We start from the raw sequence: 41,886 nt of genomic DNA on the forward strand, positions 1-41,886 counted from the left end.
TCGCTACCAATATTTTCGGAAGACCCCGACACCTTCCACCACCTTCACCCCCGGCGTGTCTTAAACCCTCACCCCACCCTTAAACCGGAAGAGCCCGTAATGTTATGGCGCTTAGCGCCTCATTATCACTCGTAGCACTGACTGGTTGTAGCGGTCTGATGGGCGGCGAAAACGTTGAAAGTGCTCCGGCACTATCCGAGATCGATGACCTCATGTGGGAATCGATGGAGGAAGCTGGAAATGTCACTATCACCGCCGACATGAGCGTCCTCCCCGAAGACGAACCACAGCTCGCTCAAATATTCGAACTGATGGGCGGCGGCGACCTGTCCGAGACTCGCATCTACGGTGCGCTCGATGCAAGTGCATCTGCCATGAGTCTGAGTGATGACGATCTGTACCGCAGCTTCGGCGACAACGATGAAAACAGTACCTATATGTCCGCCGACGCGCTCTTCAACATGGTTGAAGATCAAAGTCTGGGGCTCAGTGCTGAAGAGCAATAAGCCATCGACGATATCAAAGGCGAATTCGATGACTCATGGCTTGACTACACCAGTCAAATCCAGTCCGGCAACGGCACCAGAGTATTCAATGTTGGAGTGCTCTTTGATGAGCTTCGCGATAGCTGGGCCAACGGTGACGACGCGGAAGGCACTCCGGTAGACCGCGAGCAATTTGCCGATGAGGGGACTCACGAGGTGCGTGATGAAGCTGATGTATGGGTCTATGCCGGTCAGGAGGAAGGCGAGGAACTCGTCTTAGAGGCAAATCACGAGTCGCCGAGGTTCGCAGCTGTCACTGCAAAAGATGCATCGATGGAATTCACGAATTGGGGTGAGACTGAACTTCCAGAACAACCAGATGAATCGCAGCTTGTCACCGAACAAGATCTCCAACAGCAGATGAGCGGGTCTACCGGTAGTGGTGCTATCTCGGGTGATAGTGGATCCAGCGATTTCGACACGGAGCCAACTACACCTGAGTCGACCCCCGACTCAGCCCCGACTTCCGGCCCAAATTCCAGCTCGAATTTCGAGTCGGAGGGGTCGTACTACGGTTCAGCTATCGTCCACATTCCTAACGTGGGTACGTTCAGTTGCGAAGGTCCGCTCCCAGGTGACCCAGACTTCAGCGGTGCGAAGGGGAATTACACCGATGCAGACATCCAACAAATTCAGGATGCCTGCAACAGCTAACTGCTCAGTCGTCGTCAGCGCTTTGTTCATAGCTGTTGAACATCTTGCGGCGCTCGTGCCAACGCCTGCTGTAGGTCGCCTCGCGGATATCTTCATCGGAGTCAAAGTTCGCGCCGAGTGCTCCGGCGAGTGTCCCGAGGCAGGCCGCCAGCCAGGACAGGCGCAGATAGTGCCACAGCGCGGCGGATTGCTCGAGCTGAGATGACAGGTATCCGGCATCAATGATCACCCCGGCCAGCGCAAACAAGCCAACCAGTCAACAACCCGATGACCAGGGCCCCGATCAGCACCAGGCGCACCGGGTGGAGCTCATTGGCTAAGCTCCAAATGCTGTTGTAGAAGATACCGAAGGCCCCGGTCGCCGCGCCGGCGGTTAGAAAGCCCGACATCGCCCGTGGCAGTCGCACCGAGCGGTTGCCACGAACCATCCCGCCAAGCATCCTCAGTAGATTGAACGGACATCGTAGCGCGAGCACTGGTTCATCGGCGGACACGCGGGTGACCATATTTTTTGCGCTTGATATCCCTGCCAACGGCTGCGGTATCAATGCCGTCGGTAATACCCGATAGCGTCGATAACAAAGTCACGACCAATTCGAGGACCTGGGCACGCAACCGGATGGCACCAAGCGCAGGCAGCACGATGAGCGCACCGCGCGACTGGGCCACGGTGCGACACAATACCGGTTGCCCGTCACGAATAATCGGCAGATCGGTCAGATAGAACACGTAGTCCCATGCATACTCATCCAGAATTGTCGGCGCGTGGTCCGCGAGATTAATCATCCCCTCGGAGTCCAAGGGCAGTTGCTCGCCGATGGTCTCGACCCGCCACTGTTCATCGGTTTGGTGGGAGGGCCGACCCGCCAGGTGTTCGGCAACGTGGCGCGCGATGTCCTCGGCAAGGCCTGGATCGACCATGAGCCCCACGGTTTTTGCGGAAGCGTTCATAGAACCGCACGCTTTCCATCTGCGTGGGCCTGCAGATCAGGCAAGCACGTCGACTTCATGAGGGTTGCTGCGGCATTCTGCACCCTGCTCATCCCGTGGTAGATGCTGGTGGCGCCCCTCTGCCGTCTCGTAGTGCTAGTCCCGGGAGTCCTGGCTGAGCCAGGAGGTGTTGTACTCATCCAGGGCCGAGAAGTCGATATTGATCTCATCGCCATCCAAGGTCACGGGGAACTCCATGGGATCTAACCAGCTGTCGCCAAATGGAGAATAGGTGCGGTCGCGCTCCATCCAATCTTGATCTTCATCGTCGCGCACCTGGTAGGTGGCGTTGATTCTGCCCTCGACAACGCGGGCGGTCACCGGACCGGAATACTCGGTGATCTCCGTGTCAGATGCGTAGGGATCCGATTCGGAGGGCACGAGCTCAATTTCAGGAGCGGTGTCCCACGTGCGCTCGAGATCGGTCATAGCGTTCCAGCCGGTATCTTCCCAGCTGGCCGCCTCACAATCGTCAACCCGGATGCTGCCATCAGCCAGACACGACTCGAGCCGTTGCTCTACCTGTGCGACCGTGTCCTGTTCAAATTCCTCGGTATAGCGCTGGCTGAATTCGATCGGCGTGGAGGAAATTTCACCCGGAGTCACGGTCAACACCAGATCATCACCGCTGGAGAGGTATTTGCTCCCTTCCGGGGCGGTAAACGTGTAGGTGCCAGGCAGCAGGACCTGACCGGTTTCTTCAGCGAGACGTTGCACCGACTCTGGGCTGTCGTCGAGCGCATACGAGTCAGCCGAGGAATCCTCAAGTTCCTGGCCGGTCGGTTCAATATCGATTTCTGTGTCATTGACGGTGAGGTTCGACGGCCCCGACATGTACACGGCACGCCCGGCGAGATCGCCGGAGTCCATCGCCCAGTCACGAAAGACGCCCGCCTGGGTGCCCGATACACTCAGACCAAATTCGATTGGATACGCCTTACCATCTTGGTACACGGTGGCTTGAACGGTGGCGCTGGTGCCATCGCGCGTCACATCTCCGAGCTCAAAACGATCGGGACGGTTTTCGGCGGCCTGGTAGACATCATCGGTGGACAGGACACGTTGTTGGTCGGTGACGTTGGGCCCCATCTCCTCTAGAGCGTCTTCTGCACGACCATCCACCACGGCTTCGAGGTAGGACTCAGCGGTGTGCTGCGGTCCGAAAACGGTTCTGGCCAGCACCGAGTGGGCAATCCAGGCGATAGCGGCCAGTACGAGTACACCCAATCCCGTCCACAGGAGGATTTTGGTGGTGCGTGACATGGGTTCACGAGGCTGACGGGGCTCGGATGCGGCCTGCTGCCAGACACCCTCGGGTGCGGCACTGGATGCCGGAGCGGCACCGGGAGGTGGCGGCACGCTATGCATCGGGGTGGTCTGGTCGACCGGTTCGAACTGTTCGGTGTGGTCCGTTGATGAAGGGTATGGCTGCTGATACGTTGGGGCGGCTGCGGCGGCCGACGGGGTCACGCCCCACGAAAGTGTTCGGGAGAGTCCCGCTGGGAAGCGCCGTGCGAGTTGCGGCATCACAAAGACCGCTAACAGCTGCACGACGGCACCGATGATTGCCCAGATGAGGAAGCCCCAGGACGCACTGCTGAAGGTGATCTGGAAGCCTTCCCCTTCAGCAAACATCGAAAAGTAGATGCCGTTGCCAAAGGTCAGCAGCATCCCGGCTAGCAGGTATGTGACGGGCAGTGTAACCCAAGCCCAGGTGGTATGCGCCTGAAAGTTGGTGCGGACATTCCAACGGAATGCACTGATCCCGAGTGCGAACACCATGATCACGAGCCCGGGGATCCATATTCCGGGGTGTGCATCAAAGATGTGAAATGTCTCTGCTTCGCCCACCCCGGCTATGCCTGCGGATCCGGAACCGATCATCGGGATGAAGTGCAGCGCTGAAAACAAGAAGAAGCCAAGGCTTGGCAGAATGCCCAAGACCATCACAAGGCCCTCGTTCGTACCCTGCGTTGCACCGTAGATGATGCCGAGGACGATACCAACGATGCTCAGAGCAATGACGTGTTCGAATACCTGAGCGATGCTGGTCATGGCGCGCTGCAAGATGGTGCCCCGCTGTGGGAGGAACAACAAGTATGTGATGAACCCTACGAGTAGCGCGGCGACGATGAAACCGGGAAACGATGCCGCATGTGCCCACGCGGAGACCCCGAACATGGCCGTTGCCTCGTCGAACCGCAAGCGGATCGCGGCCGCCAGAACAGTCACGACGGTAGCGAAGGCGACGCCTGCTAGAGCGGCTAGTAACAACCGGGTGCCGATGTGTCGTGCGCGCAGGTTGCCGCCGAGGTAGCGTTGGGTGGTAACAACCGCGGCAATGCCGCCGGCTGGCACGAACCACGGGACAAAGAACAGTGACCCACCGGCGCCATGCATGCCGAGTTCAGCGAAGTCGACACCGAGCGATAACGGTGAAAGGAAGCCCATGGCCAACAGCTGGAAGGTCATCACAATCCAGGTGGGGCCACCACCGAGTACCGCATCAAGCTCTGCTGGGAAACCGTTGCCGACGGCCGCGCCGACCCCGGCCGTGAACAGCCCCGCGATGACGCCTGCCATGATCAACGCACCGCCGAAGAACACCGCAACAATCAGGAAGGTCCGCGCCCAGGCATTTGGCGGGATCTCTTTGAGGAAAGAGGCCACTGCAGGTGGTGGCGAGTCAGGCCCGGGGGCTGGTGGTTGCTGGGGTGGTGGAGGTACCTGTGACAAAATGAATTTCCTCGTCAAAAGCGCTGAGTGTGAGAAGAGTGCTGCGAATATCTCTACCGCTTCTGTGGTTTGAAGTCCACTTATTACTCTCCGATGAGCAGAGCGAAGTGTTGCATCTCGGCCCGTTGAGCGATTGGATCGGATCATGGACCTTCCACTTGAAGCATCACCATCCGAACCCCAGTGGAGTCCTCGACCACCGGGGAACCGCATTCTGATCACCGGCGCAGCGGGGACCGTGGCCAGTCTCGTCACGCAGCAGCTCGCTGAGTCATACCAACTCGTGGGTATTGATAAGGGACCGATTGCGGATCGAGCGTTCCACGAGACCTATCAGTCCGACCTGGACGATACAGAGCTCGTCGGTCGACTGGTCGAAGAGGCAGACTTCGTGCTGCACCTTGCCACGGGTGCTCCCGACGGCAAACACGGCCTCTACGCAATAGAGATCGATGCGACCAACCGTATTCTGGCCTCGGCACGAGCGCACGGGACTCGACGAGTCATCCTGGCATCCAGTAATCATGCGGCCGGATGGCCAGAGCGAGAGCTGATCGCGGGCACAGGCGACGTGCACGTGAAACCTTCAGATCCACCCCGCCCCGACGGACTGTACGGTGCGACGAAAGCGTATATGGAAGCAATCGGTCGCTTTGCCAGTGATGCATCTGGGTTGCCGGTCAGTGTGCTGCGTATCGGCACCATGCGGACCAGCATGACGCTCCAAGAACTCATTGATTCTGATGAACTGCCGCAGCTGGGGTTCGGAGCATTCCGGGCACAGCGCCTCAAACGAACGTGGCTCACCGGAGACGATCTGGTAGACATCATCTTTGAAGAGTTCGCAGCTGAGGAGCCGTACCGACTCCGCTATGCCACCTCGTCGCCCGATCAAGACGAGTGGGACCACACTGTTTATACGGGATGAAGAACTTTCGTAAGAATGAACGGAGATGATTCACATGCCTGATATAGAAAAAGAACTGACGCTCAGTCAAGTTGCGTCGAGACTCAACATGAGTCGCGCGCATTTGTACAGACTCCTTGACCGTGGTGAAATATCGTCTCACCAAGTAGGGCGTGAGCTCCGCATTGGATTGGTCGATCTAGTCCGATTTCAAAAAAGACGTGACCGGGATTGTGAAGAGCTTGCCCAGCGATTCTCCCGGCAAGCATCTACTCGTGCCGAAGCTACCGGCGAGATAGCTGCGCTTCTTTAAACACTGACGTTGAGCGGAAATTAAAGTCCCTGTCATCGGCTGTCCCAGATCAAGAGGGGAGTCAACGGCAGGGACTGATACTCACAATCTATTGTGCAATACGAGACGCGTCAATCATGGTCCGGTCCAATTCCGCAACGTTGACGCGGGCTGCACCAAACAGACTAGTGTGGTGACCACACAAAGACCCCGGGGTGCACTGAAACTGGTGCTGAGAGTGCGGAGATGCCGCAGACCCGATTCAACCTGATCCAGATCATACTGGCGTAGGGAGAGGTCCGAAGCTTTCAATATATTGAGAGCCCGGTGGTCGGAAGGGAGACCACCGTGAGTGGTCAAACATTATCACCAGCACAAATCGGGATCGGGATGCGCATTAGCGTCCACCCGCACAGTGATGACTTCGCAAACATCATCCTCAACGCGCTGGAAGAAACCAACAACCAGCTCAACCTGGATGGCCTCGAGATTGCCACCGGTGAAGTCTCCACCTATGTCGGTGTGCAATCCGGTGACGCCGCACAACAGCTCGCGCAATACGCCACCACGCTCATTGCCGCAGCATCCCGAGCCTCAGAGCGGAAACATCTCACCAGCCATCTGCTGTTTTCTCGTGGCTGCCCCGGTGAAGCCTCCTGTGAACTCATCCCCGGCGAGATTTCAGCAGAGCAGCCCGTCGAACTCGACAAAACGGGTATTGAAGCAGTAGCGGCATGGTCGCTGTACCCGCTGGCCGACGACGGCAGCCCACACATGGGCCCAATCTATGCAGCCATCGATGAAGCCAAAGCCTCAGGCATCACCGTCACCAGCGAACACTATGCCACCATCCTGCGCGGAGATCTGGCCGATGTGCTGAGGGTGATCGTGAATGCCTGGGCAAAAGTCGGCGAAGAAGTCCCGCACGTCGTCTCTCACGTATCGGTCTCACTGGACTCACCCACATCACAGAACGCCGGTGGTGCAGCGTGACCGGCACAGCACAACCATTCCAAACGAAATATCGCAACCCCTATGACAGCCCCTGGCGCTGGCAACTCAAAGATCTCGTCCTGGTGGTCGTGCTCGGTGTGGTCTTCGGGTTCGTCTACTGGGCGCTGGTCCAAGCATGGAACGGGCTGGCGATTGTCATGGGCCCGGCCGGCGATATTGCCCAACACTTCCTGCAGGGCGGCTGGTTACTGGTCGCCCCACTGGCTGTGGCCATCACACGCAAGGCAGGCTCGGGCATTCTTGCGGAGATACTGGCTGCGACCATCGAGTTCGTCTTCCTCGGCTCCCCCGTTGGTCCGACACTGCTACTCTCCGGGCTACTACAGGGACTCGGTTCAGAACTGCCCTTTGCCATCGGCAGGTATAAACGCTTCGGCATCAGCCGTTACGCGATCAGTGGCTTCCTGGGGGCATTCTTTATCTTCTGGTTCTCGGCCATTCGCTTTGGCTGGTTTGGTCAAGACATCCTGCTGCTGCGCCTGGTCATCCACTGCGGTTCGGGCATCATCCTGGGCGGAATCCTCGCCTACTTCCTCGTACGAGCCATCAAAACCACCGGTGTGGTCGACAACTATGCCATCGGAAGACAACGATGACGATGACTACTCCGCTGGTCGAGCTGCGCGGGTTCACAGCCGTGGACCCGCGCACCGACCGGGTGCTCCTCGACGACATCAACCTCACGGTCATGCCGGGCGAACAAATCCTGCTGCTCGGTGCATCTGGCGCGGGGAAATCCACCCTGCTCGATGCCATCCGCGGGGTCGTACCCCACTCGGTGCCGTTAGAAACCGCCGGTGCATGCTTGGTCGCAGGGGAACCGGTCCTCGCCAACACGGTCGCCGGGCTGAGTCGAAGAGTCGGCAACGTGCCCCAAGATCCACATGCCAGCATCACCCTGCCACTGGTCGAAGACGAAATCGCCCTGACACTTGAAAACCATGGGGTCGACCCCGATGAGATCGGCCAACGCGTCACCGACCTGCTGGCCTCGGTCGATGCAGACCACCTCCTGCGGCAGCGCACCGACACACTTTCGGGCGGATGGGTGCAACGAATCGCCACGGTTGCCGCGCTCGCAGCAAGGCCACGGATCGTGCTCGCCGATGAGCCAACCTCCATGCTGGATGGGGCAGGCGTTGCCTCGGTGATGCAAGTCCTCACCGAGCTCACCGGTACCGAGGGTGCACTGATCCTGGTGGAACACCGCCTCGACGAGCTCGCCGACGGACCCGGTCTTCCCGCACGGGCCGTGGTCATCAATGAAGGTCACATCCAAGCAGATGGCCCAACACATCAGGTGCTGGCCGAACATGCCGACCAACTCGAAGCCAATGGTGTGTGGACACCAGGCGTGCAGTTGCCACAGTTCGTACCGGCCGAAGAACCAGAGACAGAGGCATTGCTGAGTGCTCGCGGACTCACGGTGCGGCCCGCTCCGGGTACCGATCCAGTCGTCAACCACGTCGACCTCGACATCTATCCAGGTGAGCGCATCGCCGTGATGGGTGCCAACGGGACAGGGAAAACCACACTGCTTATGGCACTGGCCGGTCTCCTTGAGTCCGAGGGCACGATCGAGGGCTGTCGACCGGTCATGGTGTTTCAGAACCCCGAGCATCAGTTCCTTACCCACTCGGTCGACGACGAACTACGCTTCGGGCTCGAACCCAACGCCAACACCGAAGCATCGATCACACAGCTCAGCCAAGCGTTCGGGCTCGACCACCTTGCAGCACTGAATCCGTTTCGACTCTCCGGTGGAGAAAAGCGCCGGTTATCCGTTGCAGCCGGACTACTTGCTGCCAGACACGGCAGCGACGCCACCGTGCTGCTGGCCGATGAACCAACCTTCGGTCTGGATCGGGCTGCGACCACAACCATGCTCAAACAATTGGCCGACTATGCCGACGCCGGGGGAGCGGTCGCCATCATTACCCACGACCAACGCATTGCCGACGCCTGGGCCACGCGGATTGTCACCGTGTCACAAGGAGCACTGGCATGAGCACCGTGACCATTGAGCATCCATCAACCCTGGTCGAACCCGGCGTGCTCACCCGATGGAACCCCTCGGTGAAACTCATCAGTCTGTTCGTGCTGTCGGTCTCGCTACTGTTCGTATGGGATCCTGTGCGCCCGGCACTGCTGTGGGTTGCACTCGTGGGCGTGGCGCTGACGATCGGCAACGTCCCACCCAAATGGTTGGCAATGGCGCATATACCATTCATCGGCTTTGGGCTCGGGCTGTTTCTGGTCAACGTGCTGGCCCGTGCCGACGACGGAGTACTGATCGGTGCCGCGCTCGCGGGCAGAACACTGGTCATTGGGGTGGCCTCGATACTGTTTCTCACCTCGACCGCACCCGTTGAGCTGATGCGCTCGCTGAATCAGAACCTGAAACTACCAGCGTCGATTACCTTCGCCATCTTGGCCGGGTACCAACTGCTGCTGAGTCTGCCACGGGAATGGCACACCATCCGTGCGGCACAGCTCATGCGGACCGGTGGTGCCACACTGAACCGGCATGGGAAACCGAAGCTCAAGGTCAAAGAGGCCGGGCGGCTGGTCTTCACACTGTTGATCGGGGCACTTCGACGGTCGGAGCGGATCGCCACCTCACTGGAATCCAGAGGGTTCGGACTCAAACCGCGCAGTACCTACCGGCCGATCCGCGTGCACGCTTCCGACGTTGTGCTCGGGATGATCGCGTGCGCGTTCTCAATCGCGTACTGCTGGTTATAGGTCTAAGCAATCGGTCCGTTCCCAGCCCGCTACTAAACACTGCGAAATTGCGGAGTCTCAGGCCATTTGATGAACTTCGAAGAGAGACCTAGCTCACGAAATGGAACAGACTGTTACCCTTCCTCTGACTCGATTGAGAACTGAAGCCTTTGACCAAGCACACTCCCTGATGGGTCTCCATCATGCAGAGTCAGCACAATCGCATCGTCAAAAACTGATCGTTCGTGGAATTCGTCCCAAGGAACTTGGTCACTGTTGGCAGTCAAAAGATGCTGATACCCATACGTCTCGGCCGAAGCAGCCGCGATTTCAATTGCTCTGGCCGTCTGACGCTCGTCTACGTCTGCAAAAATCGAACTATCATGGATAACAAAACCCGGGCCTCTTCCGTCGCTTGCGAGGTTCTCACTCAGAGCAATATCGTAGGCAAAGATTGCCATCAAATGCACCCCACCAGACCCCGTTTTGGGTAATACCACCTTAAATCGCACACCTGTTCTGCCGGTTGAGACACGCAGATCGGCAGGCTCGCCGTAAAGGGCCTCCATGATCTCACCAAAGCGCGCAACTATCCCTGCTCTGTGGGTGAACCGTTCCTTCAAATCGAGCTGAGTTCGAGTTGTCAGATCAAGTTCGTCAGATTTGAGTTGAGATTTTCGATCGCTCAAATCACGAAGTGTTTGAATTTGCTCTTCAACTCGAGCTACTTCGACTTGAACTTCAGCGAGGCTATTCTGGAGTGCAGCAAGGTCATCTAGAGCCCCTCCAGAGCGGAGTAATCGTAAATCTTGCTCCTGCTGCTCTGCTAGTTGTGCCTGTTCAGTCTCGCGCTGCATGATACGTTCACGAATACGACGGGTTTCATCGGCGAGGTATGTGGCTCGATTTTGAGTTACTTGCTCTTGAAATTCAGCAGCTTCAGCAAGGCTACGAGTGACCGCCTCTCCAAGAACTATTCCGGCTTCGGCGAAAAGTCTTTCTACATCTACGTTGCTTGAAGCGAATTCATCTGCAACCTGAGATTCGTATAGTGCGAGCTGTTGTCGATCTGTGAAATTCTCGTTGCCGAGGGTCTTGATTTGAGAAGTCGATTGCTGCACTCGCGTCTCAATTTCTCGATACTCCGGTAACACTGAAAACGTACTGATGTCTTGATTCAGGCGATTTGCCCGGCGTTGACTTCGTACAAGCTGTGGTTCTAGCGCTGCGATGCGACTCTCAAGTGAAGTGTCGGGGTCATCGACGAGTGCAACACGGGCTTTTCGTTCTTTGAGGTCTGTCCATTCTTTTGCAAAGCGCCAATCTAAGTTCAGGAGGTAAGCGTTCTCGGCTTGAACTCCCTCCGCTGCTTGATTAGCAACTGTTCTAAATGGATCAATCAAGGAATCTGTACGATAACGCGCAAGGTGTCGTATAAGACTACGGAAAGTTGGTGGCTCGGCAGGCATCCCTGCTCGATAAAAACTTTCTTTGCCGAGCCAGTCGGTCCATTTTCGAACGCCAACTTCAATTGACCCGGCCTCGGATTGTTCTCCAGGTTCGATAACTCCAGCCGATACCGCGTTGCCTTCTATTCGGATCCGACTGGACTCATCGGGCCCTCGAGACGCCCTAAGGGTGATGCCCGATTTTGTAGTGAGTGATAGGACGAAGTACCAGTTGTTGCCCTTCATCTGGGCTAAGCGATCATTCATATTAGAGCCGAGACAGAAATCAATCAACGCGATTACGGTCGTTTTGCCGAGACCATTGCGTGAATCAGTTTTTGTCGAGTCTTGTGCCCGGTCTGCAACTACGATATTAAGTCCGTCACGAAACGTGATCGACCTGAATTCAGGGAAACTAGCCGTTAGTGAGTTCAGCCTCATCTCACACCTGCCATTTAAGTATGCCTGAGTCCAATGTGACTGTACCAATAAGGAACAAGAGAGTAAGGGACTCCGTAAACGAATCGAATGTTGCCTCGGGACGTGTTTCACGAAAGGAATGCCACAATTCGCTCACCGTAGGGTTGTTGTGACGGAGAGGTAACAATGCCCCAGCTATGCCCAGGGTGCTGTCGGCTGCTGGTACGTATTTTGTTGGGAGGATCATGCTGGTGCCTTGAAGATATCGCAAACTTCGAAGAGGTGGCAAAGTACAGCTGCAGCGGCAGCCTGGATAACGAAGTATCGAGCCCCATCCATCTGTGGAGATGAACTGCTGTTTGTGCCAAATTCAACCAAGGAAAGAAACAAATCGTCACCTATTACACCTTTTGCCAGGAGACGCTCATATTCCTCGACAAACCCCGCTCGGAGGCGTTCCGGAAATCCCTTCGAAATCTTGGCCTGTTGCCGGATGTATTCCTGAACCTGCGGAGCTTGTGCCAGTCCGATATTCATGGTGGGACGAATCGCGTTCGAAAGGGAGTTTGCGTTCATTTTGGCTTGCGGTGTGACTGCGATCATAGGGGTGGAAGGCAAATCAACGTCGCCGTCAGCGAGGGCGTTGCAAACGATCTCTAACTCAGCGAATGAAACCTGAGTGGCTCCGACCGACAACCTATCGGCAGTCGCCTTCTCAGCAGCGCGTTTCCAAGCCTTAAGCTTTTCGACAGGGTACGCGGAGTCTATTTTATCGACCAAGGTGTGATGGTGCGCGCAGAGGACCAGTAGGTTAGAATATGCGTCCCGCGCCGATTCAGAAAGCGATGGATTCGGACGTGGGCCTGTGTCGGACGAACCCTCTATGTGCGCTATTTGGCCAAGGATAACTGGACCAGTGTCGGTAAATTCGACTATCCCCAAAGTGCAGTCAGGATAAGCGCAATACTGACCCGACGTGACAAATAGTTGCTTCAAGGTCAGATCGGAATAGTTTCTTGCCACCGAGCTTCCTTTTGTTGGTCGGCACTTCTGTCTCGCACAGATACTACACGCCTCGTCACAACTGTAGTGTCTACGATCGTATCCCATGGCTCCGATGACCGGCAGGGGTCGGGCCCCTCATCTCGATGTGACCTTAGGATATTTGTTCAGTACGTCTATTGCAGTTCATTGAACGCATGGCTTGTGTAACTGTAATCGGCACGTTGTTAGGTCTCGCGCGGTTCGAAAGGATTCTCGCCCTTCGCAAACGCGCGGGCCCGAGCATACTCGTGCACATGCTCCAAGGTGTTCAGTTGATCATATGCCGTATCGATGAGATCCTCGAAGACCTGCTCGGAGACACCGAGTTCGTGTGCATGGTCGCGCATCATCTTCCAACCGTGCAGTTTGGCAATGACGGCCGAAAGCATCAGTTCGGTCTCGAGCACCATTGCAGATGGGGAGCGCTCACCCGGTGGTCGGCTATACGGTTTCAGCCGTGACGCTTTTTCGGTGGCCCAAGCTAAGGGTGCGGCGATGGTCGGGCGAGAGAAGCCCTGACGTTTGATCAGTTCCTCGAGATAAGCATGTTCGGCTCGGATACCGGTAGCTACCTGCGACAGTTCGGGATAGACAGGAGTCTCGACGAATGCTTCAGCCATAGCCTCGATGCGCTTCAGGCCCGCGGTCGCCCCGGTGAGATGATCAGCCATGTACTGGCGCAGCAGATCGGTGTCGATCTCATCGCTTGGCCGGTGACCCTCAGCGGGCAGCTCAGCCTGGTCTGAGGCTGTGGCCTTGCGAGGGCGCATGGGAGGTGAGCCTTCGCCGACGCCTGTACTCATACCCTCGATCAGTTCTTTCAACGCCTGAAAGCCACTGATCGTAGGTTCCCAGTCGAGTTCACGTTTCGCTTTGCTGTTGTCCATCAGCGGCACACCCACGCCCATGTCGAACCAACCCTCATCCGTTGGTACAACACCAATGCGATGAGCAGCTTTGAGCAGTGGCCGTAGGGGAGCCGACGGCAAAGGCAGGTTCCGGCGCCGACCAACCGCGCGACTGATCGCAGCAGCATCTAAAATATCATCGGCGCAGATGTTGAATGGGCCCTGCGCGCCACGCAGAACCGCTTCGGTGTAAGCACGAGCCAAGTCCTTGGCATGAACTGCCTGGGCTCGTACGTTATTGGGCAGTGGCACAAACGGAGGCCGAACGTGCTGCAGCAGCTGGACAGGGGCGAATTTACCGGCGAAGTAGCGTTGAATCTCTGAACCAGCATCACTTTGGAACACCAACCCCGGGCGTAAGCGTGCCAGAGCAATCTCGGGGTGCTCGGCTTCAAAGTCATCCATAACGCGCTCTTGGGCAGCTTTGTCCACGCTGTAGTGGGAGCCCTCGATACCGCCGGTGGGCCAGGACTCGTCGCGCAGCTCGTTATCAGACACCGGCGAATAGGCTCCGACGGAGGAGGCGACGGCAATGCGCTCCACGCCGGCCTCAGAGGCAGCTTCAAGCACATAACGGGTGCCGTCAACATTGACCCGCCGCAACAGTTCGCGCTTGGTATTCGGCTGGATCAGCCAGGCCAAGTGGATGACGGCGTCAGCACCTTCGAAGGTTTCGGCCAGGGTTGAGCGGGACTCCTCGAACTGGATATCGACGGTAGTCCACTCGGCATGCCGATACGGTTCAGCCTCCTGATCTGGGAGACGCCGGGACACCCCGAGGATTGAATCCACTTCGGGCCGGTCGATGAGTTCTTTGAGTACTGCTGTTCCAGTGTTTCCGGTAGCGCCTACCACGACAATACGCATAGGGCACCCTCCTGACCAATGATGGTGGCAGTTGTCCTTCGTTCAAGTACAACACAGCAGAATTTGGCCTACAAGAGTGGGTGCCCATCATCAGGCGGTCAGATGCCCCAACGAAATCACGGACATGCCATCCTTGCGGGTGTAACCAGCACGAGATGACGCCAAATGTTCGGTTTGCATGAAATAAAATCGACTGATTGCACGAATAGTATCGGGTGCACAGGTTGTATCGACGGCGAAAGGTGCTTCCACTCACAGATTGCGCCCACAGCTAGCACAAAGTCTCGCATTCCCAACTCGCACCAGTAGAGTAAACAGGATAACGTCGGGCCACTTGGCCGACTATGCACCGTGTGAAAAATGTGAGGACATCTTGGGCAAGACACGACAGATCGTTGGACCGGTATTGATCTGGCTGCTGGTTGCAGCAGTGATCGGTGCACTCACAGATGTTCCACCGTGGAGCGCTGACCTGTTTGAGACCATGGCCGTTGAGCCATGGGTAGGTATCGGGCAGTTCTTGTCATCGGTCGTGATGATCGCCCTGATCTTGGTGTACCTGGGCATGCTGCTGAAAACCTGGATCGCCAAGGACCACAAACCATTCATCCGACTCATATTCGGTGCAGTAGCCACGACGGTGGCCTACGGCGTGAACCTGTTGCTGAAGAGTGATTTTGGCATGATCCGCCCGTGCCATGATTTTGCTACCGGTGGCGCCTGTCCGGCCATTGATAACTTCTCGTATCCTTCAAACCACACGGTCATCGCCTTCGGTCTGGCCATGGGATTAGCGTTTGCTATCCCATGGCTGACCTACTTGGCGTTCCCGCTGGCCATCCTGGCGGGTGTCTCTCGCGTGATGGCCGGGCACCACTACCCACACGACATTGTGGTCGGAGCCGTGCTCGGCACGCTCGGGGTCCTGGGTGCGCTGTTGATGTTCGTGAAAGTCCAGGACAGTCTGGCTGAAAAACTCACGGAGTCCCGGCAGAAAACCCCGGAAAAAGCTTAGGCTTCCTCGGCTGGGAAATCGGTGTTCAGACCAACGGATTCCCAATCCATGAGATCGTCGAGCTGCTGGTTCAAGTCCACTTCGGCAACCTTGACCGCTTCCTTGCCCAAGATCAGACGCATTGGGGGGTTCTCTGCTTCGGCCAGCGTCAGAATGGCCTGTGCTGCACGAACCGGATCGCCTGGCTGGTTACCATCCATCGTGTCGGTTTCCTTGCGACGACGACCAGCAGTATCAGCGTATGCCGCAATGGGCTCCGCCGACTGGTGCAGCGACCGGCCAGCAAAGTCGGTGCGGAACGGTCCCGGCTGCACAATCGCCACGCGAATGCCGTGAGGCTCAACTTCCTGGCGCAGCGATTCCGAGGTCGATTCCAGGGCCGCTTTGGTCGCGGTGTAGAAGCCAGAACCCGCTGAAGAACGCTGGGCACCAATCGATGAAATATTGATGATCATGCCGCTGCCACGCTGACGCATAGATGGCAGCACAGCGTTGATCATAGCCACCGCACCGTAGTAGTTGGTCTCAAACATTTGTTTGATCTCGTCCATCTCGCCTTCTTCAACGGCGGCACGGTACCCGTAACCTGCGTTGTTGACGAGCACGTCGATACCACCGAAGCGTTCTTGGGCTGCATCGACTGCAGAAGCGATCTGGTCGCCGTACTGTACATCTAGTGGCAACGAGAGTGCGGTGTCTGGGTAGGCATCGGCAAGCTCGGTCAGGGTGTCTGAATTCCGTGCGGTAATGACTGCGTTGTGGCCAGCCTCCAGCACACGCTGTGCGAGTGCACGTCCAAGTCCGGTTGAGCATCCGGTAATGAGCCAAGTTGCCATGGTAGAACCTTCCATCAGGCGTTCGTTCGAGTGTTGTCTGTGCGTGGCACAAGTCGGGTCAGCTGGGTGACGTGGCTTGGATTCAGCTCGTCGATACTGCTGGTCCCGAGGAGTCCCATAGTGCGCAGTATTTCAGACTCCATGATCTCAATCATCTTGTCCACCCCGGCACGCCCGCCAGCCATCAAACCGTATAACCAGGCACGGCCAACCAGCACGAAATCAGCGCCCAACGCGTGTGCTGCAACAACATCTGCGCCGTTCATCACACCGGTGTCGACCATGATCGTGGTCTGGTCACCCAGTTCGCGTGCGACCTCGGGCAGCAGGTGGAAGGGGACTGGTGCCCGGTCGAGCTGTCGCCCGCCGTGGTTTGATAACACGATGCCATCGGCACCAGCGTCGACCATGCGTTGCGCATCGGCCAGAGTCTGGACACCTTTGACGACGATATTGCCGGGCCACATATCGCGAATGATCTGCAGATCTTCTGGGGAAATCGTGGGGTCGAAGGTTTGGCCAATCAAATCGGCGACGGTGCCACTAGTATTGGATAGTGACGCGAATTCCAGCTGGGGTGTGGTCAAGAAATTGAACCACCAGGCGGGCCGTGGAATAGCATCGAGAATCGTCTTCGCGGTCAACTGCGGTGGGATAGAAAATCCATTGCGGGTATCGCGCATCCGGTTGCCAGCAATCGGCGTATCCACTGTGAAATACAAGGTATCGAAACCTGCTGCAGCTGCTCGTTCGACCAGGCTGTAGGATTTCTCACGATCTGCCATCACGTAGAGCTGGAACCAGTTCCGTCCGGTCGGGTTGACGGATTTCACTTCTTCAATGGATACCGTGCCCAGCGTGGAGAGACTAAACGGAATACCAGCAGCTGCTGCGGCTCCAGCACCACCAATCTCACCTTCGGTCTGCATCATCCGGGCGAAACCGGTGGGAGCGAAACCAAATGGTAGCGCGCTGGGGCCACCCAGGATCTCCACCGAGGTATCGATCTCGGCGGCGGGCCGCAGGGTCTCGGGGTGGAATTCAATGTCTTCAAATGCTTGGCGAGCCCGCGCCAGGGAGATCTCAAATTCTGCGGCACCGTCGGTGTAGTCAAACGGTCCCTTGGGTGTGCGACGTTTCGCGATCTTACGCAGGTCGTAGACAGTCAGAGCCTTGTCCAGCCGTCGCTTTGTTGGATCGAGTTCGGGCTTCTTGAACTGCAACAGCTCGCGAAGTTCACTCGGTTTCGGTAATTGCCGATTGATAGACATGCTAATTGACCCCTTTGCTCTTGTACGTATAGTTCAGCTTATGTTCGCTCCGCCAGATTTGAAAATCGGTGAGCTCCGTCACCCAAGAGCGTCCGGGTTCCAGTTAGCCTGGGGACAACTGGTACTTGCCAGATATTTCGACGAAAGGATTCCCTATGGCTGATAGACAACTCATGAATCCCGAACTGCCACTAGTCCTCGGCGGCAACACCTTTGGATGGACCTCCAATGAAGAAGAGTCTTTTGCCGTACTCGACGCATTCCTTGAGGCCGGCGGCTCACACGTAGACACCGCCGACCAGTATTCGTTCTGGGCGCCTGGCAACAACGGTGGAGAGTCTGAAACTGTGCTTGGCAACTATCTCGCCGCACGCCGAAACCGAGATGACATGTTCTTGGCTACCAAAGTCGGTGGTTGGGATGGACGTCCGGGACTGTCCGCAGAAAACGTCAAAGCAGCCGTCGACGACTCCCTAACCCGGCTGCAAACGGATTATATTGATCTCTACTACGCGCACTACGATGACGAATCACAGTCCGCCCAACAGCTGGCTCAGACATTCCACGATCTGGTTGAAGACCGCAAAATCCGCCATATCGCGATGTCGAACTTCACCCCGCAGCGTCAGGCCGCCTGGATTGCTGCAGCCAAAGAAGCAGGTCTGACTGTTCCGAGTGCCATCCAACCCAACTACTCGCTGGCTCACCGTAGCGATTACGAAGGCCCACAAGGTTTTGGTGCATTAGCAGAGCAGCATCAGCTCGCAGTCTTCCCGTATGCTTCACTCGCATCAGGGCTGCTGACGGGCAAGTACCGCAAACTTGCAGACTTTGAAGGCGTGGCCCGTGAAGGCATGCTCGAGAAGTTTGCTGACCAGACTGGCCTGGCTCTCGTGGACAGCCTCGTTCAAGTGGCTGACGAAGTAGGGGCCGAGCCGGCAGGTGTGGCCCTGAAATGGTTGCTAGTCAAAGGGGTGACTGCGCCGATCGCCTCAGCACGGACACCAGAACAGCTCAAACCGCTCATTGCAGCTCCGAACGTCGAATTGTCTGGGGACCACATCGCCCACCTCGATAAGGCTTCAGAAGCTTACCTCTAACAAAGACAGCAATAAGTATGGGCCTGGATCATTCTCCAGGCCCATACTTATTGGTATCTACGCAGCGTTATTCGTCATCTTGCTCGTCGAGTATTTCATCCAGCTCGGTCTCGTCGAGTACACGCTGTTCTTCCAGCGCCCAGTCATCCTCTTGGAGCGGTTCGGTCTCTTGACCGGTCAGAGTACTTGGACTGGTGGATTCGCTCAGGACGGCTTCTGCATTGCGTAGCGGATCGTCTTCGTCGAGCATCTCTGGTTCATCGGAGGAGCCTTCTGGAGGGGGCTGGCTATCGCGGCCGTCTTCTGGAAGTTCGAGATCGGGTTCATCAATGTCGCCGAAGAATTCTGGATCGTTCTCAGTCATGTTCCTATTCCTTTCGGGCGTTGCGAACTAAAGGCTAGGACTCGCCACTGTACGCCTTACCAAACACGGATGGAACAGCTCTGTCTCGGGACAGTCAACAAGACCGGTTCAGTCGAGATGCTGCTCAAAGAGTTCGTGGCTTCAGAGCGAATCGTCTGGAACGATGGTGATGCCTAGATAATTTGCTAACTTCTCTAAGGTAAAACGTCCGGTCCCTTCCAATAAAGAACCGGATGAGCTGCGGAGCTCAGCAAGAGACCAGGAGCCGCGAGTGTGGTCCATTCGGTCGCAGAACACGACAGCCGCTTCTGAGGGGCCAAGATTTGTCAGCTCCGCCTGACGAGAATGCCAGATGATACCATCACATCCCAGTGAATGAAGTGAGCGGGCAACCTTGCGGGTACACGGATAATGCTCCGGGGGACTGCTGGAGACATTCGATCGGCGTAGGTTGAGAGTGGCGAGCTGTGGATCTCGAAGGTCAACCAGCTCGAGGTCTCGGGGTGGCTTAACCCGAGCGTGCAGCTTTCCAAACAAATCTCGCTCACGAACTATGCGAGGTGTTTTGGCGTGGACGTCGTGCAAACTGGTCTCAAGCAGCGCGCCGATCATAGACTCGGCTAAGTACATAGTGGGAACGCGGTGACCGCTTGTCTCGGCGTCGAATGGGGCGAACCGTGTATCACCGAAGCCGGGATTAGGTTGGCTGTGCCCATCCTGGGCGTCGTAGACGCGAAACCACATCCGGGTCGAGTCAACGGTGACACGCGGGATGGAGCCGTTCTGGACCTTGCGAGCAACGGTGCGAGTAGCTACGGGACAATTCTCTGGGTCGAGACATTCCAGATCCTGCGGCGGCAATGCTACAGTCACGAGGCCTCGGCATCTGGACGCCAATTTGAGGCTGCCGACCGTTCGGCTGCGCGCAGTGCACGTTTGGGGTTGGTTGCGGCAACCTCAGCAGGCACATCACCGCTGAGCAGCCCCGTCGGATTACACAGCCAGGCCCACAGTGCCCAACCGTCTATGCCGGAGGCGCGGAGGGGACGGATTAGTTCCGCCACGGCTGTATTGAGTTGTCCGCTATCAAGCAGCTGTACTGAGGGAATCAACGTCGTGCCTCTATGCTTGACCGTAAATAGGCTACCCTTCTCGCGTAGCCGCGACACCCACGTACGGACTGAGCTTTCTAAAGTGTCCCGTCGGTCCGCTAGAGACTCATAGGTCTGAAAACCTTGAGTGGTTAAAAGTTCTTCCCGAAGAGCGAGGTTGCGTTGAGCTTGACGTTGCGTTGCGTCGGAAACAAGGGGAAGATCTGCTTCAAGCATGAGTGCGTGAAGAGAATCTCGCGCGGTGAGCCTTTTCTCTTGAGCCGTTCGGTAGAGCTTCAGTGCCTCTTGCATCTCGTCATGGCTTAGGCCGACCACCTCAAGATGATCAGCCTTTTCGTGAATTTCATATCGTTCTGGTACGTCTGCAGTCATGATGCACCTCCAGTTCAATTGTAGCGTTGAAGCAACTTTAAGCGAAGGATGCGTGTGCTACATTCTTTGGGGCGACGACACGGCGCTTGATCAGTTCATGAAAGACACGGATTACGCACTGCTGTGATCCGTTCTTTTACAGAGTAATTTCCATGCGCGATTCGGTTGAATAGTGCTTCTGCGGTTGAGTGCCCAACTTTTTTGAGAAGTTCGGATCGTTCGGTCAGCAAGGTTTCTTTATCCACTACTTCGACATCAATTTTACGGTGGGGATGTGCTAATGCAGCCACGCTTTCACCTCAATCCAAATAAAATAGGAAGCCTGCTTTGGCTGACTGCGCTACCCTTCTAGATATCGTTCTGCCACGCTCAGGCGAGACGCAGTTTCTCTGTTACAAACGAGTGCTCTTCTCCAGCTTCGTCTCTCCAATACACCAGCGTCGGAGCAGAACCGGTAGGGGCTGCACTGCTTTCCAAAGCTTCCAGTGTTGTTTGGGATGCATCAATGAGCGAATGAAAATCCTTCATAATGTCCCGCTCGCTTTCCATGGTCGAAGCGTAGGCATCTTTGAGCTGCTGGAGCTCTTTCTCTTTGGACGCGCCCTTGCCACCAATAAGCGTTGGGAAATTTCGCTCGGCCCAGTTCATATCCTGCAGTTTTGTCTCCAGGCCGGAGATCTCTCCCTTAAGGATTTTGGAGCGATGAAAGAGTCGCTCCCAAAATTCGGAGCTGTGTTCGATCTTGGATTTGAGCTGTTCGAGGCTGAGCTCGACTGACCTCGGGTTCTCTTGGATATCGACGCATAGGCGAAGGTAAGCGATGCGCAGGTCGGTAAACGACGCAAGCATGGCACTATGAGCGTCGTAGTTGGCTTGCTGGACTTCTTGGGGTTCGCCAAGAGTTGTGATGTCTTGGGCATCCACGAGATGACGGAATCTGATCGTAAGCGCACTCACGTCACGTTCGGCCAGCGCGAGCCGTGTCATCATGTCCGTTGAGAAGGAACCCTCTAACTCATACTGTCGATAGAGCTGGTCGATAATAGTGGATGCGGCGAGGAGTTCACCTACATGCGTTGCTTCGATTCGTGCGAGTACTTTGTCTAACGTGCTCTTGATCGAATCAAGCTTCTGGTCCACTTGTTTGAACTGTTGCATCATGACAGCGGAATTTAAAGCCTGCATCGCCAGTACCGGTGCCACAATTGGCAACGAGCTGGCGATAGGAATGAATGGTGCCTGGGCAGATATGCCGTTGACTCCCATAACCGCGCTGCCCACACCGCCGCCCATTTGCATAAGGGTAGTTGGATCGGCGGTTGCCATATATAGCGAAGAAGAAAACGCCGCTGAAAGGGCTGTCGCGCCGCCAGCGGTTCCAGCGAGAGCTAATGATTGAGCACCCTGAGGAGATACCGCTTTTGCATCCGCTACGTAACTACCGTTCGTGAGGTAACCCTTTTTGAAATCAGAGACTATGGTGTCGCGGAGCCCGCCCTGAAATTCGAACACTGCGAGTTCTGAGCCGTCGGTGCCAAGGCGATGGACTTCGACTTCTTCTGGCTCGCGTCGGTTAGGCGTACGCATCATTTTGGTCCCTTCGGGAGCTAGGTGCTGGGTAAGGCGTTAGCGAGGATCTGGCTGATAATCAGCGAGTTCGTCGTGCTTGAAGCGTTCCTGGACTTCTTCTAGCTCGTCCCAGTCGACGTAGACGACCGACTGTCCACCGCCTTCGGTGCCAATGCCTGCGGTCGGCAAAGTGAAGCTGGTGATGTCACTGGCACGGACCGATGACATTGAAGTGCCCATACCGACCATCGTGCCAACACCAAAGTCGCCATCCAACGCCACATAGGGAGTCGTTGCCTCAACCAGGTCGTTGAGCTTGCCCGGGCTGGTGAGCGTATCGCGCGAGAGCACTTCACTTGCCACAGACTTCATGAACAGCTGCTGATTCTCTACACGGGTGTAGTCGCCATCTTGGAAATCGCGACTGCGCACAAAGGTTAAAGCCTCATCGCCGTTGAGCGTGATTGGGCCCGCCTGGAATTGGTGATCACCATAGGAGAATGCCCGAGGGTTGTTGACCTCGACCCCGCCGAGCGCATCGGTAATGTTCTGGAAACCGTTGAAGTCCACGACCGCAACGTGGTCAATGCGCTGGTCAATGAGATTCTCGACGGTCTCAACCGTGAGCGGGACACCGCCGTGTGCCATGGCGGCATTGACCTTCGATTGGCCGTAACCAGGGATCTCTACCCACGAGTCGCGCATGATCGACATGATCTGGACACCACTGCGATCCGAGGGAATATGAGCGACCATGATGGTATCGGCTCGGTTGCCGAGGTCATCGAGCACGGGAGTGGACGTGTCGGCCCTGGAATCCGACCCAAGCAGTAGAATATTCATCGCCGGGTCGTCTTGTCCCTCTGCAGGGACGTTCGCCTCAGGTCGGCTCGACTCGGCAGGGAACGCGTTATCGATCGTTTCGAAATCGCCGAGCTTGGAGAGTGCTGCCCACACGATGCCAGCGGCGATGAGCACAAAAACCAAAAAGATGCCGAGGGTCCAAAAAAGGGCCTTCTTTTTGCGGGAGGGTGCTCGTTCGTCTAGGTCGTGAGCTTCCAAGGTGTTTTCCGTCATGCCGATGATTATATACGGGCGCAGAGCGCCAAGTTTGCCGAAAGTTCTTATTTGATGTTCGGTTGGTAGCGGACTCAATCGAAATAAGGAATACTCGCCAGTCGTTGATGGTGTAAATTACAAGTTTAAACTTATGGGATCTGAACTGTGGTGTTTTGCCACATGAGGGATCATTATAAGTACCAGCTCTGAACACAGGTTTCAAAGGGGACAAGTACGTGGAATTACGCGACTACCTGCGCATCTTTTACGCAAATTGGGTGCTCATCGTAGTAACGACACTCGTCGGCGTGGCCGCTGCGGCAGGGTTTACCTTCCTGGCGACTCCGCAGTACGAGGCGCAATCCAAGCTGTATATTTCCGTGCAGACTGATTCTCAAGCCTCTGGCGATCTTTTGCAGGGTTCAAACTTCGCACAGCAGAATATGGCGACGTTCGCGGAACTCGCAACGACTGAGAGTGTACTGGAGCCCGTGGCAGAAGAACTGAGCCTCGATCTGTCCAGGAATCAACTCACCGAACTGGTAAATGTCGCGGCTCCTGCAGACTCAACGTTGCTGAATGTCACTGTGAGTAATGAGGATCCTGAACTGGCCGCGCAAATTTCCAACGAAATTGGTGTTCAGCTCAAGACACTCGTAGAAGAGGAGCTTGAGCCACCACAAGGCGACGACGAAACCAGCCCCGTACAGGTGAACATGGTGCAGTCTGCTCAGGTGCCCACTTCACCGGTGAGCCCACGTTTGCCACTCAACCTTGCGCTTGGGTTCTTGCTTGGTCTCGCAGTTGGTGTCGGTATCGCAGTGCTGCGTGCTGTGCTGGATACGCGTATTCGTTCCGTGCATGACATTGAACAGATCACGGAAGCACCGGTGTTGGGGCGTATTGCGGACGATCCAGACGCAAGTAAGAAGCCACTCATCGTGCACCTCGAGTCCAAAAGCCCCCGAGCAGAAGCTTTCCGCGCGCTCAGAACTAATTTGCAATTCCTCACTACCGGTGAAGGTTCCAAAACATTCGTCATTTCAAGCGCTGGTCCCGGTGAGGGTAAATCAACAACAGCGACGAACCTCGCGTTGGCTCTTGCTGAAACAGGAATGAAGGTCGCACTCGTAGACTGCGACCTGCGGTGGCCGCGTGTTGCGCAATATATGGACATCGAAGGAGCGGTCGGTCTCACGGATGTCCTCATTGGACGGGCCGACATATCGGATGTCCTGCAACGCTGGGGACGGTCGCAGCTCTATATATTGCCAGCCGGCAAGGTCCCTCCGAATCCATCAGAACTGCTTGGTTCAGATTTGATGGAGCACACTCTGGATGTGCTCTCGAACCATGTAGACATTATCCTCCTAGACTCGCCTCCACTACTTGCGGTGACTGATGCTGCTGTGATCGGCTCTATGACTCAAGGTGTCGTGCTCGTCACCGCCGCAGATTCAACGAGGAAGCAAGAGCTTGAAAGCGCTGTTTCTACCCTCGACACGGCAGGTGTCGCCCTCCGCGGTATTGTCGCAACCATGCTTCCCACGAAAGGCCCGGGACGATATGGGTATGGGCAATACATGTATGGCTATGGGGAAGACGACGTGCTCCCCGATGATCAGCAGCGAAGAGCGCCCAAGAAATCTAGCGGTCGTCGAGCAAGCAATTTGAATAGGGGGTAGGGCTTGGCACAGTTTACGGTTCTCACTGTGTGTACGGGAAACGTTTGCCGTTCCCCACTCGCAGAGATGCTGTTACGCCATGCGTTTGCCGAGTTGCCGATCACAGTCCACAGCGCAGGCACGCACGCACTTGTGGGGCGCCAGATGCCGGATCCACAACTCGAGATAGCCAAAGAGCTCGGTATAGAGAATGCTGACTCGCATCGAGGCAAGCAAATTACGCTCGAACACGTAGACTCGGCTGATTTGATTCTTGCGATGGGACGCGAGCATCGCAGTGCAGCCGTTGAACTCACTCCGAAAGCATTGCGGAAAACTTTTACGCTTCGCGAACTGGCACGAATCGCTGAAGTGGTGCCAGACGAGGATCTCTTAGTCGAAGACTCCCGTGGACCGACGAATAGATTGCGAGCCGCAGTTGAAGCCGCGGCTTTGAATCGCGGTGTCGCCTTGCCGCCAGAAAACCCCGACGACAACGATGTTCTCGACCCGTTCAGACGAAGCCAGGAGACCTATTTGGCATCGCGGGATCAATTAGTGCCCGCGGTAGATGATGTAACGAAGTATTTGAAGAGAGCTATACCTTGAAGCACACACTCACACCTCATCACCAATCACACACCTCAAATCACATCCATGCACCCAAGAAGGTGCTGCTGTGATGTTTACAAATGAATCCAGCCGAACACTCAGGGTTCGGCGCGCACGATATAAAACCGCTATTCTCTCCTTTCTAGATGGCGGCATTTGGATCATTGCTACTGTCGTTGCATCGCAACTGCGGTATGAATTCGATCTGACAAGCACGGACTGGGACGCCACACTCCTATTGGGCATAGGTATGGCTCTATTCTTCGTGATCGTAGGCTTTAGCATCGGCCTGTATCTCAATCGATATGCCTACGGTTCATTCGATGAAATTCGCGTAGTTACCATCGCAGCATTTATGACCAGTGTGATCTTTTCGCTCGTTCTACTCTTTGTGGGCTTTGAAGCGGAATTGCCGAGAAGTCTTGCGATTATCGCCTTCCCTCTAGCGCTGGTGGCGATGTTCGGAGTGCGATATGCATACCGCCTGTTGATCGACAGGAACCGTAAACCGGGTTTGGTCGCAACACCGGCACTTGTTGTTGGCGCAGGGCAAGCAGGCGAAGTCGTAGTGCGCGCTATGCGGACAGATCCACAGTCACCTCTCCGCGTTGTCGGTCTCATTGACGACGACGTGACGAAAAAGCGGCTCCAGCTTCATGGGGTGCCTGTCCTTGGAGGGACACAAGACATTGCGAGCGTGGCTAAACAAACAGGGGCAAAAGTTCTCATTGTTGCAATAGGTGATGTCCAGCAAGAGTTATTGCGAGATTTAACTGACAGCGGCACTGCTGCCGGACTGAAAGTTATGAGGGCGCCGACGATTCAGCGAATGATGGAGGGCCCAATTGCAGCTCAAGATCTTCGGTCAGTTTCTATTGAAGATCTCATTGGACGTACAGCGGTAGATACTAATATCGAGGAGATCGCTGGGTTTATTACCGGAAAAAAAGTCCTCGTTACTGGTGCTGGCGGCTCTATCGGTTCTGAGCTGTGTGTACAGCTATCGAAGTTTGGACCCAAGGAGCTGATTATGCTCGACCGCGACGAGACAGCATTACAACAAGCTCAGATCCGAAGCCAGGGTAACGGTCTTCTCGATGGCGAAGAAATTATTCTCGCCAATATTCGCGAAGCCGACGTTATCCGCAAGATCTTCGAAGATCGCAAACCGGACGTTGTATTCCACGCGGCAGCGCTCAAACACCTGCCAATGTTGGAAAAGTTCCCACATGAGGCATGGAAAACCAACGTGCTTGGCACACTGAACGTTGTGCAGGCAGCCATGGCAAGTGATGTATCCACGTTTATTAACATCTCAACTGATAAAGCTGCCAACCCTTCGAGTGCTCTCGGTCATTCCAAACGGGTAGCTGAAAAAGTTACAGCGTGGGCAGCGAAAGAAACTGGACGCCCATATTTATCTGTGCGGTTCGGCAACGTGATTGGAAGCCGGGGCTCGATGTTACCTACTTTCCAATCCCTGATTGAAAGTGGGGGACCCCTCACAGTCACCCACCCCGACGTCACTCGGTATTTCATGACCATCCCGGAAGCCTGTCAGCTGGTTATCCAAGCTGGCGGAATTGGACGCGCAGGCGAGGTCCTCATCCTCGACATGGGAGAACCGGTAAAAATTCTGGATATCGCAAAACGCATGATCGCGATCTCCGGAAAAGACATCGAAATCGTCTATACAGGTCTTCGTGAGGGAGAGAAACTCCACGAAGAACTCGTCGGAGTCAAAGAAAACTTGGAACGTCCATTTCATGAGCAGATTTCACATGCGACAGTGGATCATTTAGCACCAGAGAATATGGATCTGACTGTCTGGCTTGAGCGCATGGAAGATGAGAAGGGAACAATAAAAACATGAGTGAACGAATCTTTCTTTCCCGGCCAGATATCACTGAACTCGAAGAACAAGCAGTTCTGGCAGCAGTTCGAAGCGGTTGGGCCGCGCCTGCCGGGCCGGAGATCGATGCCTTCGAACAAGAAATGGCTGAGCGAATTGGAGTGAGTTACGCGGTGGCGTTGAGCTCCGGCACCGCCGCTTTACACTTGGGTCTCCTGACTCTGGGCGTAAAGCCCGGTGATATCGTCGTCACTTCGACTATGACCTTTGCGGCAACGGCTAATGCCATCACATATACTCGTGCGACCCCATATTTCGTCGATTCAGACCCCGTTACCGGTAATATGGACCCTCAGCTCTTGCATGAAGCTCTATCTGAACTTACTGAGCAGGGCACTCCCGCTGCCGCTGTGGTCCCTGTGGACTTGCTCGGCAAAACTGCGGACTACACACAGCTTGAACCCATCTGCGAAGAATTCGACGTGCCTATTCTGGCTGACGCCGCTGAGTCACTCGGCGCTACTCATAACGGCCGCCCGGCGGGATCGTTCGGTAAGGCAGCGGTCCTCTCCTTCAATGGAAATAAAATCATGACGACTTCCGGTGGCGGCATGCTGTTGACAGACGAAGGCGATTTTGCCCAGCACGTACGGTACTTATCAACTCAGGCACGACAACCTGTAGTGCATTATGAACACACTGATATTGGCTATAACTACCGAATGAGTAATGTGCTAGCCGCCCTAGGAAGGGCGCAACTATCTCGCCTCGATGAAATGATAGAACGTCGGCGGTGTTGGCGTGACAGATACCGAGATTTTGTCGCAGAGATCCCCGGAGTCGATATTTTCGGGGGTACTGATGAGGAAGATAATTGCTGGCTAACCTCCATAATTATCGATCCGAGTACCTCAAACCTCTCAGCCGATACCCTACAGGCCGGACTACAGGACGCTAATATTGAATCGCGCCCCCTCTGGAAGCCTATGCACCTGCAGCCAGTGTTCTCGGGTCAGCCTGGCAAGATTACCGGCGCCTCACAGAGGCAGTTTGAATCAGGGTTAACGCTGCCCAGCGGATCTGAAATGAGCGAATCCCAGTTTGAACTGATAACTAACGCGTTGTCCCGTATCGTGGAGCAGTTTGGATTATGAGAAACGCAAAAAAGTATGATTATCTCAAGCGTGGACTTGATATCGTCTGCGCCGGGGTAGGGCTCGTCGCTCTGTCACCAGTCATCGGCGTGACTGCTTTAGTGGTCAAGGTGAAGCTAGGTTCTCCAGTGATATTTAAACAGGAGCGGCCCGGGCTCAAAGGAGAGCTATTCACACTCTATAAGTTTCGTAGCATGCTCGATGCTGATGAGTCTCGCGGTATTGTGACTGATGAGGATCGGATCACACCGTTCGGTAGAAAACTACGCGCAACAAGTTTGGATGAGCTTCCGTCGTTGGTGAATGTCCTCAAAGGCGAAATGAGTATTGTGGGTCCGCGACCACTACTAGTGCATTACTTACCCCTCTACACCGAAGAACAAGCCCGGAGACATGAAGTTCTGCCTGGCATAACGGGTTTGGCACAAGTGAATGGGCGCAACGACGTTGAGTGGGAAAGTAAATTTGAACTTGATGTCCGCTACGTTGACCAACGGAGTTTAAGACTGGATATTGTGATCCTCTGGCGTACCCTCGCGGCTGTTGTGAATCGCAAAGGTGTTAATAAGGCAGGTTACGAACTTACTGACTACTTCGGAGGCTTGCCCCATGTCAGTTGAGGTAGTAGTCATTGGGGCTGGCGGATTTGGGCGTGAAACTCTTGATGTGATTGAAGCACATAACTCTGACGTGCGGGCTCAGAGTAAATTCGAACACCTAATCGATGTCATCGGCGTGGCGGATGACTTACCGAGTCCCCAAAACTTACAGCGATTAGAAGACCGCGATTACACGTATTTGGGTACTGTTGATGAGGTTGTTGCTAAAACAAGCCCCATGCGCTTTATCCTGGCTATCGGAGCTCCCAAGATTAAGGACCTCGTGGATAATAAACTTTTGAGTGTTGGGTGGAGGGCCCTGACGGTGGTGCACCCAGCCGCCACGGTGGGCACTCGATGTGTATTAGGCGAGGGCAGCGTTATTTGTTCTGGTGCACAGATCTCAACAAACGCCCGCTTTGGTCGGCACGTTCACGTGAACCCCAATGCAACAATAGGTCACGACACTATCCTGGAAGATTACGTCTCGGTCAACCCCGGCGCTGTTATCTCCGGCGAAGTTATCGTCCAGCGCAGGACTCTCGTCGGCGCAGCGTCTGTAATCCTGCAAGGTCTAAAAATTGGTCACTCGGGCATTATCGGCGCTAGCGCCTGTGTTGTGAAGGACATGGACCCTATGGCTACCGTTGTAGGAGTACCCGCACGACCTCTACCTAGGCAACTAGGCGAGGTCTCGAACCGTTCGAACAAGTACGAAGAGGCTAACTAGACGTCGATTATGAAAATTATTTATCCCCCAGGAAAACGAATTCTTTTCGGCACAACAGTGGGCTTAAGCGCCCGGGCTCTTCTTCGAGGCCAACTTGCTTGGTTTCGTCGACGGGGATGGGAAGTTACACTTGCCACGTCTCCAGATAAAGACGCGAAGTATGCTGCAGAACGCGAAAAAGTCTCTCTTCTCGGAATACCAATGCAACGCCACATCCAGCCGTCTAGAGACCTCAAGTCGTTAATCGACTGGGCGCGAGCCATTCGAAAAGTGCGACCCCATGTTGTCAACCTAGGCACGCCTAAGGCGAGCTTACTTGGGATCTTTGCCGCTTGGATTCACAGAGTGCCGAAGCGTATATATACCGTTCGTGGCCTACGTCTAGAAGGAACGTCCGGTCTGCTGTCAAGGCTTCTGTGGATTATGGAACGGGCGACAATCATGATGGCTACGGACGTTATCGCTATAAGTCCGTCACTTGCAAAAGAGCTTGTGCGACGTAGATTGACATCCTGGGATGACGTATGGCTTATCGGTGAAGGCAGTAGTAATGGGGTCGACACAGTTAAGATCAAGGATCGGATAGCGCAAGTCGATGGGTCATCACTTAGAAGACAACTCGGCATCGAACCGGGCAAATTTGTCGTGGGTTATATCGGTCGAGTCACGCCTGCCAAGGGCGTAGACGTGCTTTTGACTGCACTAAAAAGCACGAACCTTAGAGCTGACGTAGAACTTCTCATCATCGGTTCGATCGAGGACTCAGCCCTTGAGACGGTCATCCAAGCCACTAGTTCCCGGATACGTGTGGTGCCATGGACCGACGATATGTGGGGATACTTGCCAGCGATTGATCTGCTATGCTTGCCAACTCTTCGTGAAGGGTTTGGAAATGTTGTCATTGAAGCAGCAGCAGCTGGAATTCCTGCCATTACGACGCGTGTGACTGGTGCCATTGATACGATAGTGGACGGTGAGACTGGGTTACTCGTGGATGCTCGTGACGCCGAAGCTCTAGTAGATTGTTTTAATTTACTCGCGGACGACCGTGGTCTGGCGCGTCGACTAGGTGATAACGCTCAACATCGGGCTGAAACTCAATTCCAACCCGAGAAAATTTGGTCTGGAATAGAAGCGATCGCTCTAGGCCGTTATGACCTGCCACAACCCAAAAGACTCCCTCAATATCTCGAAAGTAGTGACGTTAAGTGAAAGTTCTGATTACCGGTGGGGCCGGGTTTATTGGCTCCAACCTTTCCAAGCATTTCCTGGATTCGAACCAGTTCGAGACTGTACGTGTTGTGGATGATCTCAGCACAGGTTCTAGAAAGAACTTAACCGGATTAGATGTCGAATTCATTGAAGGATCGATTTTAGACAAATCGATCCTGACGCATGCCATGGAAGAGATTGATTCAGTAGTCCATCTAGGGGCTATCCCTAGCGTGCCGCGGTCTATTGCGCATCCCGTGCGATCTCATGATGCCAATAGCACAGGTACGTTGATGGTACTTGAGGCTGCTCGCGCACAGGAGGTCGAGCAGGTGATTGTTGCTTCCTCAAGTTCGGTTTACGGATCAAACCCAAAACTGCCCAAGCATGAAGACGATTGGACTAGACCGATGAGTCCTTATGCTGTCAGTAAACTTGCTACGGAAGGCTATGCACTCGCTTACCAGGCAGCATATGGACTGAAGACGCTAGCTTTCCGCTTTTTCAACGTTTATGGCCCAGGTCAGGCGGCGGACCACGACTATGCAGCTGTCATTCCGAAATTTATCGATGCAGCCCTAACGGGAAGATCTGCGCAGATATATGGGGACGGGACTCAATCACGTGACTTCACTTACGTTGATACCGTATGCCAAGTGATAACAGAAGCTGTCCTGAACAAACGATACAGCAACGCCCCCATGAACTTGGCGTTTAACACCAACACGACCTTGCTTGAACTTTTAGACGAGATTGAAAACATTCTGGGTCAAAAAGTCGAACGCCAGCATAGAGAGCCTCGTCGAGGAGACGTCAAAGCATCGCAAGCTGATTCCACATCAGTAAGCCAGATGTTTCCGAATGTACGACCGACCAAGTTAAGTGACGGACTCACCGAAACTATTAGTTGGTTTAAAAAGGAATTAGTCACTAGAAAGGGGCTCGAAAATGGATAAAGAAACTTGCATCGCTGTAGTAGGTCTAGGTTACGTAGGGCTTCCGTTAGCTGTCGAATTCTCAAAACACTACGATGTAGTAGGCTTCGATATTAGCGCTCGTCGAGTTCAGGAACTGAGAGCAGGACATGACCGGACTCTTGAAGTGCCAGACCACGAATTACAGAGCGCAGCCAGGCTGGAAGTGTCGGCGGATGAATCGATCCTAACTAAAGCCAACGTCTATATCGTCACAACCCCGACTCCAATCAATGAACACAAAGAACCCGATTTAGGGCCGCTACTAGCTGCGTCCACTTCGATAGGCAATGCTCTTCGTGAAGGCGACGTTGTCATTTATGAATCCACGGTCTATCCCGGCGCCACGGAGGAGCAGTGTGTGCCGGTCCTAGAGAGAGTTTCAGGATTAGAGCTCAATAAGCATTTCACAGTCGGGTATTCTCCTGAGAGAATTAACCCGGGCGATAAAAAGCACCGGTTATCTGATATCACTAAAGTAACTTCTGGATCTACTCCGGAAGCTGCCGAACGCATAGATTCCCTTTATAGGTCGATTATTACGGCCGGGACACATCTCGCACCGTCCATAAAAGTGGCTGAGGCAGCGAAAGTAATCGAAAATACCCAGCGTGATGTTAACATTGCATTGATCAATGAACTCGCGCTTCTGTTTGCACAGTTAGAGATTGATACCCACGATGTATTAGATGCAGCCGCTACCAAATGGAATTTTCTACATTTTACTCCAGGGCTAGTTGGAGGCCACTGTATCGGCGTCGACCCGTATTACCTGACACATAAAGCTAAGTCGATAGGTTTTCATCCTGAAATGGTCCTAGCGGGACGACGCATAAATGATTCGATGGGCAGCCATGTAGCCGCACAACTCGTAAAATTGTTATCACAGCGCGCTATGCCTATTAACGGGGCGCGTGTGCTGATTTTAGGATTGACCTTCAAGGCGAATACGCCTGACCTGCGTAATACTAGAGTTGTCGATATCGTGAGTGAGCTTTGTGAATACGGCATCAAGGTAGATGTCTACGATCCGTGGGCTTCCGCTACCGAAGCTTGTGAATATTTGGGCATTGAACTGCTGAACGAGGTAGAAAGTCGCACTTACGACGGCATAGTCCTGGCCGTCCCCCATGAAGAGTTTGTAGAAGATGGAAATGATAGGATTCGTGAATTACTCCGCTCGGATAATGGTGTCGTTTACGACCTCAGATCCCAGCTGTCTCGCGACGTCGTAGACCAGCGGTTTTAGAAAACTAAAGATCTATTGTGAAAAAACAACTTGTTTTCGCGATTCAGTCGCGCCTACAGCGCGACGCCGACGGTGTGATTCGGGCGCCAGTGGGCTACGCCCGATATGAAGCATGGACCGGTTACCTTAAGACCTTTGACGAAGTAGCACTCGTCAGTAGGGTGGAGTCGGTGCCTAATGCTAATGGCCCTAAAGTTGAAGGTCCAGGCCTCCGAGTAATAGAGGCACCGTACTACCGTGGATTAACCCAACTTGTAAGGGTTCTGCCTCGCCTTCGAAAGTTTGTTCAGAGCAATTTCACGAAACGGGAGGTATTCTACGGTGGGCGACTGCCTGATGTGATGGGGATCTTGCTGTTACACCAGGCTCGGATCCTTGGCGCCCGATTTCTAGCTCAAGTGGTCGGCGACCCCGCAGAAGTATTGCGAAGCGGTGCTGCTGGGCGCGCGGGCATATTTATAGCTCCACTATCAGCGTTTTTGACGCGGCAGACGGTTTTGAGGTCAGACGCTGTTATATATGTAACTCGTAGGGTCTTGCAAAGTATTTATCCGCCAGCACCTAATGCCTCTGTACTGTCGCGATCGAACGTAGAGCTTTCAAGAGAGGCCATTGCGCGAAGGCCGCGGGATTACGCAGAAGATGTGATAAGCGATCCTGTCCGCATCATTACTGCAGGTAGCCAGGAACAGAATTATAAAGGCCATGACCTTTTGATTCAGGCTACGCGAATATTACGCAAGCAAAGCCTAAAATTGGAGGTCACGATAATTGGTGGAGGGAAACTCCACAGCAGCCTGAAAGCACTAGCTGTGGAGTTGCAAGTGAGCGACAATATCCACTTCATTGATCGGCTCCCGTCAGCAGATCACGTCAGAGAATTTATTTCAAAGTCGGATCTGTTCGTGCTGCCTTCAAGGACTGAGGGGTTGCCTCGAGTGCTGATTGAGGCAATGGCTAGCGGAATAGCATGTTTGGGTGCCAACGTGGGTGGAGTACCTGAACTACTCGGTAATGAATGGATTTTTCGGCCCAACGATCCTTCCGCTCTAGCCAGTATTGTTATGTCGGTGGTCGGGAATCCAGAGAGGCTCTCAACGGGCGCCCGCCAGCAATGGGTCGTGGCACGGGAAATTGCTGCCAACTACTCAGGTGATGATGTGCTTTCAGAGTTTCTTGATGAATGGGTTACAGAAGAGGGATAACGTGCAAGTAACACAAGCGACAAATAATCGCCCTCCTCGCAGAGGACTCAGGCGGTACATTAAGAAAGCTGGCGAGATTGCATTCAATTCTTTCATCGCTAAATTACCTAACCGCGGCTTTAGGAACCTGCGAGTAATGGCGCTGCGGTCTCTTGGGGCCCAGGTCGGACAAGAAGTGCGGCTCAGTAGAAATATCAAAATATTGGGTGCAGAGCATCTAGTACTAGAAGACAAAGTCTCAATTGCAAACTCGGTACTCTTAGACGCAAGGGCCGGTTTGAGAATAGAAGAGGGCGCGCTCATCGGCTTCGAGTCAATTGTATTGACCTATACACATGCATGGCCCGACCCGAAAACCCCAGTACAGTTCCAAGGCGCCATCGGGAAATCTCTCACCATTGGGTCTCTATCGTGGCTAGGTATGCGCGTGATGGTCCTACCAGGTGCAAACATCGGACGTGCAAGTGTTGTAGGTGCGGGTGCAGTGGTTACTAAGGATATTCCAAATCAAGTTGTCGCAGCCGGGAATCCATGCGAGGTAAGAAATGAGCGGCTGGATCGCACCAACTAACGTGGAGATATTACGGATCCATACTGTTACAGATTGTAAGGTGCGCAGGCCGGTCTGAGCCTACGCCGTCGCCGGCATTACGAAAGGTTGTGCTAATAGCTACCTGCGCAAATACTCAATCTGGTACCTTATGAGGATCTCAAAACCAGGGGTTTGATTAGTCGCCCTGCATAAGGGTGTTTTCCAATATGAAAGAAGGGACGATGTTTCCTCAAGCGGCCTCGAACCAAATCGGTGAGCTACCTTTACCTCCAAGTGGTGTCATGCATGTCTTTAGTAGGCTGGGACGCGGCGGGGCCGAGTTACGAACGTGGGAAATCGTTCAGCAGACTGGAATGCTTTTTACGTTTCTGGCCGTCTCTGGCGAAACGGGTTCGTTGGATCAGGAAATCCGTCACGGCGGTCACCAAGTAGAGTACGTCGAAATTAAGAATGTTCGGGATATATGGCGCGCAGCTCGGCTGATGAAACGAAGTCGCCTGAGAGTCGTGCATTCGCATTTAGGTGTCGCCTCTGGGCCCGTTATTCTCGCCGCATGGATTGCTCGGGTACCAATTCGTATTGCACACTCTCGCAGTGATGCCGTCGGTGGTGCGACTTCTGGTTCACGACGAATCTACTTGGCATTCTCAAGATTATTGGTTAGTGCTCTCGCTACCGCAGTGCTTGGTGTCAGCCCAGCTGCCCTCGAAGGCTCAGGTCTATTACGTGGCCGTTGGCGTTCTCGGGCACAGGTTATTCCGAATGGTTTAGATGCCATAGCCTTGCGGAAAAAAGCACAAGTCGGACGTGACAAACGGAAGCTGGACTCTCGGGATCGTTTGGTAATTGCTAATGTGGCTCGTCTTGAACGGTCCAAGAATCGAAAACGGGCCATTGATATATGGGCGAATGTAGCACTACATCGTCCAAGCACCTTAAAGCTGGTTGGGCCTCTGAACGAAGACGAAGCTACTTATGCTGCTCGGATTGCAGTTGATGACGACATTTCGCGAATGGGGTCAAACATTGAAATTATAGGCGAATCACCGAAAGTTGCTGAGCATCTCGGTGAATCTGACGTACTACTAGTCACTTCATCGCGTGAAGGGCTCCCAGGGGTTGTTCTAGAAGCGCTAGCTTGTGGAACACCCGTCGTCTCGACGAACCTGCCAGGAGTTGAATGGATCAAATCCTACACAGAAGGTATTGATTCCCTGGATCTAGCAGAGTCTGATGAAACGTGGGCCAAGGCCCTCTTAAGAGCTTCCGAGGGTCGCGCAGCAATACACGCCTCTTTCCTAAAGAGTCCCTTCCAGATATCGCGAGCGGTTGAGGAGCACCTGCGCGTGTGGGGTTTACAATGAGTCATCACGGAGACGGATCGAACTTGCCTTATTTCGCTGTTAGTGGTTTTTAGATGCAGAGAATTCACCAATTAGTCAATGCGTTCTTGAGAAAAACAGGTCACACAATCTCTCAGGTGATAGCGAAGATTAACATACATCGTCGATCCTCTCAGAGGCGAGAAGCGTTTGGCGCCATCCTATGGAACTTTACAGGCATGCTGTTCAGCTTAATCACGGGAGTGTTGACGGCCCGCTTACTTGATCCTGATGATCGCGGACTATTGGCACTAGCTATAACAGTCTCGTCAGTTGGCTTTCTTATTTCGTCCATGGGGACTAATCACGCGGTCAGGACTTTTCAACCTAAGGCACCCTGGGCGAGTTTACGCACCTATTTGCGCCTCACGACCCTGCTACTCGTACTGAACTTAATCATTGTTAGTAGCGTTTTAACTGTTTTCGTTTTAGTGGGCTTTACAGACTTCAGTATTAATATTATTATAATTTCTTTACTGGGTGCGTTTACGTTCCTGGGTAGTCAGATGTTGGATCTCTTCAACGCGGTCGGAAGAGTAAGCTTATCTGCGTTTGCAAATACGATCGGCCATTTCATAACGATGGTCGTTCTAGTTGGGATTTACTTACTAGATGCCACGTCACACCCACTAATGGGAGCTCTTTGTGCTTATGTAACCGGCTTCTTGGTAAGAATTCTCGCCATGATTGTCTTTATTAAAAGATTCAAAGTCGATCTCGGTACAGTATCGGCTGATAAAGGTAAGTCGCTTCTCCGTAATGGCATAAGGTTTTGGGGCATCGGACTCGGTCAGACCTTAACGTTTCGTTCCGATCAACTATTTCTTGGTTTCTTATCCAACGCCTATAATCTCGGCATATATGCTGTAGCGGTTACGCCTGCTTCGCTAATGCAGGTCGTATCTAACTCGATTGGTCAGGTAGCCTATCGAGAGGCTGCAGCAGGAACTATGACTGTTCAAAAATATAAAAAATTCCTGTCAATAAGTTTAGGCATAACGCTTATTTATGGCTGCCTCATTTGGATATCAGCTCCGTGGCTAATTCCGTTCGTTTTCGGCTCCGACTACGCCGATTCAGTTGTTATCGTGCGTACGTTGTTGATAGCTGAGCTTTTACTGAGTCCTTACTTGATCACAGTGCGGGTTCTGGCTGGCTATAATCGACCTTATATATCCAGCGCGTCAGGAATACTTGGTTTTGTTACTCTCGCCGTCGTGCTTTCTATTCTGGTGCCCGTCCACGGAGCGCTTGGTGCTGCTCTAGGAAGTGTCGTAGCTTATGGGGTCATGCTCCTTGTCGTTGGCGTCGGCATTAACAAGACGTTCAAGCGGCAAGAGGTGCCGAGTCATATGGGAGGTATTTAGTGCCATCTCAGACTATGTATCCCCTGAACTAATGATCCGAGCAAGACGTCTACCTCTTGGTGAGAGACATAGCGGTGCCAATATCTTGGCAGGGGCCATCTCTAGGGAGCCACTGGAGAGGTGAATCGAAATTGGCACCTGTAGGGATGGGAATCAAAGCTTAAGTCAATATCGTTGCGCATCTGAACATAGGTTCTCAGACTTTGAACGCTGAAGCGTAATTATTCAACCATAACTACGTCGTTCTCTACAGCCCAGCTAGGGTAATTAAGAATTTGAAAGTGTCTCGTGAAATAGTACGGCAAAGAGATTTCGTACCTATCCGGGACAATTCATCGTTTGCCGAAGGAACGATTTGATAACCACCAATCAGAATAAAGTTGCGGGCACTGGATCTCGCAAACGCTCCAAGTTCCGTGGGCATGCCAGTAAAGCGCCGTTAGAGGTTCGATTAAGACGTCGAAGGCCCTTGCACCTTATTCTGTGGTTTTTGTTGGCAATAGGAACATTGCTCGCCAGTGTTTATTTAGGGCCCCCATCCCGCTCAGTTATGGCATGGATCGCTCTTGTAATCTACGTGCTAGGTATTTTTTCATTAGCCCGTTGTACGTGGACTGGATTCTGGTCGCCAGTTACACTTTTCCTTGTCGTCGTGGGTGTGTTCCATTATGGATTAATCGTCAACATTTTGTCAGGGATCGACCCGGATTTCCCGAGAGCAGCTGACTATATCTGGTACAACGGACCCGTAGGTGTTTATGCTACTCATCTGACGACGCTTGGTGTTGTTGCATATGTTTTTGTCTCTCTGCTTGTTTTAGGTATGGTAGGACAAAAGAAACGTCCCATCTATGCAGATGAACGTCTCAGCGGCGCTGACGACGAGCTGGCTTATCGTCTATCACGCGCAGGTTCGTGGCTGCTTCTCATATCTACTGCCCTATGGTTTATTTCGGCTATTTCGAGCGTGGGGTTAGCGGGTCTCTTTGGGTCCTACCAGGATTTTTTGGCTGCTACACGGCCCACGAATTTGAACCTGACATATATGGGGATTGGCGTGGGTCTCGGGTTGACAGTCATGACACGTGCGAAGAATCTCGCTGTACCAGCGCTTGTCTTGTTTGCTTTGTTTGCAGTGATAGGCTTCTTTCTGGGCCTACGAGGGGAGGTTCTTTTTCCCATGGCCGTCGCAGCCTCGGTACTGGCACAAAGGCGTTCTATGCCGAACGTTCCGGTTGTGCTCTTCGGTTTGGTAGCTTTATTGGCTTTGATCGCAACGGCTAAGCAAATTAGAGCTACAGGTCTTTCGGCATCAGGCTTGAATACAGTCGACGGGTCGCCTGTAGCCGCACTAACTGAACTAGGTTCAACCCTTCGTGTCGTGGCTACAGTTGTTCAGTGGCATGAGGCGGGTGATCCGTTCCGCCTGGGAGATACATATACTGTGTCCATTGCTAGAGCTGCAGAGCAGGTGACCTTGGGTGCACAGCGTCTACCTGTTTATGAGGACATGAGGCTATTTAACGTGGAGATCCTCAATCGAGCCGGCGGGATTGGCGGTTCGGTTATTGGAGAGGCATACCACAATCTTGCCGAAGTGGGCGTAGTGGTCATTATGGCAATAATTGCCATCATAATGGTAGCTTTTTCGCGAGGTTATGGGACGGCATCACGCATGGCTATTTACATAGTGGTCGCGGTTCCTCTATTTAACCATATTCGGAATTCTTTTGTTCCAGTCGTCCCGGCAATTGTATTTGGCTTAATCTTTGTTCTTGTTGTGATCCATGTGGCCCGAAAGCGTATAGCCGATTCGCAGCAACGCGAGACCAAGGCAGAGGGTGTGGCTCGTTGATGAGAGATATGAGAACTCGCGGTCTAAATTGCCGAGAGGTTGCACCAATTATAAACGAGCAGATTTACGACTTTACAATTTTACACCCGGAGGATCTGTGTCTGTCGAATTAAATTCGCGAGTGGTGAGAGCTCGTGGGCAACGTATCCTGTGGCTCGATTATGCCAAAGCATTCGCAATTCTTGCTGTCGTAATTACACACGTGATCACAAAATTCGTAATCCCTTTGGATATGAACGGATCCCAGTTGTTGCTAGGCTTCGTTGTCGCGTTTCAACCGTTACGGATGCCTATCTTTTTCTTAGTGTCAGGACTGCTAGGAGCAAGCGCGCAAAGCATGCCGTGGAGCGAAGTACTCAGGCGTAAAACTGGCTCATACTATTATATATACGTGGTCTGGTTAGTTTTACAGACTGTGCTTTTCCTATCCCTTCCACGGGATATTGAGATACCAACTGCTGTCGCTAATGATATTCCTAGCTTTATTTCACAGTTGACTTATAACCCGAGTAACCTGTGGTATTTATGGGCCCTGGCACTTTTCTTTCCTATAGCGAAACTCGGTATCGCAATACCGCGCTTAACCCTTGGGATCTCTTTATTAGTCGCCACCGTTGCCGCAATGGGTATGCTGTCACAGTTGCAATTACTGAGCACAGCGCTGCTCAACCTCCCTTGGTTCTTAGCTGGAGCCTATTTTTCTAATGTTTTTCTGTCCATCGCGGAGTCACGACAAAAACGGAATATTTGGTTGAGCGTAATTTGCTTTATGGGTCTCCTAAGCTTTTATCTAATTGTTCGAATCGCTCTAGGTCCAATATTTTCGGGTTTGGTCTATAACTTTCTAGCTCTGAGCGGGATAGCCGCCATTATTGTTTTGTTTCCTCGGGTAAGTTCTGCCTTAAGGAAATGGAGACTCCTGAATGAACTTATTGTTTATATTGGCAAAAATACCGTTCAAATATATGTGCTTCATGTTCCGATCATAACGGTAACAGCTCATTTTTTTGGGTTCCTTTCTGGTGGGCTGGCATTAGCCATCGCTCTCGTTATTCTGACGACTATTCTTATTGTCCTTTCGTCTTTATTGCTCGGTAGTGGCGTACAGAAGGTTTTCCCTTTTCTCTTCTCCCCGCCAAAATGGGTAACTGAGAAAGGACGAACTGTTACAGGGGTTTGACTAAGAACATGTGCCGATAGGTTAGGGTTTTCGTTCGGGTCGGGTGTCCCAGCGCTAGGTGGTCCAGGCTTCGCGGACCAGTCGGCGGATCATGATGATCGCGTTGGCTAGCGCAATAAAAGCGTCGTTGACGGTGGCCCGGCGTTCGGTGTTGACTAACAGTTTTTTGAATCCACGGGTGTGCCAGGCGTTGGTCCGTTCCACCACCCAGCGGGCTCCGGCTTGTAAGGGTTCGCCTTTGGTACTGATCTGCCAATCGTGGCCCAAAGCGGTCAACAGCCCACGGGTTTTGGCGGAGTCATAACCGGCATCCAGATGCACCGTGATCTGCTGTGGCAGATAGTCACCAAAGCGGTCTAATTTCTGCAACGTGGGTGCCAGTAAGGGTGAGTCGTTGCGATTAGCCGGGGCGGCGAGGACACCGATGGGGATGCCGGCGCCGTCGGTCATCACGGAGCGTTTGGTACCTTGCTTGCCGCGATCTACCGGGGATCTGCCTGCGATTTGGCCGCCACACGGGGCTTTGACAATACATCCGTCAACGCACAGATTCTCGAGTTCCAAGCCCACGATTCGGTCGTAGGCTTCTAAACAGAGCTGTTCTAACGCAGTGAAGATGCCGGCGCCAATCCATTCATCTCGGCGCCGCCGGATCGTGGTCGCCGAACACGTGGTATCGCTGATCTTGGCATAGGAAGCACCCAGCACCAGCACTTGCACCAGCTTGTCGAACACGACTCGGTCTGGGATGCGAGGCCGGTGGCATCCTAGCGGATGCTCATCGACTACGGGTGGGATGAGTGCTTCAAATTGGCTCCATAAGGGGTCCATGATGAATAATGGAACAGCAGGCATAGGGCTCCTGGCAAACGATGAATTCTAGACAAATCCATGTTTAACAGGCCCCTATGCCTGTGAATCGTCCCTGGTTTGATGGAGGGTGTGCCAGATATCCCGGAAGGATAAGCTGATTGGACTATGGCCAATTATAAATACCCTCAAGAATTACGTGAGCGCGCAACGAGGTTGTGCCTGGAAGCCCGTCGGGATC

General features: G+C 53.9%; 41 protein-coding genes and 1 riboswitch. Of the genes, 24 read left to right on the plus strand and 17 right to left on the minus strand.

Annotation, left to right across the window (positions count from 1 at the left end):
- Positions 1-104: 104 nt before the first annotated feature.
- Positions 105-506: a hypothetical protein gene (locus ACYVJT_RS11960; protein ID WP_343959406.1), complete on the plus strand. Its 402-nt coding sequence runs from the start codon at positions 105-107 to the stop codon at positions 504-506.
- Between the two features lie 96 nt (positions 507-602).
- The gene (locus tag ACYVJT_RS11965) at positions 603-1,199 is read left to right on the plus strand and encodes a hypothetical protein (RefSeq protein WP_343959404.1); all 597 of its coding nucleotides are present in this window, start codon (positions 603-605) and stop codon (positions 1,197-1,199) included.
- A 4-nt stretch (positions 1,200-1,203) separates the two neighbouring features.
- On the opposite strand, the gene ACYVJT_RS11970 is transcribed toward ACYVJT_RS11965, so the two are convergent.
- The 4 genes from ACYVJT_RS11970 to ACYVJT_RS11985 all read right to left on the minus strand — a co-directional run bounded on the left by ACYVJT_RS11970 (position 1,204) and on the right by ACYVJT_RS11985 (position 4,925).
- On the minus strand, positions 1,204-1,446 hold the full coding sequence (locus tag ACYVJT_RS11970) for a hypothetical protein (RefSeq protein WP_343959402.1): 243 nt from the start codon (positions 1,444-1,446) through the stop codon (positions 1,204-1,206).
- The gene (locus tag ACYVJT_RS11975; protein WP_499418436.1) at positions 1,418-1,639 is read right to left on the minus strand and encodes a hypothetical protein; all 222 of its coding nucleotides are present in this window, start codon (positions 1,637-1,639) and stop codon (positions 1,418-1,420) included. Before ACYVJT_RS11975 ends, ACYVJT_RS11970 begins: the two co-directional genes overlap by 29 nt.
- A gap of 40 nt (positions 1,640-1,679) precedes the next feature.
- The gene (locus tag ACYVJT_RS11980; protein ID WP_343959398.1) at positions 1,680-2,150 is read right to left on the minus strand and encodes a hypothetical protein; all 471 of its coding nucleotides are present in this window, start codon (positions 2,148-2,150) and stop codon (positions 1,680-1,682) included.
- A 135-nt stretch (positions 2,151-2,285) separates the two neighbouring features.
- Entirely contained in the window at positions 2,286-4,925 is a 2,640-nt protein-coding gene (locus ACYVJT_RS11985) for a zinc ribbon domain-containing protein (RefSeq protein ID WP_343959396.1), read from the minus strand.
- A 145-nt stretch (positions 4,926-5,070) separates the two neighbouring features.
- On the opposite strand from ACYVJT_RS11985, the gene ACYVJT_RS11990 reads away from it, so the two are divergent.
- From ACYVJT_RS11990 to ACYVJT_RS12015, 6 genes are all read left to right on the plus strand, one after another.
- Positions 5,071-5,853, plus strand: coding sequence for an NAD-dependent epimerase/dehydratase family protein (locus ACYVJT_RS11990; protein ID WP_343959394.1), 783 nt, complete (start codon positions 5,071-5,073; stop codon positions 5,851-5,853).
- A 34-nt stretch (positions 5,854-5,887) separates the two neighbouring features.
- Positions 5,888-6,145 (plus strand): helix-turn-helix domain-containing protein, encoded by a 258-nt coding sequence (locus ACYVJT_RS11995; RefSeq protein ID WP_499418437.1) that lies wholly within the window; start codon positions 5,888-5,890, stop codon positions 6,143-6,145.
- A 180-nt stretch (positions 6,146-6,325) separates the two neighbouring features.
- A riboswitch (TPP riboswitch) is annotated at positions 6,326-6,436 on the plus strand.
- 36 nt (positions 6,437-6,472) lie between these two features.
- The gene (locus ACYVJT_RS12000; protein ID WP_343959392.1) at positions 6,473-7,117 is read left to right on the plus strand and encodes a YkoF family thiamine/hydroxymethylpyrimidine-binding protein; all 645 of its coding nucleotides are present in this window, start codon (positions 6,473-6,475) and stop codon (positions 7,115-7,117) included.
- Positions 7,114-7,734 (plus strand): ECF transporter S component, encoded by a 621-nt coding sequence (locus ACYVJT_RS12005; protein ID WP_343959390.1) that lies wholly within the window; start codon positions 7,114-7,116, stop codon positions 7,732-7,734. Before ACYVJT_RS12000 ends, ACYVJT_RS12005 begins: the two co-directional genes overlap by 4 nt.
- Positions 7,731-9,146, plus strand: coding sequence for an ABC transporter ATP-binding protein (locus tag ACYVJT_RS12010; protein ID WP_343959386.1), 1,416 nt, complete (start codon positions 7,731-7,733; stop codon positions 9,144-9,146). The genes ACYVJT_RS12005 and ACYVJT_RS12010 overlap by 4 nt, the downstream gene beginning before the upstream one ends.
- Entirely contained in the window at positions 9,143-9,883 is a 741-nt protein-coding gene (locus ACYVJT_RS12015) for an energy-coupling factor transporter transmembrane component T family protein (RefSeq protein ID WP_343959384.1), read from the plus strand. Before ACYVJT_RS12010 ends, ACYVJT_RS12015 begins: the two co-directional genes overlap by 4 nt.
- A gap of 113 nt (positions 9,884-9,996) precedes the next feature.
- Here ACYVJT_RS12015 and ACYVJT_RS12020 read toward each other — a convergent pair whose 3' ends face one another.
- From ACYVJT_RS12020 to ACYVJT_RS12035, 4 genes are all read right to left on the minus strand, one after another.
- Complete coding sequence (locus ACYVJT_RS12020) at positions 9,997-11,751, minus strand: DUF2326 domain-containing protein (RefSeq protein WP_343959382.1); 1,755 nt, start codon at positions 11,749-11,751, stop codon at positions 9,997-9,999.
- A 1-nt stretch (position 11,752) separates the two neighbouring features.
- A complete protein-coding gene (locus ACYVJT_RS12025; RefSeq protein ID WP_425579898.1) occupies positions 11,753-11,977 on the minus strand; it encodes an ABC-three component system middle component 6 in 225 nt (74 codons plus the stop codon).
- The gene (locus ACYVJT_RS12030; RefSeq protein WP_343959380.1) at positions 11,974-12,753 is read right to left on the minus strand and encodes a hypothetical protein; all 780 of its coding nucleotides are present in this window, start codon (positions 12,751-12,753) and stop codon (positions 11,974-11,976) included. Before ACYVJT_RS12030 ends, ACYVJT_RS12025 begins: the two co-directional genes overlap by 4 nt.
- 206 nt (positions 12,754-12,959) lie before the next feature.
- The gene (locus tag ACYVJT_RS12035) at positions 12,960-14,549 is read right to left on the minus strand and encodes an NAD-dependent epimerase/dehydratase family protein (RefSeq protein WP_343959377.1); all 1,590 of its coding nucleotides are present in this window, start codon (positions 14,547-14,549) and stop codon (positions 12,960-12,962) included.
- A 373-nt stretch (positions 14,550-14,922) separates the two neighbouring features.
- On the opposite strand from ACYVJT_RS12035, the gene ACYVJT_RS12040 reads away from it, so the two are divergent.
- Positions 14,923-15,564, plus strand: a complete 642-nt coding sequence (locus ACYVJT_RS12040) for a phosphatase PAP2 family protein (protein ID WP_343959374.1) — start codon at positions 14,923-14,925, stop codon at positions 15,562-15,564.
- Here the strand turns inward: ACYVJT_RS12040 and ACYVJT_RS12045 are convergent.
- Positions 15,561-16,400, minus strand: a complete 840-nt coding sequence (locus tag ACYVJT_RS12045) for an oxidoreductase (protein WP_343959372.1) — start codon at positions 16,398-16,400, stop codon at positions 15,561-15,563. The genes ACYVJT_RS12040 and ACYVJT_RS12045 overlap by 4 nt on opposite strands.
- Before the next feature lie 14 nt (positions 16,401-16,414).
- A complete protein-coding gene (locus ACYVJT_RS12050) occupies positions 16,415-17,671 on the minus strand; it encodes an alpha-hydroxy acid oxidase (protein ID WP_343959370.1) in 1,257 nt (418 codons plus the stop codon).
- A 155-nt stretch (positions 17,672-17,826) separates the two neighbouring features.
- Here ACYVJT_RS12050 and ACYVJT_RS12055 point away from each other — a divergent pair, with 155 nt between their 5' ends.
- Positions 17,827-18,771, plus strand: a complete 945-nt coding sequence (locus ACYVJT_RS12055; protein ID WP_343959368.1) for an aldo/keto reductase — start codon at positions 17,827-17,829, stop codon at positions 18,769-18,771.
- Between the two features lie 67 nt (positions 18,772-18,838).
- Here the strand turns inward: ACYVJT_RS12055 and ACYVJT_RS12060 are convergent, their stop codons facing one another.
- From ACYVJT_RS12060 to ACYVJT_RS12085, 6 genes are all read right to left on the minus strand, one after another.
- Positions 18,839-19,135, minus strand: a complete 297-nt coding sequence (locus ACYVJT_RS12060; protein WP_343959366.1) for a hypothetical protein — start codon at positions 19,133-19,135, stop codon at positions 18,839-18,841.
- 141 nt (positions 19,136-19,276) lie between these two features.
- Positions 19,277-20,008 carry an RES family NAD+ phosphorylase gene (locus ACYVJT_RS12065; RefSeq protein ID WP_343959364.1) on the minus strand — a complete coding sequence of 244 codons (732 nt, stop codon included), beginning with the start codon at positions 20,006-20,008 and terminating at the stop codon, positions 19,277-19,279.
- Entirely contained in the window at positions 20,005-20,619 is a 615-nt protein-coding gene (locus ACYVJT_RS12070) for a hypothetical protein (RefSeq protein ID WP_343959362.1), read from the minus strand. The genes ACYVJT_RS12065 and ACYVJT_RS12070 overlap by 4 nt, the downstream gene beginning before the upstream one ends.
- Positions 20,620-20,714: 95 nt before the next feature.
- On the minus strand, positions 20,715-20,909 hold the full coding sequence (locus ACYVJT_RS12075; RefSeq protein ID WP_343959360.1) for a hypothetical protein: 195 nt from the start codon (positions 20,907-20,909) through the stop codon (positions 20,715-20,717).
- Positions 20,910-20,988: 79 nt separating this feature from the next.
- Positions 20,989-22,209: a hypothetical protein gene (locus ACYVJT_RS12080; RefSeq protein WP_343959358.1), complete on the minus strand. Its 1,221-nt coding sequence runs from the start codon at positions 22,207-22,209 to the stop codon at positions 20,989-20,991.
- Between the two features lie 36 nt (positions 22,210-22,245).
- On the minus strand, positions 22,246-23,265 hold the full coding sequence (locus ACYVJT_RS12085; RefSeq protein ID WP_343959356.1) for an LCP family protein: 1,020 nt from the start codon (positions 23,263-23,265) through the stop codon (positions 22,246-22,248).
- Positions 23,266-23,483: 218 nt separating this feature from the next.
- Here ACYVJT_RS12085 and ACYVJT_RS12090 point away from each other — a divergent pair, with 218 nt between their 5' ends.
- The 14 genes from ACYVJT_RS12090 (at position 23,484) to ACYVJT_RS12155 (ending at position 40,835) form a co-directional block, all read left to right on the plus strand.
- Positions 23,484-24,932 carry a tyrosine-protein kinase domain-containing protein gene (locus ACYVJT_RS12090; RefSeq protein ID WP_343959354.1) on the plus strand — a complete coding sequence of 483 codons (1,449 nt, stop codon included), beginning with the start codon at positions 23,484-23,486 and terminating at the stop codon, positions 24,930-24,932.
- A gap of 27 nt (positions 24,933-24,959) precedes the next feature.
- Positions 24,960-25,520 carry an arsenate reductase/protein-tyrosine-phosphatase family protein gene (locus ACYVJT_RS12095; protein WP_343959352.1) on the plus strand — a complete coding sequence of 187 codons (561 nt, stop codon included), beginning with the start codon at positions 24,960-24,962 and terminating at the stop codon, positions 25,518-25,520.
- A 73-nt stretch (positions 25,521-25,593) separates the two neighbouring features.
- A complete protein-coding gene (locus ACYVJT_RS12100; protein ID WP_343959409.1) occupies positions 25,594-27,396 on the plus strand; it encodes a polysaccharide biosynthesis protein in 1,803 nt (600 codons plus the stop codon).
- A complete protein-coding gene (locus tag ACYVJT_RS12105) occupies positions 27,393-28,529 on the plus strand; it encodes a DegT/DnrJ/EryC1/StrS family aminotransferase (RefSeq protein ID WP_343959350.1) in 1,137 nt (378 codons plus the stop codon). Before ACYVJT_RS12100 ends, ACYVJT_RS12105 begins: the two co-directional genes overlap by 4 nt.
- Positions 28,526-29,149 (plus strand): sugar transferase, encoded by a 624-nt coding sequence (locus tag ACYVJT_RS12110; protein ID WP_343959348.1) that lies wholly within the window; start codon positions 28,526-28,528, stop codon positions 29,147-29,149. Before ACYVJT_RS12105 ends, ACYVJT_RS12110 begins: the two co-directional genes overlap by 4 nt.
- Positions 29,139-29,858 (plus strand): acetyltransferase, encoded by a 720-nt coding sequence (locus ACYVJT_RS12115; RefSeq protein ID WP_343959346.1) that lies wholly within the window; start codon positions 29,139-29,141, stop codon positions 29,856-29,858. Before ACYVJT_RS12110 ends, ACYVJT_RS12115 begins: the two co-directional genes overlap by 11 nt.
- Positions 29,859-29,867: 9 nt before the next feature.
- Positions 29,868-31,070, plus strand: coding sequence for a glycosyltransferase family 4 protein (locus ACYVJT_RS12120; protein ID WP_343959343.1), 1,203 nt, complete (start codon positions 29,868-29,870; stop codon positions 31,068-31,070).
- Positions 31,067-32,026: an NAD-dependent epimerase/dehydratase family protein gene (locus ACYVJT_RS12125; RefSeq protein WP_343959341.1), complete on the plus strand. Its 960-nt coding sequence runs from the start codon at positions 31,067-31,069 to the stop codon at positions 32,024-32,026. The genes ACYVJT_RS12120 and ACYVJT_RS12125 overlap by 4 nt, the downstream gene beginning before the upstream one ends.
- Positions 32,019-33,293, plus strand: a complete 1,275-nt coding sequence (locus ACYVJT_RS12130; RefSeq protein WP_343959339.1) for a nucleotide sugar dehydrogenase — start codon at positions 32,019-32,021, stop codon at positions 33,291-33,293. Before ACYVJT_RS12125 ends, ACYVJT_RS12130 begins: the two co-directional genes overlap by 8 nt.
- A 536-nt stretch (positions 33,294-33,829) precedes the next feature.
- Positions 33,830-34,498 carry a glycosyltransferase gene (locus tag ACYVJT_RS12135; RefSeq protein ID WP_343959337.1) on the plus strand — a complete coding sequence of 223 codons (669 nt, stop codon included), beginning with the start codon at positions 33,830-33,832 and terminating at the stop codon, positions 34,496-34,498.
- Between the two features lie 906 nt (positions 34,499-35,404).
- On the plus strand, positions 35,405-36,415 hold the full coding sequence (locus ACYVJT_RS12140; protein WP_343959334.1) for a glycosyltransferase: 1,011 nt from the start codon (positions 35,405-35,407) through the stop codon (positions 36,413-36,415).
- Positions 36,416-36,501: 86 nt separating this feature from the next.
- On the plus strand, positions 36,502-37,800 hold the full coding sequence (locus tag ACYVJT_RS12145) for an oligosaccharide flippase family protein (protein WP_499418440.1): 1,299 nt from the start codon (positions 36,502-36,504) through the stop codon (positions 37,798-37,800).
- Between the two features lie 490 nt (positions 37,801-38,290).
- Entirely contained in the window at positions 38,291-39,655 is a 1,365-nt protein-coding gene (gene wzy, locus ACYVJT_RS12150; RefSeq protein ID WP_499418441.1) for an O-antigen polysaccharide polymerase Wzy, read from the plus strand.
- A gap of 97 nt (positions 39,656-39,752) precedes the next feature.
- On the plus strand, positions 39,753-40,835 hold the full coding sequence (locus ACYVJT_RS12155) for an acyltransferase family protein (RefSeq protein WP_343959328.1): 1,083 nt from the start codon (positions 39,753-39,755) through the stop codon (positions 40,833-40,835).
- 54 nt (positions 40,836-40,889) lie between these two features.
- Here the strand turns inward: ACYVJT_RS12155 and ACYVJT_RS12160 are convergent, their stop codons facing one another.
- Positions 40,890-41,690: an IS5 family transposase gene (locus ACYVJT_RS12160; protein WP_343959326.1), complete on the minus strand. Its 801-nt coding sequence runs from the start codon at positions 41,688-41,690 to the stop codon at positions 40,890-40,892.
- Positions 41,691-41,886: the final 196 nt, after the last annotated feature.

The organism is Yaniella soli (assembly GCF_054782375.1).

Coding starts and splice junctions, on each gene's coding strand:
- ACYVJT_RS11975 (WP_499418436.1), bottom strand. CDS start 1,639: ATGCTTGGCGGGATGGTTCGTGGCAACCGCTCGGTGCGACTGCCACGG.
- ACYVJT_RS12010 (WP_343959386.1), top strand. CDS start 7,731: ATGACGATGACTACTCCGCTGGTCGAGCTGCGCGGGTTCACAGCCGTG.
- ACYVJT_RS12105 (WP_343959350.1), top strand. CDS start 27,393: ATGAGTGAACGAATCTTTCTTTCCCGGCCAGATATCACTGAACTCGAA.
- ACYVJT_RS11980 (WP_343959398.1), bottom strand. CDS start 2,150: ATGAACGCTTCCGCAAAAACCGTGGGGCTCATGGTCGATCCAGGCCTT.
- ACYVJT_RS12130 (WP_343959339.1), top strand. CDS start 32,019: ATGGATAAAGAAACTTGCATCGCTGTAGTAGGTCTAGGTTACGTAGGG.
- ACYVJT_RS12080 (WP_343959358.1), bottom strand. CDS start 22,209: ATGATGCGTACGCCTAACCGACGCGAGCCAGAAGAAGTCGAAGTCCAT.
- ACYVJT_RS12015 (WP_343959384.1), top strand. CDS start 9,143: ATGAGCACCGTGACCATTGAGCATCCATCAACCCTGGTCGAACCCGGC.
- ACYVJT_RS12070 (WP_343959362.1), bottom strand. CDS start 20,619: ATGACTGCAGACGTACCAGAACGATATGAAATTCACGAAAAGGCTGAT.
- ACYVJT_RS12160 (WP_343959326.1), bottom strand. CDS start 41,690: ATGCCTGCTGTTCCATTATTCATCATGGACCCCTTATGGAGCCAATTT.
- ACYVJT_RS12085 (WP_343959356.1), bottom strand. CDS start 23,265: ATGACGGAAAACACCTTGGAAGCTCACGACCTAGACGAACGAGCACCC.
- ACYVJT_RS12100 (WP_343959409.1), top strand. CDS start 25,594: ATGTTTACAAATGAATCCAGCCGAACACTCAGGGTTCGGCGCGCACGA.
- ACYVJT_RS12050 (WP_343959370.1), bottom strand. CDS start 17,671: ATGTCTATCAATCGGCAATTACCGAAACCGAGTGAACTTCGCGAGCTG.
- ACYVJT_RS12060 (WP_343959366.1), bottom strand. CDS start 19,135: ATGACTGAGAACGATCCAGAATTCTTCGGCGACATTGATGAACCCGAT.
- ACYVJT_RS12115 (WP_343959346.1), top strand. CDS start 29,139: ATGTCAGTTGAGGTAGTAGTCATTGGGGCTGGCGGATTTGGGCGTGAA.
- ACYVJT_RS12055 (WP_343959368.1), top strand. CDS start 17,827: ATGGCTGATAGACAACTCATGAATCCCGAACTGCCACTAGTCCTCGGC.
- ACYVJT_RS12045 (WP_343959372.1), bottom strand. CDS start 16,400: ATGGCAACTTGGCTCATTACCGGATGCTCAACCGGACTTGGACGTGCA.
- ACYVJT_RS12110 (WP_343959348.1), top strand. CDS start 28,526: ATGAGAAACGCAAAAAAGTATGATTATCTCAAGCGTGGACTTGATATC.
- ACYVJT_RS12120 (WP_343959343.1), top strand. CDS start 29,868: ATGAAAATTATTTATCCCCCAGGAAAACGAATTCTTTTCGGCACAACA.
- ACYVJT_RS11995 (WP_499418437.1), top strand. CDS start 5,888: ATGCCTGATATAGAAAAAGAACTGACGCTCAGTCAAGTTGCGTCGAGA.
- ACYVJT_RS12140 (WP_343959334.1), top strand. CDS start 35,405: ATGCTTTTTACGTTTCTGGCCGTCTCTGGCGAAACGGGTTCGTTGGAT.
- ACYVJT_RS12020 (WP_343959382.1), bottom strand. CDS start 11,751: ATGAGGCTGAACTCACTAACGGCTAGTTTCCCTGAATTCAGGTCGATC.
- ACYVJT_RS11960 (WP_343959406.1), top strand. CDS start 105: ATGGCGCTTAGCGCCTCATTATCACTCGTAGCACTGACTGGTTGTAGC.
- ACYVJT_RS12035 (WP_343959377.1), bottom strand. CDS start 14,549: ATGCGTATTGTCGTGGTAGGCGCTACCGGAAACACTGGAACAGCAGTA.
- ACYVJT_RS11990 (WP_343959394.1), top strand. CDS start 5,071: ATGGACCTTCCACTTGAAGCATCACCATCCGAACCCCAGTGGAGTCCT.
- ACYVJT_RS12025 (WP_425579898.1), bottom strand. CDS start 11,977: ATGATCCTCCCAACAAAATACGTACCAGCAGCCGACAGCACCCTGGGC.